Origin of the sequence: Streptomyces cyaneofuscatus, assembly GCF_000718135.1 — a bacterium.
Taxonomy (GTDB): domain Bacteria; phylum Actinomycetota; class Actinomycetes; order Streptomycetales; family Streptomycetaceae; genus Streptomyces; species Streptomyces cyaneofuscatus.
In genome coordinates this window covers 340,609-396,661 of record NZ_JOEM01000001.1, presented here as the reverse complement: position 1 = coordinate 396,661, position 56,053 = coordinate 340,609, and the positions used below count along the sequence as shown (strand labels likewise).

The 56,053-nt window shown below is 70.9% G+C and carries 53 protein-coding genes and 2 pseudogenes (1 of these 55 cut by a window edge); 37 read left to right on the top strand and 18 right to left on the bottom strand.

The window, feature by feature from the left end; all coding sequences use genetic code 11:
- A protein-coding gene (locus IF17_RS0101895; protein WP_030561449.1) for a SpoIIE family protein phosphatase crosses the window boundary here: on the bottom strand, positions 1-1,109 show its 5' portion. It extends 925 nt beyond the left edge of the window; 1,109 of the gene's 2,034 nt are visible here — the first part of the coding sequence; the start codon lies at positions 1,107-1,109; its stop codon lies beyond the left edge, outside the window.
- A gap of 173 nt (positions 1,110-1,282) precedes the next feature.
- On the opposite strand from IF17_RS0101895, the gene IF17_RS0101890 reads away from it, so the two are divergent.
- Positions 1,283-1,642: a UBP-type zinc finger domain-containing protein gene (locus tag IF17_RS0101890; protein WP_030561447.1), complete on the top strand. Its 360-nt coding sequence runs from the start codon at positions 1,283-1,285 to the stop codon at positions 1,640-1,642.
- Positions 1,643-1,670: 28 nt separating this feature from the next.
- On the opposite strand, the gene IF17_RS0101885 is transcribed toward IF17_RS0101890, so the two are convergent.
- Positions 1,671-2,237, bottom strand: coding sequence for a Uma2 family endonuclease (locus IF17_RS0101885; RefSeq protein ID WP_030561444.1), 567 nt, complete (start codon positions 2,235-2,237; stop codon positions 1,671-1,673).
- 172 nt (positions 2,238-2,409) lie between these two features.
- Between IF17_RS0101885 and IF17_RS0101880 the strand changes: the two genes are divergently transcribed.
- Entirely contained in the window at positions 2,410-4,431 is a 2,022-nt protein-coding gene (locus IF17_RS0101880) for a thioredoxin domain-containing protein (protein ID WP_030561442.1), read from the top strand.
- Between the two features lie 72 nt (positions 4,432-4,503).
- Here IF17_RS0101880 and trhA read toward each other — a convergent pair whose 3' ends face one another.
- The gene (gene trhA, locus IF17_RS0101875) at positions 4,504-5,238 is read right to left on the bottom strand and encodes a PAQR family membrane homeostasis protein TrhA (protein WP_030561440.1); all 735 of its coding nucleotides are present in this window, start codon (positions 5,236-5,238) and stop codon (positions 4,504-4,506) included.
- 209 nt (positions 5,239-5,447) lie between these two features.
- Here trhA and IF17_RS0101870 point away from each other — a divergent pair, with 209 nt between their 5' ends.
- Positions 5,448-7,274 carry a phosphoenolpyruvate carboxykinase (GTP) gene (locus IF17_RS0101870; protein WP_030561438.1) on the top strand — a complete coding sequence of 609 codons (1,827 nt, stop codon included), beginning with the start codon at positions 5,448-5,450 and terminating at the stop codon, positions 7,272-7,274.
- Positions 7,275-7,543: 269 nt separating this feature from the next.
- On the opposite strand, the gene IF17_RS0101865 is transcribed toward IF17_RS0101870, so the two are convergent.
- The 3 genes from IF17_RS0101865 to IF17_RS0101855 form a co-directional block, all read right to left on the bottom strand.
- Complete coding sequence (locus tag IF17_RS0101865) at positions 7,544-7,942, bottom strand: SCO4983 family protein (protein WP_030561436.1); 399 nt, start codon at positions 7,940-7,942, stop codon at positions 7,544-7,546.
- A gap of 92 nt (positions 7,943-8,034) precedes the next feature.
- Positions 8,035-9,249, bottom strand: a complete 1,215-nt coding sequence (locus IF17_RS0101860) for a pyridoxal phosphate-dependent aminotransferase (RefSeq protein ID WP_030561434.1) — start codon at positions 9,247-9,249, stop codon at positions 8,035-8,037.
- Between the two features lie 305 nt (positions 9,250-9,554).
- Positions 9,555-10,373 carry an arylamine N-acetyltransferase family protein gene (locus IF17_RS0101855; RefSeq protein ID WP_030561432.1) on the bottom strand — a complete coding sequence of 273 codons (819 nt, stop codon included), beginning with the start codon at positions 10,371-10,373 and terminating at the stop codon, positions 9,555-9,557.
- 135 nt (positions 10,374-10,508) lie between these two features.
- Here IF17_RS0101855 and IF17_RS0101850 point away from each other — a divergent pair, with 135 nt between their 5' ends.
- Entirely contained in the window at positions 10,509-11,390 is an 882-nt protein-coding gene (locus IF17_RS0101850) for a S1 family peptidase (protein WP_030561430.1), read from the top strand.
- Positions 11,391-11,459: 69 nt separating this feature from the next.
- On the opposite strand, the gene IF17_RS0101845 is transcribed toward IF17_RS0101850, so the two are convergent.
- On the bottom strand, positions 11,460-12,269 hold the full coding sequence (locus IF17_RS0101845; protein WP_030561428.1) for a TetR/AcrR family transcriptional regulator: 810 nt from the start codon (positions 12,267-12,269) through the stop codon (positions 11,460-11,462).
- Between the two features lie 90 nt (positions 12,270-12,359).
- Here IF17_RS0101845 and IF17_RS0101840 point away from each other — a divergent pair, with 90 nt between their 5' ends.
- Positions 12,360-13,214, top strand: coding sequence for a siderophore-interacting protein (locus tag IF17_RS0101840; RefSeq protein WP_030561425.1), 855 nt, complete (start codon positions 12,360-12,362; stop codon positions 13,212-13,214).
- A 15-nt stretch (positions 13,215-13,229) separates the two neighbouring features.
- Here the strand turns inward: IF17_RS0101840 and IF17_RS0101835 are convergent, their stop codons facing one another.
- On the bottom strand, positions 13,230-14,849 hold the full coding sequence (locus IF17_RS0101835) for an N-acyl-D-amino-acid deacylase family protein (RefSeq protein WP_030561423.1): 1,620 nt from the start codon (positions 14,847-14,849) through the stop codon (positions 13,230-13,232).
- Between the two features lie 73 nt (positions 14,850-14,922).
- Positions 14,923-16,266, bottom strand: a complete 1,344-nt coding sequence (locus IF17_RS0101830) for an alanine racemase (RefSeq protein ID WP_244890402.1) — start codon at positions 16,264-16,266, stop codon at positions 14,923-14,925.
- A 91-nt stretch (positions 16,267-16,357) separates the two neighbouring features.
- Here IF17_RS0101830 and IF17_RS0101825 point away from each other — a divergent pair, with 91 nt between their 5' ends.
- The 4 genes from IF17_RS0101825 (at position 16,358) to IF17_RS0101810 (ending at position 20,340) form a co-directional block, all read left to right on the top strand.
- Positions 16,358-17,524, top strand: a complete 1,167-nt coding sequence (locus tag IF17_RS0101825; RefSeq protein ID WP_030561419.1) for a sugar kinase — start codon at positions 16,358-16,360, stop codon at positions 17,522-17,524.
- On the top strand, positions 17,521-18,279 hold the full coding sequence (locus tag IF17_RS0101820) for an IclR family transcriptional regulator (protein WP_018510320.1): 759 nt from the start codon (positions 17,521-17,523) through the stop codon (positions 18,277-18,279). Before IF17_RS0101825 ends, IF17_RS0101820 begins: the two co-directional genes overlap by 4 nt.
- A gap of 6 nt (positions 18,280-18,285) precedes the next feature.
- Positions 18,286-18,696: a RidA family protein gene (locus IF17_RS0101815; protein WP_030561417.1), complete on the top strand. Its 411-nt coding sequence runs from the start codon at positions 18,286-18,288 to the stop codon at positions 18,694-18,696.
- Positions 18,697-18,864: 168 nt separating this feature from the next.
- Complete coding sequence (locus tag IF17_RS0101810; protein ID WP_030561415.1) at positions 18,865-20,340, top strand: GntP family permease; 1,476 nt, start codon at positions 18,865-18,867, stop codon at positions 20,338-20,340.
- A 25-nt stretch (positions 20,341-20,365) separates the two neighbouring features.
- On the opposite strand, the pseudogene IF17_RS1000000137455 reads toward IF17_RS0101810, so the two are convergent.
- Positions 20,366-20,741: pseudogene (locus IF17_RS1000000137455) on the bottom strand (type II toxin-antitoxin system VapC family toxin).
- Positions 20,741-20,983 (bottom strand): type II toxin-antitoxin system Phd/YefM family antitoxin, encoded by a 243-nt coding sequence (locus IF17_RS0101800; RefSeq protein ID WP_030561413.1) that lies wholly within the window; start codon positions 20,981-20,983, stop codon positions 20,741-20,743. Before IF17_RS0101800 ends, IF17_RS1000000137455 begins: the two are co-directional and overlap by 1 nt.
- Before the next feature lie 185 nt (positions 20,984-21,168).
- Here IF17_RS0101800 and IF17_RS0101795 point away from each other — a divergent pair, with 185 nt between their 5' ends.
- Complete coding sequence (locus IF17_RS0101795) at positions 21,169-22,470, top strand: Nramp family divalent metal transporter (protein WP_030561411.1); 1,302 nt, start codon at positions 21,169-21,171, stop codon at positions 22,468-22,470.
- An 81-nt stretch (positions 22,471-22,551) separates the two neighbouring features.
- Here the strand turns inward: IF17_RS0101795 and IF17_RS0101790 are convergent, their stop codons facing one another.
- Positions 22,552-24,282 carry a chitinase gene (locus IF17_RS0101790; protein WP_309544400.1) on the bottom strand — a complete coding sequence of 577 codons (1,731 nt, stop codon included), beginning with the start codon at positions 24,280-24,282 and terminating at the stop codon, positions 22,552-22,554.
- 676 nt (positions 24,283-24,958) lie between these two features.
- On the opposite strand from IF17_RS0101790, the gene IF17_RS0101785 reads away from it, so the two are divergent.
- From IF17_RS0101785 to IF17_RS0101710, 16 genes are all read left to right on the top strand, one after another.
- The gene (locus IF17_RS0101785; RefSeq protein ID WP_030561406.1) at positions 24,959-25,825 is read left to right on the top strand and encodes a hypothetical protein; all 867 of its coding nucleotides are present in this window, start codon (positions 24,959-24,961) and stop codon (positions 25,823-25,825) included.
- A gap of 103 nt (positions 25,826-25,928) precedes the next feature.
- The gene (gene cpaB, locus IF17_RS0101780; RefSeq protein WP_030561404.1) at positions 25,929-26,645 is read left to right on the top strand and encodes a Flp pilus assembly protein CpaB; all 717 of its coding nucleotides are present in this window, start codon (positions 25,929-25,931) and stop codon (positions 26,643-26,645) included.
- 8 nt (positions 26,646-26,653) lie between these two features.
- Positions 26,654-27,955, top strand: coding sequence for a CpaE/TadZ family protein (locus IF17_RS0101775; RefSeq protein WP_030561402.1), 1,302 nt, complete (start codon positions 26,654-26,656; stop codon positions 27,953-27,955).
- Positions 27,956-27,958: 3 nt separating this feature from the next.
- Positions 27,959-28,471, top strand: coding sequence for a TadE/TadG family type IV pilus assembly protein (locus IF17_RS1000000140200; protein WP_030561400.1), 513 nt, complete (start codon positions 27,959-27,961; stop codon positions 28,469-28,471).
- A gap of 3 nt (positions 28,472-28,474) precedes the next feature.
- Complete coding sequence (locus IF17_RS01000000136080) at positions 28,475-28,903, top strand: TadE/TadG family type IV pilus assembly protein (RefSeq protein ID WP_030561398.1); 429 nt, start codon at positions 28,475-28,477, stop codon at positions 28,901-28,903.
- A gap of 87 nt (positions 28,904-28,990) precedes the next feature.
- Complete coding sequence (locus IF17_RS0101760) at positions 28,991-30,328, top strand: TadA family conjugal transfer-associated ATPase (protein WP_030561397.1); 1,338 nt, start codon at positions 28,991-28,993, stop codon at positions 30,326-30,328.
- 10 nt (positions 30,329-30,338) lie between these two features.
- Positions 30,339-31,283: a type II secretion system F family protein gene (locus IF17_RS0101755; RefSeq protein ID WP_030561395.1), complete on the top strand. Its 945-nt coding sequence runs from the start codon at positions 30,339-30,341 to the stop codon at positions 31,281-31,283.
- A 20-nt stretch (positions 31,284-31,303) separates the two neighbouring features.
- On the top strand, positions 31,304-32,191 hold the full coding sequence (locus IF17_RS0101750) for a DUF5936 domain-containing protein (RefSeq protein WP_018510306.1): 888 nt from the start codon (positions 31,304-31,306) through the stop codon (positions 32,189-32,191).
- A 119-nt stretch (positions 32,192-32,310) separates the two neighbouring features.
- Positions 32,311-33,693, top strand: a complete 1,383-nt coding sequence (locus tag IF17_RS0101745) for a sensor histidine kinase (protein WP_032771603.1) — start codon at positions 32,311-32,313, stop codon at positions 33,691-33,693.
- Between the two features lie 47 nt (positions 33,694-33,740).
- Entirely contained in the window at positions 33,741-34,631 is an 891-nt protein-coding gene (locus IF17_RS0101740; RefSeq protein WP_030561388.1) for a response regulator transcription factor, read from the top strand.
- A gap of 204 nt (positions 34,632-34,835) precedes the next feature.
- Complete coding sequence (locus tag IF17_RS0101735) at positions 34,836-35,066, top strand: hypothetical protein (protein WP_018510303.1); 231 nt, start codon at positions 34,836-34,838, stop codon at positions 35,064-35,066.
- Positions 35,066-35,677 carry a pilus assembly protein TadG-related protein gene (locus IF17_RS0101730; protein WP_030561386.1) on the top strand — a complete coding sequence of 204 codons (612 nt, stop codon included), beginning with the start codon at positions 35,066-35,068 and terminating at the stop codon, positions 35,675-35,677. The genes IF17_RS0101735 and IF17_RS0101730 overlap by 1 nt, the downstream gene beginning before the upstream one ends.
- 29 nt (positions 35,678-35,706) lie before the next feature.
- Positions 35,707-36,327: a hypothetical protein gene (locus tag IF17_RS0101725; protein WP_030561384.1), complete on the top strand. Its 621-nt coding sequence runs from the start codon at positions 35,707-35,709 to the stop codon at positions 36,325-36,327.
- Positions 36,328-36,335: 8 nt separating this feature from the next.
- On the top strand, positions 36,336-36,983 hold the full coding sequence (locus IF17_RS0101720; RefSeq protein ID WP_030561382.1) for an OmpA family protein: 648 nt from the start codon (positions 36,336-36,338) through the stop codon (positions 36,981-36,983).
- A 667-nt stretch (positions 36,984-37,650) separates the two neighbouring features.
- On the top strand, positions 37,651-38,187 hold the full coding sequence (locus tag IF17_RS0101715; protein WP_030561380.1) for a VOC family protein: 537 nt from the start codon (positions 37,651-37,653) through the stop codon (positions 38,185-38,187).
- Complete coding sequence (locus tag IF17_RS0101710) at positions 38,180-38,983, top strand: MerR family transcriptional regulator (RefSeq protein WP_030561378.1); 804 nt, start codon at positions 38,180-38,182, stop codon at positions 38,981-38,983. Before IF17_RS0101715 ends, IF17_RS0101710 begins: the two co-directional genes overlap by 8 nt.
- Positions 38,984-39,221: 238 nt before the next feature.
- Here the strand turns inward: IF17_RS0101710 and IF17_RS01000000136075 are convergent, their stop codons facing one another.
- A complete protein-coding gene (locus tag IF17_RS01000000136075) occupies positions 39,222-39,437 on the bottom strand; it encodes a hypothetical protein (protein WP_051883846.1) in 216 nt (71 codons plus the stop codon).
- Positions 39,438-39,624: 187 nt separating this feature from the next.
- On the opposite strand from IF17_RS01000000136075, the gene IF17_RS1000000140090 reads away from it, so the two are divergent.
- The 3 genes and pseudogenes from IF17_RS1000000140090 to IF17_RS01000000136070 form a co-directional block, all read left to right on the top strand.
- Positions 39,625-39,750, top strand: coding sequence for a hypothetical protein (locus IF17_RS1000000140090; protein ID WP_272933175.1), 126 nt, complete (start codon positions 39,625-39,627; stop codon positions 39,748-39,750).
- 265 nt (positions 39,751-40,015) lie between these two features.
- Positions 40,016-41,068 carry a Gfo/Idh/MocA family protein gene (locus tag IF17_RS0101695; RefSeq protein ID WP_030561374.1) on the top strand — a complete coding sequence of 351 codons (1,053 nt, stop codon included), beginning with the start codon at positions 40,016-40,018 and terminating at the stop codon, positions 41,066-41,068.
- Positions 41,069-41,189: 121 nt separating this feature from the next.
- Positions 41,190-41,665, top strand: a pseudogene (locus IF17_RS01000000136070) (transposase); the annotation flags it as partial.
- 373 nt (positions 41,666-42,038) lie between these two features.
- Here the strand turns inward: IF17_RS01000000136070 and IF17_RS0101685 are convergent.
- The gene (locus IF17_RS0101685) at positions 42,039-42,647 is read right to left on the bottom strand and encodes a hypothetical protein (protein ID WP_030561372.1); all 609 of its coding nucleotides are present in this window, start codon (positions 42,645-42,647) and stop codon (positions 42,039-42,041) included.
- A 6-nt stretch (positions 42,648-42,653) separates the two neighbouring features.
- Positions 42,654-44,660 (bottom strand): hypothetical protein, encoded by a 2,007-nt coding sequence (locus IF17_RS0101680; protein WP_030561370.1) that lies wholly within the window; start codon positions 44,658-44,660, stop codon positions 42,654-42,656.
- A 344-nt stretch (positions 44,661-45,004) separates the two neighbouring features.
- Between IF17_RS0101680 and IF17_RS0101675 the strand changes: the two genes are divergently transcribed.
- The 3 genes from IF17_RS0101675 to IF17_RS0101665 all read left to right on the top strand — a co-directional run bounded on the left by IF17_RS0101675 (position 45,005) and on the right by IF17_RS0101665 (position 47,415).
- Positions 45,005-45,598: a hypothetical protein gene (locus tag IF17_RS0101675; protein ID WP_030561368.1), complete on the top strand. Its 594-nt coding sequence runs from the start codon at positions 45,005-45,007 to the stop codon at positions 45,596-45,598.
- A 110-nt stretch (positions 45,599-45,708) separates the two neighbouring features.
- Positions 45,709-46,128 carry a hypothetical protein gene (locus tag IF17_RS0101670; protein WP_106980139.1) on the top strand — a complete coding sequence of 140 codons (420 nt, stop codon included), beginning with the start codon at positions 45,709-45,711 and terminating at the stop codon, positions 46,126-46,128.
- A gap of 87 nt (positions 46,129-46,215) precedes the next feature.
- Positions 46,216-47,415, top strand: a complete 1,200-nt coding sequence (locus IF17_RS0101665; protein WP_030561364.1) for a glycosyltransferase family 39 protein — start codon at positions 46,216-46,218, stop codon at positions 47,413-47,415.
- Between the two features lie 38 nt (positions 47,416-47,453).
- Here the strand turns inward: IF17_RS0101665 and IF17_RS0101660 are convergent, their stop codons facing one another.
- Positions 47,454-47,852, bottom strand: coding sequence for a DUF192 domain-containing protein (locus IF17_RS0101660; RefSeq protein ID WP_030561362.1), 399 nt, complete (start codon positions 47,850-47,852; stop codon positions 47,454-47,456).
- 104 nt (positions 47,853-47,956) lie between these two features.
- On the opposite strand from IF17_RS0101660, the gene IF17_RS0101655 reads away from it, so the two are divergent.
- From IF17_RS0101655 to IF17_RS0101645, 3 genes are all read left to right on the top strand, one after another.
- Positions 47,957-48,778, top strand: coding sequence for a prepilin peptidase (locus tag IF17_RS0101655; RefSeq protein ID WP_030561360.1), 822 nt, complete (start codon positions 47,957-47,959; stop codon positions 48,776-48,778).
- Between the two features lie 92 nt (positions 48,779-48,870).
- Positions 48,871-49,698, top strand: a complete 828-nt coding sequence (locus IF17_RS0101650; protein WP_030561359.1) for a class I SAM-dependent methyltransferase — start codon at positions 48,871-48,873, stop codon at positions 49,696-49,698.
- A gap of 127 nt (positions 49,699-49,825) precedes the next feature.
- Positions 49,826-50,287, top strand: a complete 462-nt coding sequence (locus tag IF17_RS0101645) for a hypothetical protein (protein WP_030561357.1) — start codon at positions 49,826-49,828, stop codon at positions 50,285-50,287.
- A gap of 40 nt (positions 50,288-50,327) precedes the next feature.
- Here the strand turns inward: IF17_RS0101645 and IF17_RS0101640 are convergent, their stop codons facing one another.
- Complete coding sequence (locus IF17_RS0101640) at positions 50,328-51,581, bottom strand: winged helix DNA-binding domain-containing protein (RefSeq protein WP_030561355.1); 1,254 nt, start codon at positions 51,579-51,581, stop codon at positions 50,328-50,330.
- A 388-nt stretch (positions 51,582-51,969) separates the two neighbouring features.
- Positions 51,970-53,019 carry an L-glyceraldehyde 3-phosphate reductase gene (gene mgrA / locus IF17_RS0101635; RefSeq protein WP_030561353.1) on the bottom strand — a complete coding sequence of 350 codons (1,050 nt, stop codon included), beginning with the start codon at positions 53,017-53,019 and terminating at the stop codon, positions 51,970-51,972.
- 222 nt (positions 53,020-53,241) lie between these two features.
- Between mgrA and IF17_RS0101630 the strand changes: the two genes are divergently transcribed.
- Together IF17_RS0101630 and phoH2 are read left to right on the top strand one after the other, a co-directional pair.
- Positions 53,242-54,003 carry an isoprenyl transferase gene (locus IF17_RS0101630; RefSeq protein ID WP_030561350.1) on the top strand — a complete coding sequence of 254 codons (762 nt, stop codon included), beginning with the start codon at positions 53,242-53,244 and terminating at the stop codon, positions 54,001-54,003.
- Between the two features lie 401 nt (positions 54,004-54,404).
- Positions 54,405-55,727: an RNA 5'-3' helicase PhoH2 gene (gene phoH2, locus IF17_RS0101625; RefSeq protein WP_030561348.1), complete on the top strand. Its 1,323-nt coding sequence runs from the start codon at positions 54,405-54,407 to the stop codon at positions 55,725-55,727.
- Positions 55,728-56,053 lie beyond the last annotated feature (326 nt).

Genomic DNA, 56,053 nt, shown 5'->3' with positions numbered 1-56,053 from the left:
ACCATCCAGTCGGCGGACGGGCCGGACACCAGCTCCTTGGGCGGTTCGCCGGGAGGAAAGGCCAGCAGCCTCGTCCGTCGGCTCTCGATCACCTGTCGTGCCAGGGCGCCGAGCGCGAAGTCGTCCGTGATCGGCGGGAGCGGCGGTACGCCGGTGGCGAGCGCAGTCCGCGCCCTGGTGGCGTACAGGGCCTCGGTGCCGGACCGGGCCCGGTCGGGGCGCCGGAGCTGGAAGACGACGAAGGCGTCGGCGAGATCGGGCACCACGGCGGAGGCGGTGGCGGCGAAGGCCTCCGGCAGGTCGCGTGCCGAGGAGACCGCCGAGGCGCGCTCCAGCAGCCGGTCCCGGGTCCGTACCCGCCACTGGTCCTCGGCGTCCGTCACCGTACCGATCCATTCGAGGACCTCGCCGTCGCGGAGGACGGGCACCGCGACGATCTTGATGTGCCGGTAGCGGACCGGGTCTCCGGCCTGCCGGATCCGCACCACGGCGTCGAGCAGCGCGTCGCCCCGGGCGGTGGCCGCCCACTTCCCGGCGAACCCGTCCCGGTCCTTCGGGTGGACGGCGTCCATCCAGGGAAGGCCGGAGCGGCCGGGGTGCCACAGGCCGCCGCCGGTCTCGCCGAGGCGGCCGACCAGCGCCGAGACGACTCCCTCGGGGGTCATCCGCCAGACGACTTGCGGCACCGCCGAGAGCAGGGCCTCGTACCGCGCCAGGTCCGTACCGTGGTCCGCCGGAACGTGCGGGCGCACGGCCGCGTCCACCGCAGGCCCGTCCGGCACCCGGACGGCGAGCAGCAGCACCGACGCCCCGTGCCGCGAGATCACCGGCAGGCAGCTCACCACCCACAGCCGCGGCCCGGACGGCCCGTCGGGTGTGGTCAGCGGTACGTCGACGAGGGGCGCCGACCGGTCGGTACGGGCCAGGTCCAGGGCCCGGAGGACGGGGCGCAGTCCGGGGCCGGTCAGGGCGACGCCCGCCTCCTGGCCGGGTCGCCAGGAGGCGAAGAGCTCCCGGAAGGACCGGTTGTGCTGGACGAGCCGGTGCCGGGGGCCGGTCACCAGTGCGGCGGCGACGGCGGCCTCTTCGAGGCTCTCGATCTCGAACATCCGACCGCCTCTCCCGACCGCCCTTCCCGACCGCCGAACCGGCACCCGTCGATGATCTCCCGGAAGCGGTCCGCACGCCCGGCGGCGGGGCACACCCCTGGCTCCGCTGGCGATCACCGGCGGTACGGGCGCACGGTGGGAGGACGGCGCGACCACGACGTGGGAGGCGGAACATGACGGAACCATCCGACCGCGACATCGACGTGACGGTGGGCCCGAGCGGGCCGGGGTGCGCGGAGTGCCTCGCCGGTGAGGGCCCCGGCTGGTGGGTGCACCTGAGACGCTGCGCTGCCTGCGGGCACGTGGGGTGCTGCGACTCCTCACCGTCCCAGCACGCCAGCGGGCATGCCGATGCTTCCGGGCACCCGGTGCTGACGAGCTTCGAGCCGGGGGAGGACTGGTTCTACGACGTGCGTACGGGTGCGTTCCTCGACGGCCCCGCGCTCGCCGCGCCCACCGCACATCCGGCCTCGCAGCCCGTACCGGGACCTGCCGGAGCCGTGCCGGAGGACTGGCGGGAGCTCGTACGCTGACGCCTGCGCCGCGGGGCTGCTCGCTTCCCTACACGACCCCAAGATCGACCGAGACGGAGAAGGGCACGGTGGCCTTCACCGTGCCGGTGAACATCTCCCCGTTCCGGTAAGTCTTGGTAGCGGGGTCGAGGACGTAGGTGTAGACGATCGGGACCCCGGTGGCGGCCTGTTCGATGCGCCAGTAGAAGGGGATGCCGGCCTTGGCGTACTGGTCGACCTTCACGATCCGGTCCGTGGTCTCCGAGCCGGGCGACACCACCTCGACGACCAGGAGCACGTGCTCGGGGCGGGTGGGCGTGAGGTCGATGGTCTCCGCCCGGTAGACGATGACATCAGGGCGGCGGTTGGTGAGCGGAACGTCCTGCAGGCGGACGTCGAAGTCCGTGTCGGCGTTCCAGTCCGGGCCCGCGGCGGCGTCCAGGGCGTTGGCCAGAATGCGGGCCAGCCGGTTGTGGCGCTTGGAGGCGTTCGGGCTCGCGATGACCATCCCGTCCACGATCTCGATGCCGGCGCACTGTTCCTCGGACCAGGAGTCGTACTGCTCCGCGCTGATCTGCGTACGCATCCACGCGGGCACCACGATCTCGGCGGTCACGGTGTACCTCCATCGAGGAGCCTCAGCAGTCCCGGTGCTGCTGGAGCCAGCCTACTGTCCGCCGAGGCCGGGCCGCCCGGTATCGGCAGCCCCCACCCGTCCCACCTGCCCCTTCGCACCCCGCCCCGTGGCGCACGGGTGTCGTGGGGGAGGGTGCGCGAGGATGGGGTGTATGGCCAACCGACTTGCGCAGACCACCTCCCCGTACCTGCTCCAGCACGCCGACAATCCCGTCGACTGGTGGCCCTGGTCGCCCGAGGCGTTCGAGGAGGCCAGGAAGCGGGATGTTCCCGTGCTGCTCAGCGTCGGGTATGCCAGCTGCCACTGGTGCCACGTCATGGCCCACGAGTCTTTCGAGGACGAGAGCGTCGCCGCCTACCTCAACGAGCGCTTCGTCGCCGTGAAGGTCGACCGGGAGGAGCGGCCCGACGTCGACGCCGTGTACATGGAGGCCGTTCAGGCGGCCACCGGGCACGGGGGGTGGCCGATGACCGTGTTTCTCACGCCGGACGCCGAACCCTTCTACTTCGGGACCTACTTCCCGCCCGAGCCCCGGCACGGGTCTCCCTCCTTCCAGCAGGTGCTCGAAGGGGTGAGTGCCGCGTGGACCGACCGGCGTGAGGAGGTCGCCGAGGTGGCCGGGCGGATCGTCGCCGATCTGGCCGGGCGGTCGCTGGCCCACGGGGGCGAGGGGGTGCCGGGGGAGGCGGAGATCGCGCAGGCGCTGCTCGGGCTGACCCGGGAGTACGACGAGCAGCACGGCGGGTTCGGGGGCGCGCCCAAGTTCCCGCCGGCCATGGTGGTGGAGTTCCTGTTGCGGCATTACGCCCGTACCGGGTCCGAGGGGGCCCTGCAGATGGCCGCCGACACCTGCTCGGCGATGGCCCGCGGCGGGATCTACGACCAGCTCGGCGGCGGGTTCGCCCGCTACTCCGTGGACCGGGAGTGGGTTGTCCCGCACTTCGAGAAGATGCTGTACGACAACGCGCTGTTGTGCCGGGTCTATGCCCATCTCTGGCGCACCACCGGGTCCGCCGAGGCCCGCCGCATCGCCCTGGAGACCGCCGACTTCATGGTGCGGGAGCTCCGGACCGCCGAGGGCGGCTTCGCCTCCGCGCTCGACGCCGACAGTGAGGACCGGCAAGGGAAGCATGTCGAGGGTGCTTTCTATGTGTGGACTCCTGCGCAGCTGCGTGAGGTGCTCGGTGAGGAGGACGGCGCCTTCGCCGCCGCGTACTTCGGTGTGACGGAGGAGGGGACCTTCGAGGAGGGCGCCTCTGTTCTCCAGCTCTCCGGTGAGGCGCGGCCGGTGGACGCCGGGCGCGTCGCCGACGTACGGGCGCGGCTGCTGGCGGCACGTGAGGAGCGGCCGCGTCCGGGGCGGGACGACAAGGTGGTCGCCGCCTGGAACGGGCTCGCCATCGCCGCCCTCGCCGAGACCGGGGCCTATTTCGACCGTCCGGATCTGGTCGAGCGGGCCACCGAGGCCGCCGATCTGCTGGTCCGGGTGCATCTGGGCGAAGTGGCCCGGCTGACCCGTACCTCCAAGGACGGGCGCGCCGGCACCAACGCCGGGGTGCTGGAGGACTACGGCGATGTCGCCGAAGGGTTTCTTGCGCTGGCCGCTGTGACGGGGGAAGGGGCCTGGCTGGAATTCGCCGGGTTCCTGCTCGATGTCGTGCTGGAGCAGTTCACCGGTGAAGGCGGGCAGCTCTACGACACCGCGCATGAGGCGGAGAAGCTGATCCGGCGGCCGCAGGATCCGACCGACAGTGCCACACCGGCCGGGTGGACGGCGGCGGCGGGGGCCCTGCTCTCGTACGCCGCCTATACCGGGTCCGAGGCTCATCGCACCGCCGCCGAAGGGGCGCTCGGTGTGGTGAAGGCGCTGGCCCCGCGTGCGCCCCGGTTCATCGGCTGGGGGCTCGCCGTCGCCGAGGCGCTGCTGGACGGGCCGCGTGAAGTGGCCGTGGCCGGGCCGGTCGGCGGTGAGCTGCACCGTACGGCGTTGCTGGGCCGGGCCCCGGGTGCGGTCGTCGCGGCGGGTGAAGGGCCGGGCGCGGGCGCCGAGTTCCCGTTGCTGGTGGACCGGCCGCTGGTGGGCGGGGAGCCGACCGCGTATGTCTGCCGGCACTTCGTCTGTGACGCGCCGACCACCGATGCGGGGGAGTTGGCGGGGAAGCTGGGCGGCTGAGCACCCCCAGGGCGATGAGAAGGGGGCCGGTCACGTGAAGCGACCGGCCCCCTTTCCCGTACCCGTACGGACTTATCCGTGCTGGTACGCCACCAGCGAGATGCCCACGTAGTGCGCCACGAACGCCGCCAGCGTCAGGGAGTGGAAGACCTCGTGGAAGCCGAACCAGCGCGGCGACGGGTTCGGCCGCTTGATGCCGTAGATCACGCCGCCCGCGCTGTAGAGCAGCCCGCCCACGACGACCAGCACCAGGACCGCGATGCCGCCCGTCCGCATGAAGTCGGGCAGGAAGAAGACCGCCGCCCAGCCCATCGCGATGTAGCACGGCGTGTAGAGCCAGCGCGGGGCGCCGACCCAGAAGACCCGGAACGCGATGCCCGCGGCGGCGGCCGCCCAGACCGCCCAGAGCAGGGGCCGTCCGGTGGATTCGGGCAGAAGCAGCAGGGTCAGCGGGGTATAGGTCCCCGCGATGATCAGGAAGATGTTGGCGTGGTCCAGGCGGCGCAGCACCGCCTCCCCGCGCGGGCCCCAGGTGCCGCGGTGGTAGACCGCGCTCACGCCGAAGAGCAGGCAGGCCGTCGCGATGTAGATGGCGCACGCGATCCGGCCGCGGGTGCTGTCGGTCAGGGCGATCAGGGTGATCCCGGCGATCAGCACCGCGGGGAACATGCCGGCGTGCAGCCAGCCGCGCATCCGGGGCTTGACGGGGACGGGGTCGAGTTCGACGGGGCCTGTGGTCGCCCCGGTCGGACCTGGAGTCGCCCCGACCGGGCTGGGGGTCGCGGCGGCAACAGCGGCGTCAGTCATATCCGCATGCTACCTACGCAACCGTAGGTAACGGATATGAGTGGCGATGCTCACGTGTGAGGCCCCCTGGACATATGGGCGAATCGGTCGGATGATCAAATGAGTGCGGTCGGCACCGGATGAGCGCCAGGGGATCGAAGGGTACGAAGCATCCGGGTCGCAGCCCCCACGGGGCACCTGACAACACCCACCCTCATCAAGGAGCGATCGTGGCGCGCGACATCGCGGCTCCCCTCACTGTCCCCACCCACCACCAGGAGCTGATCTCCTGGGTCGACGAGATCGCAGCGATCACCCAGCCGGACCGGGTGGTCTGGTGCGACGGCTCCGAGGCCGAGTACGAGCGCCTGTGCGGGGAGCTCGTCGCCAAGGGCACGTTCACCAAGCTGGACGAGATCAAGCGGCCGAACTCGTACTACGCCGCGTCCGACCCGAGCGATGTCGCCCGCGTCGAGGACCGTACGTTCATCTGCTCCAAGGAGGAGAAGGACGCGGGGCCCACGAACCACTGGAAGGACCCCGCCGAGATGCGGGCCATCTTCACCGGTGAGGACGGTGTGTTCCGCGGGTCCATGCGCGGCCGCACCATGTACGTCGTCCCCTTCTGCATGGGGCCCGTCGGCTCGCCCCTCTCCGCCATCGGCGTCGAGATCACCGACTCGGCGTACGTCGCCGTCTCCATGCGCACCATGACCCGCATGGGCCAGGCGGTCCTGGACGAGCTGGGCACCGACGGCTTCTTCGTGAAGGCCGTCCACACCCTGGGCGCACCCCTGGAGGAGGGCCAGGAGGACGTCCCGTGGCCCTGCAACACCACCAAGTACATCTCGCACTTCCCCGAGGACCGCGAGATCTGGTCGTACGGCTCCGGCTACGGCGGCAACGCCCTGCTCGGCAAGAAGTGTTACGCGCTCCGCATCGCCTCCGTCATGGCCCGCGACGAGGGCTGGCTCGCCGAGCACATGCTCATCCTCAAGCTCACGCCGCCGCGCGGGGAGAGCAAGTACGTCGCTGCCGCCTTCCCGTCCGCCTGCGGCAAGACCAACCTCGCCATGCTGGAGCCCACCATCCCCGGCTGGACCGTGGAGACCATCGGCGACGACATCGCCTGGATGCGGTTCGGCGAGGACGGCCGGCTCTACGCGATCAACCCCGAGGCCGGGTTCTTCGGCGTCGCGCCCGGCACCGGCGAGCACACCAACGCCAACGCCATGAAGACCATGTGGGGCAACTCCGTCTTCACCAACGTGGCGCTGACGGACGACGGTGATGTGTGGTGGGAGGGCATGACCGAGGAGGCGCCCGCCCACCTCACGGACTGGAAGGGCAACGACTGGACGCCCGCGTCCGAGACGCCCGCCGCCCACCCCAACGCCCGCTTCACCGTCCCGGCCGGGCAGTGCCCGATCATCGCGCCCGAGTGGGAGGACCCCAAGGGCGTGCCGATCTCGGCGATCCTCTTCGGCGGCCGCCGCGCCTCCGCCGTACCGCTGGTCACCGAGTCCTTCGACTGGCAGCACGGTGTCTTCCTCGGAGCCAACGTCGCCTCCGAGAAGACCGCCGCCGCCGAGGGCAAGGTCGGCGAGCTGCGCCGCGACCCGTTCGCCATGCTGCCGTTCTGCGGCTACAACATGGGCGACTACATGAACCACTGGGTCAAGGTGGGTGCGGACAAGGCCGACCAGTCCAAGCTCCCGAAGATCTACTACGTGAACTGGTTCCGCAAGAACGACGCGGGCAAGTTCGTGTGGCCCGGCTTCGGCGAGAACAGCCGCGTGCTCAAGTGGATCGTGGAGCGCCTGGAGGGCAAGGGCGAGGGCGTGGAGACCCCGATCGGCATCCTGCCGGCCAAGGGTGCGCTCGACACCGACGGCCTGGACCTGTCCGAGGCCGACCTCGACTTCCTGCTCACGGTCGACAAGGAGGTCTGGCGCGAGGAGGCCGCACTGGTCCCTGAGCACCTCAACACCTTCGGCGACCACACGCCCAAGGAGCTGTGGGACGAGTACCGCGCGCTGGTGGAGCGGCTGGGCTGAGCCCGTATGCCGTATGCCGTACGCCCGCTCGATCTGCTGAACTCCGCGGCCGGGTCCATCGAAGATCCGCCCTGACCTGTGGAATCGACGATCCGCCGCGGTACGGGGCCTGTCGTCGCCGACAGCCCCGGGGCCGTCCCCGACCAAGGACAGCCCCTCCGGCCCCCGGAACCCCTCACGGTTCCGGGGGCCGCCCTCGTTCCCGGGCGTTCCCGGGGGACGTCGTGGCACCCGGTCCGCGCGCCGAGGCGGCACGCGGACCGGGGCCGTCAGTGGGCGCCGACCAGATGTCCGGAAGGCGCGGCGGCGGCGAGGGCCTCCGTGTGGGCGTCCATCCGCTGCGCGGAGAGGATGGCGGCGGTGGTGTCGGCGCGGGACGCGGCCACCACGAGCGCGCGGCCCGCGAGAGCGTGGGCGCGGCGGTGCAGGGACGCCGGGGCGGCGTCGGTCAGGGCGGCGTGCCGGGCGGGCGGGGCGCCGCGCAGCCGTGCCACCTGTTCGGCGATGCGGTCGCCCGCCGGGCCGAGGCCGAGTTCGTCGGTGACCGCGAGGAGGGCGGCGAGGTGCCCCGCCAGCTGGATGTCCAGCTCCTCCTCGCGGCTGCGGTGCGGAAAGTCCGCTTCGTCGGCGGGGCTGTGGACCGATGGGGTGCGGATCGGCTCGTACATGGATGGCCTCCCGGTGATGCTGGGTATCCATCCTACATTGGATCGAGTCTAAGTTTGTGCCCGATCCGGGCCCCGGTGCGCGGTGCGGTGGCCTACGGCTGTCCGTAGCCGTCCAGGAACGAGCCGATCCGGGTCATGGCGTCGGTCAGCTCCTCCGTCGCCGGCAGCGTCACGATGCGGAAGTGGTCGGGCTCCGGCCAGTTGAACCCCGTCCCCTGCACGACCATGATCTTCTCGGCCCGCAGCAGGTCCAGGACCATCTGCCGGTCGTCCTTGATCTTGTAGACCTTGGGGTCGAGCCGGGGGAAGAGGTACAGCGCCCCCTTCGGCTTCACGCAGGTCACGCCGGGGATCGAGGTCAGCAGGTCGTACGCCGTGTCCCGCTGCTCCAGGATCCGGCCGCCCGGCAGCACCAGGTCCTCGATCGACTGCCGCCCACCGAGCGCGGTGGCCACCGCGTGCTGGGAGGGCATGTTGGCGCAGAGCCGCATGTTGGCCAGGATCGTGAGCCCCTCGATGTACGAGGTGGCGTGCGCCTTCGGGCCGCAGACCGCCAGCCAGCCGGAGCGGAAGCCGGCCACCCGGTAGTTCTTGGAGAGGCCGTTGAAGGTCAGCACCATCAAGTCTGGCGCCAGTGCGGCCGTGGGGGTGTGGGTGGCGCCGTCGTACAGGATCCGGTCGTAGATCTCGTCGGAGCAGACGATCAGGTTGTGGCGCCGGGCGATCTCGGTGAGACCGCGCAGCATCTCGTCGTCGTACACCGCACCGGTCGGGTTGTTCGGGTTGATGATCACCAGGGCCTTGGTGCGGTCGGTGATCTTCCGCTCGATGTCCGCCAGGTCCGGCATCCAGTCGGCCTGCTCGTCGCACCGGTAGTGCACGGCCGTCCCGCCGGCCAGTGAGACCGACGCCGTCCACAGGGGGTAGTCCGGGGCCGGTACGAGCACCTCGTCGCCGTCGTCGAGCAGCGCCTGCATCGACATCTGGATCAGCTCGGAGACCCCGTTGCCCAGGTAGATGTCCTCGACGTCGAGGTCGGGGATCCCCTTGGTCTGGTAGTGCTGCACCACTGCTCGCCGCGCCGAGAGCAGGCCCTTCGCGTCCCCGTAGCCGTGCGCCCCGGCGAGGTTGCGCAGGATGTCCTCGAGGATCTCCGGCGGGCACTCGAACCCGAACGCGGCCGGGTTGCCCGTGTTGAGCTTGAGGATGCGCTGACCGGCCGCTTCGAGTCGCATCGCTTCCTCGAGGACGGGGCCCCGGATCTCGTAACAGACATTGGCGAGCTTGGTGGACTGGATGACCTGCATGTCCGCGAGCTTACGGCCGCGTTTCGCGCGGTGCGCGGAGATTGCGCCGTCCTCGCGACCCCGGCCCCGCCCGCCGCCGCGCCCCGGCTTCCATCGGCAAGGCCGCCCCGGCCCCGGACCGTGGGATCGGCCGGTCCGGGCGGCGTCGCGGCTTGGAAGGCTTGGAAATGGGGCGTGAGCCGCCCGGCCGGGTGAGATGCGCCACGCGGCGAACGGCCCGGGTGACGGAGAGCCGGGTGACGGGACCTCCGGATGCGGGGACGGTCCGTCACCCGGCGGACTCACGGCTCTGTCACCCGGCGGGTTCAGGCAGGCAGCTCGGCGCCCTCGGGGACGTGGATGCCGAAGCTGTCCTTCAGCACCTCGCGGAGCTCGTCGGGGCCGGACAGCAGCCGCTCCCTGATCGTGCCGTCCCCGGCCGTCTCGACCAGGTCGAGCCCGGCGAGCGACCGGTGGGAGGAGTCGGGCAGGGCGCGCTGCGCGTACACCGCCTGCCGGAACGGTGAGTGGGGACCGGTCGCGATGTACCAGTTGATCATCTCGACGTCCACGCCCTCGAACGGCTCCGCCGTGAAGGCGTACTGCGCCTCCCAGCTCCCGCCCTTCTCCGCCTGCACCTCCCACATCTCCAGCGGCCCGTCGTGCGCCACCGTGACGAGCCGGTGATGGCGCGGAGCGTCGTACAGCTCCGCCCCCGTCACGAGCTCGATGGGTTCCAGCAGCGCGCCGATGCTCCCGAACCCGACATCGGCCACGTAGGACGGGCCCACCACGTCCGGGACGTCCACCCGCAGCAGTATGTGGCTGCGCGGGCGGATGTCGCCCGGCGCCGCCCCCAGCGTCACCCGGGCGGTCAGCAGGGTCACGGTGAAGCCCAGCTGCCGCAGGACGGCGGCGAGGAGGGTGTTCTGCTCGTAGCAGTAGCCGCCGCGCCCGCCGTGGACGAGCTTGGCCTCCAGATCGGCCGGGTCCAGAGAGGGCACCGAGCCGAGCACCGGGTCCAGGTTCTCGAACGGGATCCCCAGGGCGTGCGCGCGGTGCAGGGACCGCAGCACCTCCACCGTCGGGCGGGGCTCCCCGGTCCAGCCGATCCTGGCGAAATAGGCGTCGAGGTCGAGTTTCATGCCCCCGACCGTACGCAGCCGAGGCAGCCGTGGCTGGAAGTGGCCCCTTGTGATGACCTGACGTTTGGGGAACCATGCGCATGTCAAAAGCCGGAAGATCTCCGGTCCTTGGCATCACTGGAGGGGACCCCCCACATGAACAAGCCTCTCATCGGTGCGTTTTTTGCTGCCCTGCTCCTGGGAGCGGGCATCACGCCCGCCGTCGCGGCCGAGTCCGCACAGGCGCAGGAATCGGCCACCGAGACCGCCACCGAGACCGCCACCGAGACCGCTCCCGCAGTGAAGGCCGTGACCTTCGCCGGGACCGTCGCACTCAGCAACTGCTCGGGCTCCGTGGTCCGTTCGCCCGACTCCCAGCCCACCGACCCCGCCCTCGTGCTCTCCAACGGGCACTGTCTGGAGACCGGCTTCCCGGGCCCGGGCGAGGTGCTCGTCGACCGGCCGTCCACGCGGACGTTCACCCTGCTCAACGCCTCGGGTGCCGGCGTCGGCACGCTGAAGGCGAGCAAGATCGCGTACGGCACCATGACCGACACCGACCTCTCGCTCTACGAACTGACCTCCACCTACGAGCAGATCGAGACCAGCTACGGGATCAAGGCGCTGGAGCTGGAGACCGCGCACCCGGTGGCGGGCACCGCCATCACCGTGGCCTCCGGCTACTGGAAGCGCACCTACAGCTGCGACATCGACGGCTTCGTCCACCAGCTCAAGGAGGGCCGGTGGACCTGGAAGGACTCCGTCCGCTACACCCCGGAGTGCCAGACCATCGGCGGTACGTCGGGTTCGCCGGTGATCGACGACGTCACCGGCAAGGTGGTCGCCGTCAACAACACCGGTAACGAGAGCGGCCAGGAGTGCACGGACAACAACCCGTGCGAGGTCGACGAGAACGGCGAGGTGACCGTCCGCGAGGGCATCAACTACGCCCAGCAGACGTACAACATGGTCCCGTGCATCGGTACCGGCAACAAGATCGACCTGGACCGGGAGGGCTGCGGGCTGCCCAAGCCGTAGCCCTGGTTGTAGCTGTAGCTGTGGGCGTAGCCGTACTGGTCGCGTAGGCGCGCCGGGTGGTCCTGACCCTCAGGATCGCCCGGCGCGTGCCGCCTCGATCCCGTCCAGCAGGACCCCGAGCCCCACCCGGAACGTCTCCCGGGCCTCCCGCTCCGGATACGGCATGGCGTCCCGGTCGTCATGTGTGCGATACGGCTCCGGCGCTCCCTCCCGCTCCAGCCGGATCACCGCCGGGAAGCGCTCCGCGAAGTCCGGGACCAACTCCGTCAGGGCCGCCGAGCGGGCCGCCCACCACTCCTCGTCGGAGCTCCCGGTCGCCGTCGCGGCCCTGCGCGCGTCCGCCACCGTCCGCGCCGAGCCCTGCACCAGCGGGAACAGCGTCCCCACCAGCCGCCGCACCGTCCCCGCCTCCAGCCCCGTCGCCCCGAGCAGCCGGACGAGCGTGTCCAGGTTCGCGTACTCGTGCGGCCCCAGCACCGGCCGGGCCTGTGACACCTGGAGCACCCAGGGGTGGCGGACGTAGAGCTCCAGGACCTCCCCGGCCCAGGCGGTGAGCGGTGCCCGCCAGTCGTCCGACTCCGGGTAGGAGGTGGGGAGTTCGGCGTGGACCGCGTCGTACATCAGGTCCAGCAGCTCGCTCTTGCCGGGTACGTGGGTGTAGAGCGCCATCGCGGTCCGCCCGAGCCGGTCCCCGACCGCCCGCATCGACAGGGCCGCCATGCCCTCCTCGTCCGCGACCGCGATCGCCGCCGTCACGATGGCGTCCACGCTCAGCCGGGGCTTGGGCCCGGGGCCGGTGCGCGGCGGGGCGGCGACCTCGGCGCGCCAGAGCAGGGAGAGGGAGCGGCGGGCGTCACCCTGCCCGGCAAAGACCACCACTTGCGACTCCTTACGCCATAAAGTAACTTCGGCCGGGCAATCCGGGGATTGTTTACGCCGTAAAGGTATCAGGGAAAGGGGCGCCGAATCATGGGTCAGGCCATGCCGGTCAGCTATGTACGGGTCACCGGGGTCGAGCGGATCACCCCGCGCACCGCCCGGATCACCTTCACCGGGGACGCGCTGCCCGGCCTCATGGAGGACCGCCCCGACCAGCAGATGAAGCTCTGCCTGCCGCGCGAGGGGCGGAGCGTGGCGGAGGGGCTGCTGCCGGAGCAGGATGCCGAGGACACGTACGGCATGCGCTGGTACGAGGCGTTCCTCGCGATCCCGGAGGCGCGACGGCCCTGGCTGCGCGGCTTCACTGTCCGCTCCTACGACCGCCAACTCAACGCGATGGCCGTGGACTTCGTGCTCCACGGCGACGGCGGGCCCGCCTCGCGCTGGGGCGCCGCCGCCCGCCCCGGTGACGTCCTCGGCATGGTCGGCCCGTCGTCCCTCTACGCCCGCCCGCTGCCGGAGGCGGAGCGGATGCTGCTGGCCGGGGACGAGACGGCGCTCCCGGCCATCGCCACGGTGCTGGAGGCGCTGCCGGGCACGACCAGCGCCCTCGTGTACGCCGAGATCGCGGACGCGGGGGAGGAGGTGGAGCTGCCGGCCGCCGCCGGAGGGGTGGAGGTGCGCTGGGTGCACCGGGACCGGGGCGGCTCGCTCGTGGCGGCGGTACGGGGTGCCGGGGCGGGCCTCGACGGGGTGGGCGCGGCCTGGGTGGCGGGTGAGGCGTCGGCGGTCCGGGCGCTCCGCCGCCATCTGGTGGGGGAGCGGGGGCTGCCCAAGGGGGCCGTGGAGTTCAGCGGCTACTGGCGGCGCGCGCTCACCCAGGACGACGCCCCGACCGAGGAGGACCTCGCCTGGGCGGCGGAGCGCGCCGCCGACGCCTCGTAACGGTGCTCAGGGCGCTCAGGCGGCCCCCGTGCCCCGGACCGCCCGGCCTGCCAGGACCGACGTGCGCCGGCCGTCCTCGATGACGAACCGGCCGTCGATCAGGACGTGCGGGATGCCCACCGGCAGCGTGCGCGGCTCCTCGAACGTGGAGCCCGCCGCCACCGTCTCCGGGTCGAAGAGCACCAGGTCCGCGCGGTAGCCCTCGCGCACCAGGCCCCGGTCCGCGAGCCGCAGCCGGGCGGCTGGGCGCGAGGTCAGGTGGGCCACGCACTCCTCCAGCGAGAGGATGCCCAACTCCCGTGCGTACCGTCCCAGATACTGCGGGAACGTGCCGTACGCCCTCGGGTGCGGCTTGTCGCCCTGGAGGATGCCGTCGCTGCCGCCGGTGTGCACCGGGTGACGCATGATCTGCCGGACGTTCTCCTCGTGGCCCACGTGCTGGAGGATCGTCGTCCCGAGCCGGTCCTCGGTGAGCAGCCGCCGCGCGGTCACCCAGGGCTCCTCGCCGAGCAGTTGGGCCGACCGGGCCACCGTACGGCCCACGTACTCGGCCAGGTGCGGGGCGCTGACGCCGGAGATCTCGATGGTGTCCCACTCGATCGGCACCCCGTGGCAGCCGTCCGAGCCGAGCACTTCCAGGTGGTGCCGTATCTTCTCCGCGCTCGAAGGGTCCGCGAGCCGGGTGAGGACCGACTCCGGTCCGCCCTCGCCCGCCCAGCTGGGCAGCATGGCCACCAGTGTTGTGCAGCCGGGGGTGTACGGGTAGGTGTCGAGCGAGATGTCGGAACCGGCGGCCAGTGCGCCGTCCAGCAGGGCGAGGAGGTCGGGCGCCTTGCCCTTGTTGACGCCGAAGTTCATGGTGGCGTGGGCGAGATGGAGGGCGCAGCCGGCGCTCTGGGTCAGCTGCACCATCTCCTCGTACGCTTCGAGCGCGCCCGCGCCGTAACTGCGGTGGTGCGGGCAGTAGTAGCCGCCGTGGCGGGCCACCACCCGGCAGAGTTCGGTGAGTTCGGCGTCGTCCGCGTACATGCCGGGGGTGTAGGTCAGCCCGGACGACATGCCGACCGCGCCCTCGCGCATGCCCTGGTCCACCAGCTCCTTCATCCGGGCCAGTTCGGCGTCGGTGGCCGGGCGGTCGTCCCAGCCGACGGCGAACATCCGGACCGTGCCCTGCGGGATCAGGTAGGCCGCGTTGACGGCGATGCCCTCGCCGCCGAAGTTGCGGTCCAGCCGGTCCAGATAGCCGCCGACCGTGCGCCAGTCGAAGTCGATGTCGGAGCCGTCGCCGTTCCAGCCGGTGATGGAGCGGCGGACCTCGGCGAGCGTACGGTCGTCGACCGGGGCGTACGACAGGCCGTCCTGGCCGAGGACTTCGAGGGTGACGCCCTGCGCCGCCTTTGCGCTGTGGTCCGGGTCGCGCAGCAGCGCCAGATCGCTGTGGGCGTGCATGTCGATGAAGCCGGGGGCCAGCGCGAGGCCGTCGGCGTCGACCGTGCGGGTGGCGGTGGGGCGGGGGCCGGGGGAGCCCTCGGGGTGGATCTCGGCGATCCGGCCGCCGTCGACCGCCACATCGGCGCGGTAGGACGGCTCGCCGGTGCCGTCGACGACGAGCGCGTCGCGCAGGACCAGGTCCATGGGTGACCTTTCAGGGGCGGGGGAGGGGAGGGGGTGGCGGCTACGGCTGCTCAGAGGAACGTGCGGATGCTGCTCAGAAGAACGTGCGGATGTAGTCGCTGACCGTGCCGTCCGCCTCCACCAGCGGGATCAGCTGCCACTTGTCGAAGCTGGTGCACGGGTGCGAGAGGCCCATGCCGACCCAGTCGCCCACCTCCAGCTCGGCCCCCGCCTCCGTACGCACCCAGGTGTGCTGGTCGGAGAGGCCGGTGACCGTGATCCCGGTGGCCGGGCGGACCGAGCCGTCCCGGGCGGAGCGGACCACCTGTGCCTCGGGCAGGTCGAGGTCGTACGCCGCGTCCCGCTTGCCCGCGTTCAGGAACGCCTGCTCGCCGGTCGGGCGGGAGACGACCTGGGCCCAGAGGCGGAAGGCAGGCTCCAGGGCGCCTTCCTCGGGGACCCGGTTGAAGGGGGTGAGGTGCTTGTAGTGGCCGTCGTCGTGGGAGACGTACGCGCCGGAGCGGAGCAACTTCAGTACGGGCGAGCTGAGTTCGGGGACCTCCGCGAAGACGTCCGCCACCGCGTCGAACCAGGCGCTGCCGCCCGCGCTGATGACGATCTCCTCTGCGCCGGTGAACCGCTTCTCGGCGTCGAAGGTGGCCGCGAGCGCGACGAGCCGCCGCAGCCACGCCCGTACGCGCTCCGGGTCCGCGTCCGGCACCTCGCCCTCGTACCCGGCCATGCCCACCAGCCGCAGCGACCCGGCCGCCGCCACCGCGTCGGCCACCGCCGCGCAGTCGGCCTCGGTCCGGGAGCCGGTGCGCGCGCCCTCGCCCGCGCCGAGCTCCACGACCACGTCGACGGGGCGGGTGGCGCCCGCCGCGCTCAGGGCCTCCTCCATCAGCTCGACCCCGCGCACGGAGTCGACGTAACAGATGAAGCGGAACTCCGGGTCGGCGCTCATCTCGCCGGCCAGCCAGCGCAGCGCGACCGGGTCGACCAGCTCGTTGGCGAGGAAGATGCGCCCGATCCCGTACGCGCGGTAGACCCGGGCCTGGTGCGGCACGGCGGCGGTGATGCCCCAGGCGCCGCGCTTCAGCTGGTCCGCGAAGAGCTGCGGGGACATGGAGGTCTTGCCGTGCGGGGCGAAGGCGAGGCCGTGGCGCTCCGCGTACGTCTCCAGCAGGGCGAGGTTGTGCTCCACCGACTCGGCGGAGAGGGCGAGGACGGGGGTGGTGAACCCGCCGGTGAAGAGGTTGCGGCGCTCGGCGGCGAGGGTGGCGACGGTCAGGCCCTCGGCGTCGGGCGGGAGCGCCTTGAAGCGGTGGTCGACGCGTTCTTCGGCGAGGCCGGCGGCCAGCTGCTCGGCTCGGGCGGTGAGGCTTTCGGCTGCCAAGGGAAGCTCCTCGAAGTACGTTGCATCATATGCAACACCCATTGCGCATATCGCTCAACGCTGTCTAACATCCGAGCCGATGCCCGGTCAATGGTGACCACCGGCCCGCACGCCGATCAGCGAGGAGCCTTCAGTGTCCGGACCCGCAGCAGGGACGGCCCGCGCCGACGCGACCACCGATGTCGTCTGTCTCGGTGAGTCCATGGTGACGTTCCTGCCCTCGCAGCCCGGCCGCCTCGCCGACGTACCGTCCTTCGGGCGGGGGATCGGGGGCGCCGAGTCCAACGTGGCCTGCGCGCTCGCCGCCGCCGGGCACCGGGCGGCCTGGGTGGGGCGGGTCGGGGCGGACGGCTTCGGTGACCACCTGGTCGAGACAATCGGGGGGTACGGGGTCGACACGTCGGCCGTGCGGCGGGATCCGGTGCGTCCGACGGGGATCTACTTCCGTACGGCGACGGATCGCGGGGCGGGGGCGCACGAGGTGGCCTACTACCGGGCCGGGTCGGCGGCCTCGGCGATGTCGCCGGCGAATGTGCCGTACGAGGAAGTCTTCGCGGGGCGTGTGCTGCACCTGTCCGGGATCACGGCTGCGCTGTCGGCGGACTGTCTGGAGCTGCTGCGGAACCTCACCGCGCCCCGGCCCGGCCGCCCGCTGGTGTCGTTCGACGTGAACCACCGGCCGCATCTGTGGCGGGGCGGTGATGCCACCGTGCTGCTGGAGCTGGCCCGCCGCTGTGACCTGGTGTTCGTCGGGGAGGACGAGGCGGAGGAGGCGTGGGGGATCGTGGGCGCGGAGGCGATCCGGGCGGCGCTGCCGGAGCCGGGCGTGGTGGTCGTGAAGCGGGGGAGCGCGGGCGCAACGGTGTTCTCGGGGCTCCGCCCCGGACCCCGCTCCTCAAACGCCGGAGGGGCTGAAAACACCCCGGCCTCGCGCTCCACGGAAGGCGCCGGGGCTGAAAATGCCCCGGCCTCGCGCTCCGGGGAGGGCGGAGAGGCTGAGGTGGTCACCCAGGTCCCCGCCCTCCGCGTAGACGTCGTCGCCGCCGTCGGGGCCGGGGATGCCTTTGCCGCCGGGTTTCTCTCCGCCACCCTGCGCGGGCTCCCCGTCCGCGACCGGGTCCGGCACGGGCATCTCATGGCCGCCGCCGTCCTCACCGTCCCCGGTGACCTCACCGAGCCGCCCGCCCGCGACCACGCCGACCGCCTCGTCGCCCTCGACGACGAGGCCTGGGGGAGACTTCGTCTCGGCCCCGGCTGGACCGCAGCCGACCGGGCCCCCGAGGAGGTACGTACGCCATGAGCCAGACCGTCGACCGGGCACTCAGCATCCTGCCGCTGCTCGCCCAGGGACCCGCCGACCTCGGCCAGGTCGCCGAGCGGCTCGGCGTCCACAAGTCCACGGCGCTGCGCCTGCTGCGTACGCTCCACGAGCACGGGCTCGTCTACCGCCAGCAGGACCAGCGCTACCGCCTCGGCGCCCGCCTCTTCGCGCTCGCGCAGGAGGCCGTCGAGAACCTCGACGTACGCGAGATCGCCCATCCGCATCTGGTCGAGCTGAACGACCGGTGCGGGCACACCGTGCACCTCGCCGTCTACGAGGAGCAGGAAGTCCTCTACATCGACAAGGTCGAGAGCCGCTACCCGGTCCGGATGTACTCGCGGATCGGCAAGCCCGTCGCGATCACCGTCGCGGCCGTGGCCAAACTGCTGCTCGCCGACCTCACCGAGCCCGAGCGGCGCGCGATCGCCGAGAAGCTCGACTACCCCATGTACACGTCCCGTTCGACGCCGAATGCGGCCGCCTTCCTCAAGGAGCTGGCCGTCGTGCGCGAACAGGGCTGGGCCACCGACCTCGGTGGCCACGAGGAGTCCATCAACTGCATCGGCGCCCCCATCCGCGGCGCGGACGGCCGGGTCGTCGCGGCCATGTCGGTGTCCGCACCGAACGTGGTCGTCACGGCCGAGGAACTCCTCACCCTGCTCCCGCTGGTCCGGCGCACCGCCGAGACCATCAGCCGGGAGTATTCCGGCACCAACCGACCCAAGAAAGTCTGATCAGCCATGACCGAGAAGACCGCCCTCACCCCCTCCACCCACACCACCCCGCCGGCGAAGTTCTCGCACGGCGTGCGGAAGGGGAACATCCTCCAGGTCGCCGGCCAGGTCGGCTTCCTCCCCGCCGTCGAGGGCCAGGCCCCGACGCCCGCCGGCCCCACCCTGCGCGAGCAGACCCTCCAGACCTTCGCCAACGTCAAGGCGATCCTGGAGGAGGGCGGCGCGAGCTGGGACGACGTGATGATGATGCGCGTCTACCTCACGGACGTGGACCACTTCGCGGAGATGAACGAGATCTACAACGCGTACTTCGCCGAGCAGAACCTCAAGGAGGCCCCCTCGGCCCGTACGACGGTCTACGTCGGCCTGCCCAAGGGCCTGCTGATCGAGATCGACGCGCTCGCGGTGCTCAGCTGACGGTCCCGGCTCAGCTGACCGTTCCTGCTTCACCGAAGGTCCTGCCGCACTGATCGCCGTGCTCCACCCGCAGCAACGCTCCACCTCGCCGTCCGGCACGGCGTCCCGTCCCCCGGGGGCGCCGTGCCGCGCTCCCCCCTGCCCTCCTCCAGCACCACCGGAGTCCCCTTGTTTCTCGCCGCCACCCCACCGCCGGTCGAGACGCCACCGCACACCGGTGGCCTGCTCCTCCTGATCGACGGCACCGCCGGTCTGCTGACCGTCGCCGCCCTCGGTATCGCGCTCCTCCTCTTCCTGATCATCAAGGTCAGGCTCCAGCCGTTCGTCGCCCTGCTCGCGGTCTCCATAGCCGTCGGCCTCGGCGCCGGGCTCTCGGTCACCGAACTCTTCGGCACCGTGCAGAAATCCGCCGCCGTCTCGGTCATCGAGTCCGGCATGGGCGGCATCCTCGGCCATGTCGCGATCATCATCGGGCTCGGTACGATGCTCGGCGCGATCCTCGAAGTGTCGGGCGGCGCCGAGGTGCTGAGCGCCCGCCTGCTGAACGCCTTCGGTGAGAAGCGGGCCCCGCTCGCCATGGGGATGACGGGCCTCGTCTTCGGTATCCCGGTCTTCTTCGACGTCGGTATCTTCGTCCTCGCGCCGATCGTGTACGCGGCCGCCAAGCGCTCCGGAAAATCGATTCTGCTCTATGCCATGCCGCTGCTGGCGGGGCTGTCGATGACTCATGCGTTCCTGCCCCCGCACCCGGGGCCGGTGGCCGCCGCCGGACTCTTCAACGTGTCGCTGGGCTGGGTCATCCTGATGGGCGTCGTGGTCGGCGTCCCGTCCGTCATCGCCGCCTGGGCGTACGCCGCCTGGATCGGCAAGCGGATCTTCGTCGACGTACCGCAGGACATGGTGGAGGCAGCCGCCGAGGCCAAGGAGGCCGTCGCCGCCGAGCAGCGCGCCGCCGGAGTCACCCCGCACGAGAAGCCGGTCCCGCTCGCCACGGTCCTCGCGATCATCGGGACCCCGCTGATCCTGATCCTCGCCGCGACGTTCTCCTCCATCGCGCTGGACCCCTCCACCCTCCGCTCGGTGATCGAGTTCTTCGGCAACCCGTTCGTCGCCCTGACGATCGCCCTGTTCCTCGCGTACTACCTGCTCGGCATCCGCCGCGGCTGGTCCCGCAAGTCGCTGGAGTCCGTCTCCACGTCGTCGCTGAAGCCCGTCGGCAACATCCTGCTGGTGGTCGGCGCGGGCGGCATCTTCGGTGCCGTACTCAAGGGCAGCGGCATCGCGGACGCGCTGGCCGACACGTTCAACGACGTGGGCCTGCCGGTCATCCTGCTCGCCTGGCTGATCTCGGTCGTCCTGCGCGTCGCCCAGGGCTCGGCCACCGTCGCGATCGTCACCACGGCCGGGATCGTGGTCCCGCTGGTCGAGGGCCAGGACCTGTCCCAGGCCCACCTCGCGCTGATCATCATGGCGATCTCGGCGGGCTCGATCTTCGCCTCGCACGTGAACGACGGCGGCTTCTGGATGGTGTCGAAGTACTTCGGCATCTCGGAACGCGACACGCTGAAGTCCTGGACGGTGCTGGAGACGGTGCTGTCGGTGGCCGGCTTCGTGGTCGCGGCGCTGCTCAGCCTGGTGATCTAGCGCGTCTCGTCCGGGGCGGCCCGGATCAGACGGCCATGACCGGGACGTCGTACTGCGGGCTCCACTTGTCGCGGGTGACGATGGTCATGCCTTCGCTCTGCGCCTTGGGCGACCAGTATCCGGTCGAAGGGGTCGCGGTGCAGCGCGGGCAGCCCGCTCGCCCGAACCCCGTGTCCCGCGGTGATCGGCAGTGAGGTGAACCGGCTGTCGCGTACGCGCTCCGCCAGGTCGTCCGGGCCGTCCAGCTTCTCCAGGGACTGCTTGACGGCGACTCCCACGCGGAGACCGCGCTGAGGTGGACGGAGGGTTCCGTGTCGAGGAGATCCTTCACCTGGTCGGAGAGCTCGTCGGAGTCCCCGGAGCCACCAGAGGATCACATGGGTGTCGAGCAGGAGACGCATCAGCGCATCCCGCAGGCGTCGGCGATGTCGTCGGGCAGCTCGTCGAAGTCGTCCGCGATGTGGGTGCGTCCCGCCAGCGACCCGCGTCCGGTCCTCCTCACCTTCGGGCGAAGGGGCACCACCTTGGCGACCGGCTCGCCGGCCTCGCTGATGACGACCTCCTCACCGGTGGCGACCTGCTCCAGGATTCGGGAGAGGTGAGTTTTGGCCTCGTGCACGTTGTACTGCCGGGCTGCTTCCACGGCTGCCTCACCAGAGGAGTAGGGGTTGACCAAGTGCCGGACCAACTAAGTCCACCTCAGGCTAATAGGAGCTGACTTGGGCTTCCCCCTGAGTTGCCTGGGGCCACCCCCGTGGCGCCACTCCCGCCCACCGATCCGTGCACGCCCCCTTGTGCCGCCCCGCCGATTGCGCTTCCTTGATCGGCATGGCGGAGACAAGCGCAACCACAGAGACAGGGGAGCCGGCCTCCCGACCACGTAAATCCAGCTGGAAGTACATCGGCCCCGGCATCGTCGTCGCGGCGACCGGGGTCGGGGCCGGGGATCTGGTCGCGACGCTGATCGCGGGCAGCAAGTTCGGGTACACCCTGATGTGGGCGGCGGTGATCGGGTGCGTCGTCAAGATCTCGCTCGCCGAGGCGGCCGGCCGCTGGCATCTGGCGACCGGGCGCACGCTCTTCGACGGGTGGCGCAGCATCGGGGCGTGGACGACCGTCTACTTCGCGATCTACGTCGTCGTCTGGGGCTTCATCTACGGGGCCACGGCCATGTCCTCCAGCGCCCTGCCCATCGTGGCGCTCTTCCCGGACGGGCCGGGGCTGAAGTTCTGGGCGATCGTCACCGGGCTGATCGGACTGGCCTTCGTCTGGTTCAACCGGTACGCCGTCTTCGAGAAGGTCATGACGGTCCTGATCGGCATCATGTTCGTGGTGGTCGTGTACGTGGCCGCCCGGGTCGCGCCGGATGTGGGGGCCTCGTTCGCCGGGCTCGTCCCCGTACTGCCGGACGGTTCGCTGCTCTACACGCTCGGGCTGATCGGCGGCGTCGGCGGTACGATCACCATGGCGGCGTACGGGTACTGGGTCAACGCCAAGGGGTGGAGCAACTCCTCCTGGATGAAGGTGATGCGGCTCGACAACCGGGTCGCCTACGTCACCACCGGGATCTTCGTCGTGGCGATGCTCATCGTCGGTGCCGAGCTGCTGCACGCCTCGCAGATCGCCCTCACCTCCGGCGACCGCGGGCTGATCGACCTGGGCAAGGTGCTGGAGGACCGGTTCGGGGCGGGCACCGCGAAGCTCTTCCTGGTCGGCTTCTTCGCCACGTCGTTCTCGTCGCTGATCGGGGTCTGGCACGGGGTGAGCCTGATGTTCGCCGACTTCGTGGAGCGGTTCCGGGCGCCCGTGGATCCGGACGAGCAGCACGCCGGGCCCGCCGTCGTCGACCGGCAGCAGCGCTCGCTGCCGTTCCGCGCGTACCTGCTCTGGCTGACCTTCCCGCCGATGACCCTGCTCTGGCTGGACGAGCCGTTCGGCCTGGTCATCGCGTACGGGGTGCTCGGCGCGTTCTTCATGCCCTTCCTCGCCCTGACCCTGCTCTGGCTGCTCAACTCCGCCCGTACGCCCAGGCAATGGCGCAACGGCTGGGTCAGTAACGGGATGCTGGCCCTGGCCGGGCTGCTGTTCATCGTGCTGTGTGTGCAGCAGGTGCGTGAACTGCCCTGGTGAAGCAGGGAGCTTACGGAACACCGCAGCGCCGCCGGGGGAGCGGCGGCGCTGCAGGTTTCGGGGTGGTGCTACCGGTTGCGGTTACGGCAGGCTGCGGACGTGCGGGCCGACCGCCTTCGACCAGGCGAACCCGGCCGTCGCGTCCCAGTTGGTCGACCAGGTCATCGCGCCACGGAGCGACGGGTAGGTCTTCGAGGGCTTGAACGAACCGCAGTTGGTGCCCTTGGTCAGGCAGTCCAGGGCGGCGTTCACGATCGACGGGGCGACGTAGCCGCTGCCCGCGCCGCGGGTGGAGGCCGGGACACCGATGCCGACCTGGCTCGGGTCGAGGCCGCCCTCCAGCTGGATGCAGGCGAGCGCGGTGAGGAAGTCCACCGAGCCCTGCGAGTACACCTTGCCGTCGCAGCCGAGCATCGAACCGCTGTTGTAGTACTGCATGTTGACGACGGTCAGGATGTCCTTGATGTTGAGTGCCGTCTTGAAGTACTCACCGGACGTCGACTGCATGTCGATGGTCTGCGGCGCCATCGTGATGACGAGCCCGCTGCCCGCCTTCGCCGACAGCTGGCGCAGTGCCTTCGTCATGTAGGTCGCGTTGAGGCCGTTCTCCAGGTCGATGTCGACCCCGTTGAAGCCGTAGTCCTGCATCAGCGCGTACACCGAGTTGGCGAAGGCGGTGGCGGAGGCGTCGTTGTCGATCCGGACCGTGCCGAGCTCGCCGCCGATCGAGATGATGACGTTCTTGCCCTGCGCCTGCTTCGTCTTGATGTCCGCGCGGAACTGGGCGTCGGTGTAGCCGCCGAGGCCGGCGCTGTCCAGCTTGAAGGTGACCGCGCCCGGCGTCGGCGTGGCGTCCGCGAAGGAGACCGCGATGATGTCGTAGTCGGCCGGGACGTCGGTGAGCTTCTGGACGGCCGCTCCGTTGTTGAAGTTCTGCCAGTAGCCGGTCACCGCGTGCTTGGGCACCGAGGGGCCGGGACCGCCCGAACCGGGCTTGGCCGTACGGGCGCTGACGGCGGCGGACTTGACCGACTCACCGGCCGCGTTGGTGGCGCTCACCGTGAACTGGTACGCGGTGTCGGCGGCCAGCCCCGTGACGGTCGCCGAGGTCCCGGTGGAGGTGGTGGCCTGCGCACCGTCCCGGTAGACCTTGTAGCCCGTGGCGCCGGAGACCGCGTTCCAGGACAGGGCGACGGAGGAGGTCGTCGTGGCGCCCGCGGTGAGACCGGCGGGGGCCGCCGGGATGACCGGGCCGGGGCCGTCCCCGCCGCCACCACCGTCGGGGCCGGTGACCTCGACGTCGTCGGCGAAGTAGGCGGACTGCCCGTACCAGCCGTGGGTGTAGACGGTCACCGACGTGGTGTTGGCGCCCGTCTTGAAGCTCGTGGACAGCTTGGTCCAGGTGGTGGAGCCCGGCGTCCAGGTGGAGACGTCGGTCGTTCCGCTGCCGGTCACCCCGAGGTAGGCGTAACCGCCCTGCACCCAGGAGCTCAGCGCGTACGTCGAGTTGGGCTTCACGGCCACGGTCTGCGTGCACTTGGCGTGGTCCTGGCCGGCCGGGGTGGCCTTCAGCGCGGACGTGCCGCTGCGCACGGGGGTGGAGACGGTGGCGCCGCTCCCGGCGGAACAGGACCAGTTGGCGAGCCCCGACTCGAAGCCCGCGTTCTTGGCGTTGTTGACGTCGGCGGCCTGGGCGGTGGAGACGAGGCCGGTGACGGTCAGGGCGCCCGCCGCGATGACGGCCATGGCGCCGCCGAGGAACGGACGGGAGGTGTTCCTTCTGCGTCTTCTGCTGCCTGCGGAGCGTTGCACGTGGGCCTCCGGTGGGGAGTTGGTGGTGCGTGGCGGGGGTGGTGCGGCGGTGCGGGCGTGCCGGACGGACGGGTGCACGGCGGCGGGGATGGGGAAGGCCGTGCGGGTGGAGCGGAAGCGGTCGTCACCGCTGGCGGATAAACTGGTCCAGACCAATCAAGTTGTCAAGACCTCTGGCAGTGAAAGGGGCTTCCGGAGGGGGCGGCGGCCGCTCGCGCGGGAGGTCCGGAGGAGTGCCCGCGAGGTGCTCGGTGAAGCGTCCCGGGCCGGAATTTCTTTGCCGGACGGCACCCCCGCGCCCGTACCGCGTTACCCCCACGGGTGATCTTGCCGAAGGCCTTCGTACCGTGACGAAACCGCCCGCCGAAATGATCCGGAACGCGCCCCTATCCGCCCTGACGTGCGGGAATGAAAGCGCGCCCGGATTCCGGATGACGGGTTCGGTAACGCTCCGCAGTGGTGGAGAAGTTGACCGGAATCGATTTCATCCCGTTTAGCACCCGACCCCCGTACGAACGGTGTTCGCATGATGACGCACTGGTCTCCGATAACTGTTCTCTGCCTGGTGAGACGTGGCTAAAGTGCTGGGGCAGGAGCACGGAGCAGGAGCGATTGCGGCCGACGTCTCGACGGCGGCCGGAGCCGAACGGGGAAGAGCGTGCCGACCGCAATAGCAGTGACGAGTGCAGATCTGGTGCTGCCGCCCACCGATCAGCAGACACCGACCGCGGCCCTGCTCCAGGCCCCCGAAGCCCAGGTCCTGGAGCTGGCGATCGGCGACATGCATCTGCTGCTCGAACAGCACGGATATGTGATCGCCCTCTACCCCTCCGGCATCCGGCCCGAGCACGAACGCCGGCTCCACTCCATCCGCTCGGTCCTGGAGAGCGACCGGATCGCCCTGGTCAAGGTCGACCTGCCGCCCCTCGGCGTGGCCGTACTCGTCCGCCAGCTCCGGCAGTTGTCCATCTGCGACTTCAGCCCCGGCGTCGTCGCCTCCGCCGCCCGGCTGCTGTCGCACTACATCTACGCCGGCGCCCTGCTCAACTCGGTCGCCAAGCTCGACCGGGTCCCGGTCAGCCTCAAGAGCCATGCCAGGTCCTGGGTGCCCGGCTCCCAGTTCGCCGTACTCGCCGGCCCCGAACCGCAGCTGATCAAGGTGGGCCCGGCCGCCGAACCCCTGGCCGGACCGGAATTCCGTACGCATCTTCTCGTCGCCCAGGGGCAGTTGCAGTCGGACTGGGTACAGGAGACCCTCGCGCCCGCCTGGAAGGTCCAGGCCGTACACGACACGCGCCTTCCCGCCGACTCCGCGCGCTGGTGGGGCACGGGACGGCTGGTGGAGTTCGCCGCCCATCTCCCGGACCTCTCCGTGCTGTACCAGCTGGTCTCCTCCGTCCGCCGGGAGCGGTGCCACTGGTGCGAGATGGAACTCATCGGCGACCGCTGCGCCTTCTGTTCCGCACCGCTCGCCGCCCCCGAGAACCGCAGGCCGTCCGGCGGTGTCCTTCAGCTGGAAGCCGGAGAGCGTTCCGGACCCTAGGCCCGCCCGGCCCAGGTGCCCGGTCCCCGGCCCGTACCGCCTCACCGCGCATCCCTCTCTGTCCGCTGCCCCACGCATCCGATTCGAACGAGGTTGTCCGGCCATGAACTCCCGCCAGCGCCGCGGCGTGATACTCCTGCTCCTGTCGGTCCTGTGTGCCTTCGGTGCCTTCGCCGGCGTGCTCTCGGTGATCAGCGATGTGAACTCCAAGGTCGGCCCCGAGGTGACGGCCTACCAGCTGAAATCCGACGTGGCCCCGTACACGGCGCTGAACAGCGGCCAGTTCGAGAAGATCGCGATGCCCAAGCGCTGGCTGTCGGAGAACGCCGTGACCGACCTGCGGGAGGTCGAGGGGAAGATCGCCGTCACCGAGCTCCGCGGCGGCTCGCTCCTCCAGTCGGACATGATGGTGCGCAAACCCGAACTCCGCGCCGGTGAGCAGGAGATCGCCATCATGATCGACGCCGCCACCGGCGTCGCCGGCAAGATCACACCGGGCGCCACGGTCAACATCTACGCCACCTTCGCGGGCGAGCAGCAGCAGGAGAACGCCGAACCCGCCCAGTCCAAGGTCATCGTCTCCAACGCCAAGGTGCTGGAGGTCGGCAAGCTCACCGCGCTCAACCCGAGCGGCGACGACCGGCGCACCCAGATGACCGAGGCCGTGCCGATCACCTTCGCCCTGAACACGCTGGACACCCAGCGCATCGCCTACGCCGAGTCCTTCGCGGAGCACGTACGTCTCGCACTCGTCGCCCCCGGCAGCGACGGCACCATCCGCCCGGGCGACCGCACCTACACCCTCGACAAGGACAAGTGAGGGACCGGATGACCACCAGAATCCTCCCGGCCGTGGCCGACCCCGACGCGGCCCGCGCCCTCACCACCCTGCTCAGCCAGCTGCCCGACGCCGAACCGGCGGCCCCGGTCACCGACTCGACCCAGCTGATCGACACCCTGGCCCGCCTCGCGGGCGAGGCCCTGGACGAGCTGCCCGAAGTGGTGCTGGTGCACGAGCGGATCGGCCCGGTCCCGGCCCTGGAGCTGATCCGGGAGGTGTCCCTGCGGTTCCCTTCCGTCGGGGTCGTCATGATCACCACGGACGCCAGTCCCCACCTCTTCGCCGACGCGATGGACTCCGGCGCCCGCGGTCTGGTCACCCTGCCGGTGGGGTACGAGGAGCTCGCCAACCGGGTCCAGGCCGCGGCCCAGTGGTCCACCGGCGTACGCCGCCACCTCTCCTCCGCGGGCGACGTCTTCACCGGCCCCGGGGGCACAGTCGTCACCGTCACCGGCGCCAAGGGCGGCGTCGGCGCCACCGTCACCGCCATCCAGCTCGCCCTGGCCGCCCAGGCGTCCGGCCACACCGTCGCCCTGGTCGACATGGACCTCCAGACCGGCGACATCGCCTCCTTCCTCGACGTACAGTTCCGGCGCTCGCTCGTCGACCTCGCCCTGATCACCGACATCTCGCCCCGGGTCCTCGCCGACGCCGTCTTCTCCCACTCCACCGGCCTCGCCCTGCTGCTCGCCCCCGGCGAGGGCGAACGCGGCGAGGAGGTGAGCGACCGCTCGGCCCGCCAGATCGTCAGCGCCCTGCGCTCCCGGTACGAGATCGTCGTCATCGACTGCGGCGGCCAGATGAACGGGGCCAACGCGGCGGCCATCGAGATGGCGGACACGGCCCTGCTGGTGACGACCCCGGACGTGGTCGCGGTGCGCGGCGCCAAACGCGTCGTACGGATGTGGGAACGGCTCCAGATCCGCAAGGCCGAGGAGACCGTCACCCTGGTCAACCGCTTCACCCGCAACACCGAGATCCAGCCGCCCCTGATCCAGAAGATCACCGGCACCCGGGTCGCCTCCGCGGCGGTCCCCGCCAACTTCAAGGAGCTCCAGGCCGCCGTCGACTCCGGCCGCCTGCACGAACTGGACGCCAAGAGCACGGTCAAGCAGGCCCTGTGGGGGCTGGCCGGAGAGCTGGGCATCGTCAAGCCGAGCGTGACCGCCAAGAAGTCCGGCGGCGTTCTGGCCAAGAGGAACAGCGGCACCTTCAAGAACGACCGGGGCTCGACCGGAAGCCCGCGCCGCCGGCGCGGCGGGCCCGCCGACGCTGAGGGGACACGTTGAGCGATGACGACCACCACGAGGACGGCCCGCACCGGCATACGGGGGCTCAGGGACCTCCGGGAGCGCCCCGGCCCCGGGCGGCTCCGGCACCCCCGCCCCGGGCCCAGGAGGCTTCGGCGCCCCAGCCCCGGCCCCGGGCGGCTCCGGCGTCCGCGGGGAGGTGACCGGGGGCAGACCTCGGTCGAGTTCCTGGGGATGACCCCCTTCATCATCCTGATCATGCTCGTGCTCTGGGAGTGCGCCCTGATCGGCTACACCTTCAGCCTCGCGGGCAACGCGGCGGACGTCGGCGCGCGCAAGGGGAGCGGCGCGGAGTACGGGGCGGACGCGGCGTGCCGGGCGGGCGCGCTGAAGGACCTGCCCGACGCCTGGTCGGGCGCGGCCCGGGTGGACTGCGGCCGGGGCTCGGGTCTCTACGAGGCGACGGTGACGCTCAAGGTGCCGGTGCTGGTGCCCGGCCTCTTCGACCTGGACATCGACATCGACGGCGAAGCCGGATCGGCGCTGGAGGACTGAGCGATGACGACGACCCTGCCGTACAGCGGACGCATCAGGGCGGGACGGTCCGGAGGGCCCGGGCGGGCCGCGAAGGGCCGTGACCGGGGCCGTGACCGGGGCCAGGTCGCCCTGGAGTACCTCGGCTTCCTCCCTCTCCTGCTCCTCGTCGCCATGGGGGCCCTCCAGCTCGGCCTCGCCGCGTACGCCGCCAACCAGGCGGGCACGGCCGCACGCGCCGGAGCCCGTACGGCGGCCAGCTACGACGCTCACGGCGACCCGCGGTCGACGGCCCGCAGCGCGGTGAGCGGCTGGCTGGGCGACGGCGGGTTCCGGTACAGCCAGCGCGGCGGCCGGGACATCACCGCCACGGTCCAGGTCAAGGTCCCCTCCGTCGTCCCCGGCCTGGACGGCTGGTGGGCGAAGCGGAGCGCCACGATGCCGCGCGAGTAGCGCCCCTCACCAGGCCGGATGGATCCCGCAACACTCGCAACACTCGCAATACCCGCAACACCCGCTACACCGAGGAGAGTTGGGCAGATGAGCCTGCGGGCACGCATGACCGCCCCGGACGAGCACGGCGGCGCACGGGAGGACGGCCACATGGTGGCCACCTACCGGGCCAAGCTGCTGGAGGAGATCGACCTCGCGGAGATGTCCTCGCTGGCCGCCGCCGACCGGCGGGCCCGTCTGGAGCGCGTACTCGGCCACATCATCAGCCGCGAGGGCCCCGTCCTCTCCACCGTCGAGCGATCGCAGCTCATCCGGCGCGTCGTGGACGAGGCGCTGGGCCTCGGCATCCTGGAACCGCTCCTGGAGGACGCGTCGATCACCGAGATCATGGTGAACGGCCCGGACCAGATCTTCGTCGAGCGCGGCGGCAAGGTCGAGCAGCTCCCGATGCGCTTCGGCTCGCACGAGCAGCTGATGCAGACCATCGAACGCATCGTGTCGACCGTCAACCGCCGTGTGGACGAGTCGAATCCGATGGTCGACGCCCGCCTCCCCAGCGGCGAACGTGTCAACGTGATCATCCCGCCGCTCTCGCTGACCGGCGCCACGCTCACCATCCGCCGCTTCCCGCGCTCCTTCACCCTCCAGGAGATGATCGGCTTCGGATCGCTGGACGAGCAGATGCTGATCCTGCTCGCCGGGCTCGTCCAGGCCAAGTTCAACATCATCGTCTCCGGTGCCACCGGCACCGGGAAGACGACGCTCCTCAACGCGCTCTCCGGGCTTATCCCGAACACCGAGCGCATCGTCACCATCGAGGACTCCGCCGAACTCCAGCTCCAGCAGAACCATGTGATCCGGCTGGAGTCCCGCCCGGCCAACGTCGAGGGCAAGGGCCAGATCACCATCCGCGACCTGGTCCGCAACTCCCTGCGTATGCGCCCCGACCGCATCGTCGTCGGTGAGGTCCGCGGCGGCGAGTCCCTCGACATGCTCCAGGCGATGTCCACCGGCCACGACGGCTCACTCGCCACCGTCCACGCCAACAACGCCGAGGACGCGCTGATGAGGCTCCAGACCCTCGCCTCGATGTCCGAGGTGGAGATCCCCTTCGAGGCGCTGCACGACCAGATCAACAGCGCCGTCGACGTGATCGTCCAGCTCACCCGGCACGCCGACGGCACCAGGAAGATCACCGAGATCGCGGTGCTGGACTCGCACGGCCGCGACCCGTACCGGATCGTCACGGTGGCCCGGTTCAACGGGCAGCCGATGGCGGCGGACGGCCGCATCTACGGCCGCTTCCAGTACCTGCCGCTGCCCCGCAGGGTCGCCGACCGGCTCTACATGGCGAGCCAGCCCATCCCGCAGGCGTTCGGCATCGCGGAGAGCGCCGAACAGCTCGCCACCCGAGAGGCCAACTAGGTACCGCGCCATGGACAACGTCAACCTCCCCCTGGTCACCGTCGGCGTCACCCTGCTCGCCTGTGTGCTGGGCGTGATGGGCCTGTACGCCTACTCCGGCGGCAAGGCCGACCGCGACGCGCTCGTGGAGCGGCTCTCCCACGTCGGCCAGATCCCCGAGACGGGCCGGCACCGCCGGTTCAAGGGCCTGGACCGGCGGCTGAGGGCCACCGCGCTCGGCCGGAAGCTGGAGCTGAAGCTCGCCGCGACCGGCATGGAACTCACCCCCGGCGAGTTCTTCGTCTACGCGCTCCTCGCGATGGCCGGGCTGTGGATGATCGCCTCCTCCATGCTCGCGGCCTTCTTCGGCCCGGTCGCCGCGCTGATCGGCCTCTGGGGCACCAACGCCTTCCTCAACTGGCAGCGTACGAAGCGCACCGAGCGCTTCATCAACCAACTGCCCGAGCTCTCCCGCATCCTGGCCAACGCCACCCAGGCGGGCCTGGCCCTGCGCACCGCACTCTCGATGGCGGCGGAGGAGCTGGAGGACCCGGCGGGCGAGGAACTGGCACGCGTGGCACGGCGGTTGGCGGTCGGCGAATCCCTGGACGAAGCGCTGAGCGAGCTGACGGACCGGCTCCCCTCCCGCGAACTCGTGGTCCTGGTCACGACGTTGGTCCTCTCCAACCGGGCGGGTGGTACGGTCGTCAGCTCGCTGCGCAACCTCACCGAGACGCTGGAGGAGCGCAAGGAGACCCGCCGCGAGGTCAAGACCCAGCTCTCCCAGGTCACCGTCACCGCCTACGCCGTACCGGCCTTCGGCATCGGCGCGATGCTCCTGATGAACGCGGTCATGCCCGGCGCCCTGGACCGCATGACCGGCGCCTTCATCGGCCAGGCCGCGGTGGTCGTGGCCATCGCCCTGTACGCGATCGGGTTCGTGGTCATCCGCCGCCTGTCCCGTATCGACGTCTGACCGGCTGGGAGAAGAACGCCATGGACCTGCTGCTTGCCCTGGTCGTCGGCCTCGCCGTCTACGGGGCCATCCACGGCATCCGGATGTACCGGGCCGATGCCAAGCTCCCCGGCGACCTCGCGGTCGCCCTCGAATCCGGCTCCTCGCGCACCGGCGCGGTGGGCTCCGGCATCGACCGGCTCGGCATCCGCTGGGCCCCGATGGTGCTGCGGATGATGGGTCCGAAGGCGGTCAACAAGAAGCGCCGCCAGATCGACCTGGCCGGAAACCCCGGCGGCCTCACCATCGACCGCTACGCGGCCCGCCGCGCGGTCTACGGAGCGCTGGGCCTGCTGGGCGCCTTCTCCATGCTCCTCCAGGGCCAGCTCTTCCTGGCGCTCCTCATGATCGCGTTCGGCCTGTTCTGGGTGGAGGCGGGGATCTGGTCGGCGATCCGGGTCCGCCGCGAGCACATCGAGCGCACCCTGCCGGACTTCCTCGACGTCCTCGCCGTCGTCGTCTCCGCCGGACTCGGCTTCCGGCAGGCGCTGGACCGGGTGGCGGAGAAGTACGAGGGCCCCTGGTCCGACGAACTCCGCATCACCCTGCGCCAGATGGACATGGGCGTCAGCCGCCGCCAGGCCTTCGAGGAGCTGCGCCGCCGCAACGACTCGGAGCAGGTCGCGATGTTCGTCACCACGCTCCAGCAGGGCGAGGAGCTGGGCGCGCCCATCGTCGAGACGCTCATCCAGATCGCCAACGACATGCGCCGCACCGACGCCCAGAACGCCCGCCGCAAGGCGGCCAAGGCGGTCCCGAAGGCGACGTTCGCGGTGACGTCGTTCCTGCTGCCCGGCACGCTCGTTCTCCTCACGGTCGGGTTCGTGTACGGGGCCGACGTCGACTTCTCGTTTCTCACGGGCGGCTGACATGAACGGCGGGAGGGATGGGGACGACGGGGGCAGCGGACTCTTACGGAGTCCTACGGAGCAGAACTCCTATGGGCCGTGCGGAGTCCTGCGGAGCACGAGACGGAGGTGACAGGAACATGGCATACCAACTGAGCGGTACCCAGCCGGGCCTCACCGCCGACCTGACCCGGGCCCACGCCGGCACCCCGGCCGCCCCCGCCTTCGCCATCCAGGTCAACGCCCTCCAGGCCATGTGCCGCCAGGTGTTCGGCTTCCGCCTGGCGATGATCGCGATAGCCACCCCGTACGCCATCGGCCACACCGCCCCCGGCCTGCCCACCTGGTTCATCGGCTCGGCGGTCCTGGTCACCTTCATGGGCTCGTACGTCCTGTTCCGCGACTGGGAACGCTTCGGCCCCGTCCTCCTGCGCCACCCCTGGCTCCTCGCCGTCGACGCGGCCTTCGGCTCGCTCCTGCTGATCACGGCGACCCCCGAGTCGACCCTCGCGTACGTCACCGTCTGCACCCCGCTGCTGGCCGGCCTGGTCCAGGGCTGGCGCGGGGCGGCGGTGTTCGCGGCGCTCCAGGTGGTGATCGTCTTCGGCGTGTACGCGAGCGTGCCGAAGCTGGAGGCGGGCGGCGCGACCGGTCTCCTCCTCCCCGGCTTCTGCGTGATCGCCGGAGCGGTCGGGGTCACCCTGCGCAACCTGCTCCTCCGCTTCGGGACGGCCACCCAGGCGCTCACCGAGACCCGGGCGCGGCTGGCGGTGAACGAGGCGGTGGAGGGCGAACGCACGCGCCTGGCGCGGGAGATGCACGACTCGGTCGCCAAGACCCTGCACGGCCTGGCCCTGGCCGCCGACGGCCTGGCCTGCTCGGCCGACCGGATGGACCCGCCGACCGTACGGCACCAGGCGGAACTGGTCGCCCGGGCCGCGCGCCGGGCCGCCGCCGAGTCCAGGGAACTGCTCACGGACCTGCGCCGCGAACAGGGCCTGGAGGGCGGCGTGGACTTGGTTGCCGAACTGGTCGCCCAGGCAGCAGACTTCACCGCCCGCCACCCGGTGACGGCCACGTTCCGCCGCCTCGCCGAGGACACCCCGGTGCCCCCCGTCCCCCAGGCGGTGGCCCGCCAGCTCCTCACGGTCGCCTCGGAGGCCCTGGAGAACGCGCACCGCCACGCGGGCCCCACGTACCTGGTCGTCCTGGCCGGGGTGAAGGGCGATGTGCTGCGGGTGAGCGTGTACGACGACGGCCGCGGCCTCCCCGCCGGAACCACCCTGGAGGGCCTGCGCCGGGCGGGCCACTTCGGCCTGGTCGGCATGGTGGAGCGGGCGGCGTCGATCGGGGCCCGTATCCGGATCGGCCGGGGGAGGGCGGAGCGGGGGACGGAGGTACGGGTGGAACTCCCACTGGCGGCGCTGGCACCCCCGCCGACACCGCCACCGCCGTTCACGCCCGCGCCGGACCGGGCAGCGGCCCCGGCCGCCACGGCCACCCCCCACCTGTCCTCCCCGTAACCCCCCCCCACGGCTTTGTGATCCCGACCCAGAGAGGAGGCCGCAGTATGCCGGACGACGCCTTCGAACCAGGCCCCCCGCACCCCGCGACCGGACCCCCCACCCTGCCCCCCGCTCCCGCTACGGCCCGGCTCCGGGTGGTGGTGGCCGACGACAACCCCGTGGTCCGGGCCGGCCTGGGCGTCCTCCTCTCGGGCCGGGCCGACATCCAGGTCGTCGCGGAGGCGGCGGACGGCCGGGAGGCGTACGAGAAGACGCTGCACCACCGCCCGGACGTGGTCCTGCTGGACGTCCGTATGCCCGGCGTGGACGGCATCTCGGCGCTGCCGCACCTGGTGGGCATCGCCCCCGTACTGATGCTGACGTACAGCCGCGAGAGCGAGATCGTGCACGAGGCCCTGCGCCTGGGCGCGGGCGGCTACCTGGTGCACGGCGAGTTCACGGCGGACCAGCTGGTGCAGGCGGTACGGGACACGAGGAACGGCCGCGCCAACTTCACCGCCACGGCCGCCGACGCCCTGCTGGCCCACATGCGCCACGGCACAGCCCCGAACCGCGCCGCCCTGCCCGACGGCCTGGGCGCGGCACTCACGGGGGCGCCGGTCCGGACGCCCGTCCACGAGCCCTCACCGCATCGCGAACATTCCGAAAGCCTTTCGCAACTGCAACCTCTTGTGGGACAGTCTTCTGTATCCGGGGGGTCGGTCTCGCCCCCCAACAGGCAGCAGTACGGGCTGAGTTCGAGGGAGGTGGAGGTCATGGAGCTGATTGCGTCCGGAATGAGTAATCAGCAGATCGCCGCCACCTGCTTCATCAGCGAGAAGACCGTCAAGAACCACATCAACCGCATCTTCACCAAGCTCCACAGCACCAGCCGAAGCGAGGCGATCGCCCGCTGGCTCGGCACGGCCCCCCGGGACCCCGGACGGCACCCATGACCGGCGGGATGCCCGACGGCGGGGCCCAGAAGACTTTTTGGGCCCGGGAATGGGCCCACGGACCCTCTGAGCGTGCGGCGTTTCCCTCCTATGTTTCTCCCGTCGCCCCCGGCACCGGCCAGGAGGAAGCCGGAACCGGGGACGCCACCGCAGAATCGCCCGAGTCGGCCGGCAGACGGTCGGCCGAACCAGGAGGGGAACACCATGTCGGACATCACCCTGAAGACCGCCGTCCGCGTCAACGGATGGGCCAACACGGCCGTCAGCGCCATCCAGAAGCGTTACGCGGCGAAGGACCGGGGGCAGACGGCGTTCGAGTACCTGGGCATCGTCCTGGTGGTCGTGGCGATCATCGGTGCGATCGCCGCCGCGGGTATCGGCGGGAACATCTCGAACCGCATCGACGGTCTGGTGACCTCCATCACCTCTGGCTGATGCGTACGCGTCTACGCGGCGACGCAGGGCAGGCCTTCCCCATCTACGTCGTGATGGTGGCGGGTCTGCTCTTCCTCGCGTTCGCCTTCTTCGCTGTGGGCAAGGCGTCGGCTTTGCGCAACGGCTCCCAGGGGGCCGCAGACGCGGCCGCCCTGGCTGCCGCGCAGGCTGCTCGCGAGGACATGGAGACCGGGTTCATCGCCTCCCTCCCGCTGGAGACGCTGGACCTGTTCCTGAAGAAGCCCTTCGCGCGCTACCGCCCCTGCGCCGAGGCGGGACGACTGGCAGACGTCAACGGGAACGACCAGCGGTCCTGTGCGGTGGAGTACGGATACCACCGCTACAAGGTCACCGTGGGGGTCGAGGGACGCAAGCCCGTCGACTCGCCGGTCCTCCCCGGGTCCGGGCGTACGCTCGCGAAGGCCACGGCGACGGCCCTCATCGAGTTCCGATGCACGTGGCAGGCCTTCGACACCACCAATGACGGCATCAAGGACCTGTACATCTTCACGTGCGGAAACGGCGCGGTCTTCAAGATCTCCACAAGCAGTCGGCCCGACTGGTCCCGTGTGAGCAAAGATCTCTTCGATGTGCGGTTGGTCGACCAGTGACAGCGAACGACGAGTAGAGGAATCGGACCATGAGCATGCGGCGGACCACGATGACCAGAAGGGCGATGACGGCCGTGACGGTCACGGCTGCCCTGGCCCTCGCCCTCACCGGCTGTGGTGACGACGGAGGCGAGGATCCTCAGAGCACGGGATCCACAGCTCCGTCCGCCCCGGCCAGCCCTTCGGTACCGGAGGACAAGGGCGAGCCGCAGCAGGAGGACACGGCGGTGGGCGAGAACGTGGACCCGGACGTGAAGCTTGCGGAGACCCGCGGGCAGGGTGGCCTCGTCCTGGTCATCAACGAGGTCAAGCGGGACACCGGCGGATTCCTCACGGTCCAGGGAGCAATCACCAACGAGGGGGACCAGGCGCGGGCCACATCGGCCTGGTCCGGTGCCGAGGTCAACATCGTCAACAAGAACCCCAATTCGGTTGCCGGGGCGACGCTCGTCGACAAGGCGGGCAAGAAGCGCTACTACGTGCTCAGGGACACGGACTCCCGGTGCCTGTGCACCACGGCGATCACTTCGCTGGCCCCGGGTAAGACAGCCCCGATCTTCATGCAGTTCCCTGCGCCGCCGCAGACCACCACCGAAGTCGACTTCGCCCTTCCGACCTTCGCCACCACCTCGCTGAAGATTTCTGGGTGAGTGCGGACATGAAGACCACCCACCGCCCAAGAGTGGTGCGCAACGTAGGACAAGCCGTCGCGGTTGTCGTGCTGATCGCCGGCACCACGCTGCTCGGGGCGTCACCGTCGTACGCCGACGACGGGCCGAGCGTCCCGCCCGGAACGCAGGCGACATCGGAGCCGCCCGTCCCGGTCGACCCGAACGACCCCGACCTCAAGATGCCGGAAGGCGGCACCCTCGCCCCCGGCCGGGTCCTCGACATCGTCCAGGTGGTAGAAGACCTGGGCGGCGAGGAGCGCCGTGAGGACAGCAACGCCGACATCAAGTTCGCGCTCCAGGCCGAAGTCCTCTTCGGCAAGGACAGCGCGAAGCTGAGCTCCGCCGCCAACGCCCGTATCGCCGCCATCGCCGACGAGATCAAGAAGCAGAACGCCACCAAGGTCCGCGTCTTCGGCTTCACCGACAACCTCGGCTCCTCCGCCCACGGCGACGTGCTCTCCAAGAAGCGCGCCGACGCCGTGCACGGGGTGCTCTCCAAGGCGCTCGGCCCCACCATCACTTACGAGATCCGGGGCTACGGCGAGCAGTACCCGATCGCCAGCAACAGCAACGAAGAAGGCCGGAAGAAGAACCGCCGCGTGGAGGTCTCCTTCCCGCGCGGCGAGGGCTCCTGACCCCGGCCGGAAACGCGCACGGCAAAGGGCCGGCACCGCGAACACGTCGCGGCGCCGGCCCCTCGGCCGCCCATCACGCCAACTGCCGCCGCACCAGCTCGTGCAGCCGGCCCCCCGCCCTCGCCAACAACTCAGCAGGCCGCCCCCGTTCGACGACTGCTGGTTGTCCGGGTTCCGCGGCTCCTGGTCCGCCCGTACGTGCTGGCGATCGCCCCACCGAGGCACGAAACTGCCCGGGGCCACGGCATAGTCCTGCCCCGCCCCGCTCGCCGCCACCCACACCGGTCACCCCCGCCTGCGCGGGGACCACCACCGACCGGCCCCAGACCGAGGGAGAGGAACCTTCGGAAGTGCTTTGACCTGCGGCAACTTCTGCGAAGGGGGTGCCTGGTGGGTAAGCCGGTCAAGGTCGCCGACACCTTCTTCTCGTGGCCGGAGGAAGAGGTGGGGTGTGCGGTGCTGGCCGTGGGAACGCGCTCAGCGACTCCCGCAGCCGTGACCCGGCGATACCGCAGCCACCGGCCAGCCGTCACCCTCTAGGCACCACTCGTTCAACCTCAGTGGGTGTACCCACCCCCGGCCACACGTTGGCCGCATCGTCGGAGTAGGGCGAGACTCACGGATCAGGCTTGACCCTCACGTTGCGTGAGGCTGGAAGGTGGCCTGCATGAGCGACTACTACAACGCCTTTGAGATGAGTCCTGTGCCTGCTCCCGGCCCGGGTGCGGTTCCGCCGGAGCCGTTCCGTGGCATCTATGGAATGCCCGCGTTCGTGACGATCCCCACGAGCGATCTGGCGGCGTCGGTGGACTTCTGGATTCGTGGGCTCGGGTTCTTCGAACTGTTCAGCGTCCCCGGCACGGTTGTGCATCTGCGCAGGTGGGCGTTCCAGGACGTACTCCTCGTCTCGGCGGCGAGCGTTCCGGAGCAGCCACCAGCGATGAGCTTCAGCTTTTCGGGCGTACTCAGCCAGGTCGATTTTCTTGCCGAGGCATGTCGTGCGTTGCGCCCGGACTCGGTCGACGGTCCACGGGACACTCCCTGGAATACCCGCGATGTGGAGGTGATCACCCCCGAGAACGTACGGGTCGTTTTCACCGCGGCGAAGCCCTTCGACCCGGCCAGCCAGGAAGCGCGGAACCTCGAAGCCATGGGGATCACTCCACCGGGCGCCGATGGCGGAGACAATGGGGAGCATGCCTGATGCCACTGAAGCCGAAGGCCTGACCGTCGGTCAGGTCTCGGCGCGCCTGAGCGTGACAGTCCGCGCGCTGCACCATTGGGACGAGATCGGTCTGGCGCGACCGTCGCTGCGCACCGCTGCCGGGTATCGGCTCTACACCGCTGGTGATTTGGAACGCCTGCACCGTATCGTCGTCTACCGTGAGGTCGGTCTCGGCCTGGACAGGGTTCGGGCCATCTTGGACGACTCAGCCGCAGACGTGCCCGGCGCACTGCGTGCGCAGCGCAATCAGGTTGCTGAACGGATCGACCGCCTCCAGCAGCTGAGCGCCGGACTGGATCGGATGATCGACGCCCACGAGCGCGGCTTGCTGCTGACCGTCGAGCAGCAGGCCGCGGTCTTCGGCCTCCGGTGGAACCCGGACTGGCCCGCCCAAGCCCGTCAGCGTTACGGAGACACGACGCAATGGCTGCAGTACGCCGAGGGCTCAGCCTCTCGGGGTCCGAAGGAATGGCAGGACGTCTCCGACGCCGTAGCCGAGTTCGACCGCGCTCTCGGGGATGCGCTGGACGTCGGCGTCACACCCGGTAGCCCAGAAGCGAATCAACTCGTCCAGTGGCACCGCGAAGTCTTTGCTTCTTACTTTCCCCTCACCCGGCAGATGCAGGTCTGTCTCGGCCGCAAGTTTGAGACCGATCCGGGATTTGCTGCTCACTACGACGGCATCCGCCCCGGCCTTGCCGCGTGGTTCCGTCGAATCATCGACGCCAGCGCGCGCGCCCACGGTGTCGACCCAGACACGGCGACCTGGCAGTAGAGCGCAGTGGTCCGGAAGCCTGCAACCGGCGCGGGCGTCCGATGAGACTCGTACGGGGCTCCGGCCAGGCCCTCGGTTCGGCAGGCCCCGGAGGAACCCGAGCCCGCTTCGGCACCGTTTTGAACGCACCACCCGTCGAAGCTGCGTACCGCTCACACGGAAGCGACCCCCCGGCATTGCCTGCCGGGGGGTCGCTTCCATGAGACGCCTGGTCAGGGCCCGGCGATGAGCCGGGGGTTCAACGCGGCGTCCAGGTCGGCGTCGAACCGGTATGGGCCGCCATCGCCTGTGGGTCGCACCGCAGGAGGACCCGGTGCCGGTAGGCCTGGGTGATCTCGCGGACGCGGGCCAGGTCGTCCAAGGCCGCGTCCGCCAGCACCCTCTCGAACACCTGGAGGTCTCCCGGAATCTTCCAGATACGCAGGGCGTCGCGCAGCTCGGCGAGCGTGCGCATCGGGGGTGCGATGTCGTGGTGGTCGGGTGTGCGGTCACTGCCCCTCCTCGGGTCTGTCGTCCGAGTGTCCTGCGCCGCGCGGCCCCGTGTACGCGATGAAGCCCTACCCGTAGCGCAGACGGACCGCGCCTGCCCGCACTGAGGTCCAGTGGGCTCAGCGCGGGGAGCTGCGGGTGAGCGGGCGGCCGTGGTGAGACGGGTGATGGCCTCGCTGCCGCCCGAGCCGGTGGCCCTGCTGCTCTACGGCACTCTGCCCGAGCACAACCGGCGCCAGGTGCTGGAGGCGGTGGCCGGCGGGCCACCCAGCAGGTGATCGAGCGTGCCGCGCTGCGTTGGGTGGAGTACGGATATGCCGACACATGCAACTCGGCCGGCGGCGAGGGCATCGGCAGCGCCGTGGCGCTGCTCGGGAACGGTCGGGCTCGCCTCGTAGCCTGGGGGCGCCTCTGAAATCCGATGTATCTGGACTCCGGTGAATGACGGGTGTCGGGACTGTGGCTCACGATCCGGCGCTGTGGGGGCGACGGAAAACGAAAAGGACTTGCCATAGGCAGCAAGCGCCAGGGGATCATGCGTGTATGCGCGTTGGTGTGATCGGGCTGAGGATGGGGCTGTTCCTGGCGGGCTGGTGCCGTCGGGTGGGCATGGATGTGGTGGCTGCCTGCGATCTGGACGCCGCGCGGCGGAAGGCCGCGCGGGAGGAGCTGCCGGGAGCGGTGCTCACCGACCGGTGGGAGGACCTGCTGGACCTGCGCCTGGACGGGGTTGTGCTGGCCAACGACTTCGACGCGCACGCGCCGCTGGCTATCGCGTTCCTGGAGCGGGGCGTGCACGTGCTGTCCGAGTGCGCGGCCTGCGTGGACGCGGACGAGGGAAGGCTGCTTATCGCGGCGGCGGAGCGGTCCACCGCCACTTACTCCTTCGCCGAGAACTACGTCTGTCACCCGCACGTCCGCCTGGTCCAGCAGGCGGTCGAGGCCGGAGAACTCGGCCGGGTCTGCCTGATCGAGGCCGACTACCTGCACGGTATGTCACCGGCGCACGTCGCCGCGCTGATCGGCGACCCTGACAGCTGGCGCGGTCGCATCCCCGCGACGGCCTATTGCACGCACACTGTCTCGCCGGTGCTGGCCGTCACGGGTGCCTGGCCGCTGGAGGTGGTCGCGTTTCAAGCGCACGAGGCAGACCCGGGCCAGGCTGTCGTCATGACCGTCCGGCTGTCCACCGGCGCCCTGGCCGTGACCCGCCACGGCTTCCTCCAGGGCGAGCCCGAGAGCCACTGGAGCTGGCTGTCCGTCCGCGGTACCCGGGCACTGGCCGAGTCCGTGCGCGCGTTGGGCGAGCGGGCCTGGTCCGTCCGCGTCCGGGCAGAGGGCTGGACGCGGTCCGACGGCGTCACCCACGAGGAGGAACGGGTCGCGCCACCCCTCACTCTGGACGGGGGTCCGGTGGAGCGGCAGGCCGAGGGGACGGTGCGAGTCCTCCAGGGATTCCGGGCCACGGTGGAGCACGGGGAGCCGCCGCTGGTCCCGGTGCGGCCCGCGGTGGCCGCGTCACTGGTCGGTGTGGCAGGCGCGGAGTCGTTGAGGAACGGTTCGCGGCCGGTGCGAGTGCCGGACGTCTCGGGTTGACGGACGCCGGTCGCGTCGCGAACTCCCCGGAGCAGGCAGGCTCTGAGCCGTCCTCCTGACCGCCAAGCCGGGCACCTGAGCCAAAGCGTCCGTGGCGGACTTGGTTCCTGCCTCCGGCGCATCGCCCAACGTCCCCGCCACCGAGCAAGGCATCGACGCGGGCAAGAAGAACGTCGGCCGCAAGCGGAGCATCGTCATCGACACCGTCGGACTCCTCCTCGGCGTACTGGGCACCGCGGCCAGGTGCAGGGCTCGACCGCCCGCCGAACCCTCATCGAGCGGATCGCCGCCGAGCATCCCACCATCCGCAAAGCCTGGGTCGACGGCGGCTACCGCCAGCACCTCGTCGAGCACGCCGCCACCCTCGGCATCGACATGCACATCGTCCGCCGCGACCTCACCACCAGGGGTTTCACCGTTCTGCCCCGCCGCTGGACCGTCGAGCGGACTCTGGGATGGCTCACGAACCACCGGCGCCTGGCCCGCGACTACGAAGCCCACCCACACCGGCCCGAAGCCGTGATCCACCTTGCGATGATCAACCTCATGACCCGCAGACTCACCGCCGAGTCCACCCCAACATGGCGGGACGCATAAACTATGCACACCACAGCAATTCAGCATGAAACGACGGGACGAAACACGCTCTCAGCTTGACTCTGTCGGGGATCTTGGAATTCCTCGGTGCAGCAGCATGATCAACGGGCATGCTCGGGCAGTTCCGCCCGACCGATGCAGCTGTCGAGTTGCCCGTTGTCCCTTCGCCGCCCATCCGGTGAGCAAGTCCCTTCTCCGACCGCGCAGATCGCGCGGGCGAGCAATCCGGGCGGTACGACGGCGATATGGGTACGCGACCGCCTCGATGGTGGACACGATCCCCGTGGGACAGCGGTAGCGGCACTGACACCCCAGCGCCCCCAGTGCTCCCCGCAGCGCCTGAACGGACCCCGGTCCGCCCCCCAACCGCCCCCTACTTCACCGTGATCGTCCCCACGAAGGCGTCCAGATCCTCCCCGTCCACCGCCCCCTTCACCGCGTTCAGCCGCACCACGAACGGCACGCCCCCCGAGTCCACCCCCGCCACCAGGACCCCCGTCATCGGGGTCCCCCGGGTCGGGGTGTCCTCCTTGCCGTCGGCCGTGAAGTCGTAGTCGATGCGGCGGGCGTCACGGGCGGTCGAAGGGCCTGCCAGGCGGACGTCCTCCGTTGCCTTGCGGGTGGAGCCCAGGCCGATTCCGGCGCCTGCCGCGGCCGCCGCCTCGGCCGCGTCGCTCACGCCCGTGGCGAAGTTCAGCTGGACGGAGACCATGCCCGTGCGGATGCCGTCCTCCACCTTCAGCGCCACCGCCGCGTTGCTCCTGCTCCGCTCGGCCGCCGGCTGCTCCGCGTACCCCTGGTCCTTCGGGTAGCCGACGCTCAGGCTGTCCGTGTCCAGCGTGGACCAGCCCTCGGGGATCGAGGCCTTGCCGTCGGTGGTGGTGTCGTCGCCGCAGCCGGCCAGTGCCAGGAGGAGGGACAGGCCCAGGGCGGTCGCCGCGGCCCGCCTGCTTCTTGCGTGGGACCTCTTCGTCATCGTCATCCCTCGTCAGTTCGCGCAGTAGCTGTACGGAAGATACGTGCGGCCGTCACCCCGCGGCGCCCCCAGGAACCGCGCGTCCGTCAGCGTCTCCTTCTTCTGTTCGTCGGAGAGCGAGAACCCGAGGCTCATCCCGAGCGAGATCTCGAAGCCGAACTCCTGCGCGTCCGTCTCCCCGAGGTAGCGCATCGTGCTGGACAGGCCGTCCTCGAACATGAGCTGCTCGAAAGGGTCGTTGCCCGTCGGGCGTGTCTCCATGCCTCGGTCGCCGAAGAGGTAGGCGAAGGGGGCCGTGTTGTTGCCGGAGCCGTCCAGCCACTGTTCGGCCACCGCCCGCTTCGCCTCCGTGGCCGCGTCGGTCTCCTTGCCGAACACGATCGAGTTGGTCACCACGTCGATGCCGCTCTCGCCCGAGGGGTCCGACACGCTGCCCTTGCCCCCGCGCTTGTCGGCCCCCGTCTCGCCGTTGTCGCCGCCCACTTCGACCTTGCCCGAGGGCGAGCCGGTCTCCACCGTCTGCGTCATGTCGATGCGGACGATCTTCCCGGTCTTCTGGTCGCGGGTGACGGTGATGGCGCCGGTGCGGTTCTGCTTGCCGCTCAGCGTGCCCTTGACCGGGCCCGTGTTTCCGCTGAGCTTGCCTTCCAGTTCGAGCTTGGCGGTGTACGTGTAGGACTCGTTGCCGCTCACGTCGTCCTTGGTGATCGTCACCTCGGGCGAGAACGTGGCCTTGCCGCCGAGCTTGGCGCCGAGTTCGTCCTCGTCGCCGCCCTTCACCGAAAGACCGCCGTCGGCATAGGCGTTGAGGGCGACCGTCGAGTACGAGATCTTCTTGTCGCCGATCTTCCGCTCGATGTCTTCCTTCTTCTCCGCCCACTTCATGCCGGAGTACCAGTTGCCCCCGTACCCGCCGCCGTGCTTGGTGGCGGTCTCCCACATCTTCATCTCCTCGATGTCGTCCCGCATCTTCTGCGCCTCTTCCTCGCTCGCGAAGATCCAGGTGTCACCGTTGGTGATCTTGATGCCGCCGCCGATGTCGATGTCCGCCTTGCCGAGCTTCCCCAGCTTCGCGCCCGGCGTACTGGCCGTGACCCCGGCGGAGGCCGCGTCGGTGAACGTCATGGAGACGACCTTGTCGTTCCCGTCGACCTTGCCGTCCCCGTTGACGTCGGTGTTGGCCTGGGAGACCTTCTGCTGGAAGCCGTACTCCTCGCCCCACTCGAACCAGCCGATCTTCACCTTGCCGCCCGCCTTGTCCGAGACGGACGAGATCTGGCACATCTTCGGCTCGTAGTCGGCGTCCGTCTTCGGCTGCGCCTCAGCGTCCCCGCCGCCCGTGGCGCACGACCCGCCGCCCCCGCCCGCAGCCATCGCGCTGATCGCGCAGCGGATACGTTCCCCGATCTGCCCGCCCACCCCCGCCATCGCCATCGCGCCGACCAGCGTCACGACGAGGACCACGACGCCCAGGTACTCCGTCGCCGTGGCGCCGCTGTCACGCCAGTTGTACGAGTACGTCGGCGGGGGAGCGGGCCGGGTGGCGCGCTCCTCCAGGAGCCGGTCGACGGCCAGGCCCGACGCCGCGCCCGTGGCCAGCGCCACCACGGGCATCAGGACGCCCTCGATCCCCACGGCCTCCCACGAGACCGCGAAGCCGTACGCCAGACCGGCCAGCGGTACGGCCAGTGCGGCGAGCAGGTAGAGGGCGCGGGAGTCGCGGTGCTCGTCGGGGAGCATGCGGGCGGCGGCCAGGACGGTGAGCAGGGTGACGGCGAGCGCGGGGATGTGCAGCAGGGGCAGCCGCCACCCGAACGACTCCAACCGCGCCTCGCTGCCCAGTAGTTCGAGCAGCACCCGGCTCGTCAGGAATCCGGCGCCGAGATACACCAGCGCGCCCGTCGCCCAGCTGCGGGTCAACGCGAAGAAACGGCCGCCCGGTTCGGTGCCTGCCAGGGCGCCGGAGCCCCCTGCACCCCGGCGTCCTGGCGGTATGTGGCCCGCGCCCCTGTCTCCCATGCCCCCGCCCCCGTCACCGCCACCGTTCACGGTGCACCCTCTCTCCGAACCCGCAACTCGGCGGCCTGGAAGGCCGCGTGGGCTGCCTGTCGGCCGTGAGCGTAAGGCCGGCACACGTCCCCGGCGCGGGTCCCCGGCCCCAAAGTCGGGCCCAAGCCGGCAGGGTGCCGCCTCCCGCCTCGCTCTTTGGGCCGCCCGTGGGTCCGTGGGCCCACGCCGCACCCGCCAGCTGCTCGGTACGCTCGGAGGTGCCGGTGACCCCCTCCTCTTGAATTTGCGCACGCGAATTATTAGATTCATGTCGTGATGAGGGTGGAGGGGATCGGATGGGGGTGGGGGCGTCGATGAGTACCGGGTTCTTCCACTCGTACCACCTGGGCTGGACTCGGCTGGATGCTGCAACGCTCCTGGGTGACCTGGAGGTGGAAGGGCTTCGCCCGGGACATCCGGTGACCGGGCGGGCCGTGCTCGTCAGCCTGGACCACCCCTCGTCCGGCGCCCGTTCGCCGGTGACGCGCGAGCAGCTTCTCTCCCTTTCCGGTCTGCAAAGGCTCCAGGAGGTCGGCTTCCGGCTGTGGATGGACGGGGGTCCCGACCTCCTCGTACGCATACGGCGTGCGCGCGGCGGTGTCGTCGCCGTCGAGTTCTCCGTGGGAGAGCTGCCGCCGGTGGAGCGGGAGCGGGCGGTGAGCGCCATCCGGCGGACCGTCGGCCGGGCCTCCGTGCTCTGCATCGGCTTCGTCGTCGACCGGAGCGGCGCGACGGCCGGCACCGACTGGGACGGGGTCGTCATCGAGGGCTCGGCGCCCCTCGACTCCTGGCCGGACGCCGTCGCCGTACGGGAGGAAATCGCCCACCGGCACCCGCTGTTGACCGTGATGGACTCCGTCGCGATCTCACCCTGGAAGGTGTTCGGGAGCGCGGTCCCCAGCCTGTGAGCGTGGCGGCCGCATGTGCCCCGGGCATGGGTCCTCGGACCCAAGACGCCTACCGGTGGCAGGAGTTAGCGTCTGCCGTCGTAACCGATCAAGGAAATCGATCGAGGAAGGTGACGGCAGACGTGCAGACGGCGGAGCAACTGACGCTGACCGACGAGGAGTCCCGGCTCCTGCAACTGGGCCTGATCGAGTGGTGCGGCCCGGCGCGCTCCACGGAGGAGTTCGCCGTGGCCATGGGCTTCGACGGTACGGAGGATCTCCACTACCGGTCGCTCCGGATCCGGGCCGCCCTGATCGCCCGGGAGGCGCTGGAGCCGATGGACTGGGCACGGGCGCTCCTCGCCACCGAGCTGGCCTTCGCGAGCGATGTGGTCGGCTCGGGCTACGAGTGGTCCACCACGACCGGCTGGTCCGACGAGACGACCGTACGTGTCTTACGGTCCACCCAGCTGAAGCTGATCCGCACGGTCGCCCCGCTCGTCGGCCACGGCCTCGGCACCCGCCCGGCCCTCCGCCCGGCGATCGGCTGACCCGACTGCCACCGAGGTACGGCCGACCCGACCGCCACCGGGGTACGGAGGTCGGGACCGCCCGGCCCGGAGGAGATAATCGGCAATATGTCCGATCACCAGCTCCGTACCCGGATGCCCGGCGCCCCGGTCCCGCACCCCCGCGACCCCGGCCCCCGCACGGCCGCCGCACTCCGGGCCGCCGCTCCCGCGCTCGCGGTCTACGCCGCCGTCCGGGCCCTGGGGCTCCTGGGGCTCTGGGCGGCCGCCCAAGCCTCCGGCAAGGACCCCCTCGCGCGGCTCACCGGGCGCTGGGACTCCGTCTGGTACCAGCGCATCGCCGAGAACGGCTACGGCTACACCGTCACCCTCCCCGACGGCGCACTCCACTCCGACCTGGCCTTCTTCCCCCTCCTCCCGGCCCTGGAGCGCGGGATCTCCGAGGTGACCCCGCTCACCCTCGGCGGCGCCGGTCTCCTGGTCGCCTGGACGGCCGGGCTGCTCGCCGCCTGGGGCATCTTCGCGGTCGGGGCGGAGCTGTACGGGCGGCGTACGGGGGTGGTGCTGGCCGCACTGTGGGGCGTGTACCCGACGGCGTTCGTCCAGTCGATGGCGTACACGGAGACGCTCTTCACCGCCCTGGCCGCCTGGGCGCTGTACGCCGTCCTCAAGGACCGCTGGCTGGTGGCGGGCGCCCTCTGCGTCCTGGCGGGGCTCACCCGGCCCTCCGCCGCCGCCCTCATCGCGGCCCTGGCGATCACGGCCGGGGTCACGTTCGTACGGGAGTTCCGTGCCGACAGCCGCCTCGGGCCGGTGCTCCGCCGCAACGCCCGCATGATCACCGGGGTGGCGCTCGCCCCGCTGGGCTGGCTGGCGTACGTGGTGTTCGTCGCCGTGCGTGAGGGCGGCCCGTTCGCGTACTTCGACGTCCAGGCGCAGTGGGGCAACAGCATCGACGGCGGCCGCGCGCTCGCCGCCTTCATCGCCGGGCTGCCGCTGCCCGCCGCCCTCGGGCTCTGCGCGGCGCTCGGGCTGCTCGGCTGGTTGGTGGTGCTCTGCGTACGGCAGCGGCAGCCGTTGCCCCTCCTCGTCTACGGCATCGCGATCGTCGTCATCTCGCTGATCGGGGCCGGGTACTTCGGCTCCCGGCCCCGCCTGATGATGCCCGCGTTCCCGCTGCTCCTCCCGCCCGCCGCCGCCCTCGTACGGCTGCGGAGCACGGGACGCACGGCCGCCGTCATCGCCGCACTGGCCTGCGCCTCGGCGGCCTACGGAGCCTGGACGCTGCTCGGCGCGGGCCCTCCGTAAGCCCTCCGCAGTCCTTACGGGGGCACCGGGCGCACGCACTACGGGGCGCCGGGCGCGGGCTTCCCCCAGGATGTGCCCAGCGCCCGCAGCTCCAAGCGGACGCCCGGCCGCACCCCCCACCGCTCCATCGCCCCCGCCTCCGCCTCCACCACATGGCGGGACCGCAGCCGGGGCAGACCGAGGCGGCCGGGCTCCATCGTGCGGACCGCCAGCACGGTGAACTTCCGGTCCAGGTACGCCACGTCGATGGCGAACCGCATCCGGAAGGTGTGCACGCTCCCGGCCGGCGTGAGCAGCAACGCCCCCTCGATCCCGTCCCGCCCCAGCAGCCCGCGCGTACGGGACCGGTACGAGGCCGCTATCCGCAGCGGCACCTCCCGGGCCCCCGCGTCCCCGCCGACCGTCAGCGTCCCGTCGCCATCACGCCAAGTCCTCATGGGCACCGACCGTAACCCCCGGAGCCCACCCCTGGGTCCCGAACGGTGAGGAGTGGGCCCCAGGACCCAAGCCCCTTGTCCGCGCGGCCGATTAGGGTCGTGGCGTGGACCTCGTGCTGCTCGCCGTCGCCGCTGTCTGGGGTGGTGCCACCGGACTGCTGATCCCGCGCGCCGCGTACCGGTTCGCCGTCCAACCCGAGGAGCCCTGGCGCACCGCCTGCCCCGCCGGGCACGCGTTCACGGGCCCGCTCGGCGGCTGGTGGGGCCGGGCCCGCTGTACGCCTTGCGCATCCCGCGTACAGACCTCCGTACGGTACGGAGACGAGGCGGAAGCCCCTGTGGCGTACGGGGAGGAAACGGAGCCCCCCGCCCCCCTCCCGTACGCCTACGCCCCCGGCGCCCTCGCTCCCCTCATCACCGCCCTCGCCTGCGTCACGCTTGCCGCCGCCACGGGGCCCCGGCCCGAGCTTGCCGCGTGGCTGCTCCTCGCCCCGCCCGCCGTCCTCCTCGCCACCGTCGACCGCCGCGTCCACCGGCTGCCCGACCCGCTCACCCTTCCCCTGGCCGCTGCGGCCGTCCTCCTCCTCGGCGGGGCCGCCCTGCTCCCCGGACACGCCGGATCCTGGGCCTCCGGGCTCCTCGGCGGGCTGGTGCTCGGCGGCTTCTACCTCCTGCTCTTCCTCATCAACCCGAACGGCATGGGCTTCGGCGACGTGAAGCTGGCCCTCGCCCTGGGCGTCGCCCTCGGCTGGTACGGCTGGGAGGTGCTGTTCCTGGGCGGGTTCGCCGGGTTCCTGTTCGGCGCGGCGTACGGACTCGGGCTCGTCCTGCTCCGGCGCGCGGGGCGCAAGACCGGCATCCCGTTCGGCCCGTTCATGATCGCGGGGGCGCTGGTCGGTGTGCTGCTGGGAGCCCTGGCGGCCTGAGCCCGGGACCGGGACCGGGCCCGGCAGGTGAACCACCCGTACGTCCCGGAATCCATTCGCGCCACCCGCCCCCGGCCTGACACGATCCCCGTATGTCCGAACAGTCCCCTCCGCCCCCTCCGCCCCCGCACTCCGTACCGGCCTTCTCCTCCGCCGCCTCCCGCGACCGGTTCGAGGCCCTCGTCGCCGAGGCCGACTCCGTCTCCGTGGACGGATGGGACTTCTCCTGGCTGGAGGGCCGGGCCACCGAGCAGCGCCCCTCCTGGGGGTACGCCCGCGCCATGGCCGGCCGGCTCGGTGAGGCCCGTGCCGCGCTCGACATCCAGACCGGCGGCGGCGAGGTGCTCGCCGCCGCGCCGAAGCTCCCGCCGGTCACCGTGGCCACCGAGTCCTGGCCGCCGAACATCGCCCGCGCCACCGCGCTCCTGCACCCCCTCGGCGCCGTCGTCGTCGCGGACGCGGACGAGCCGCCGCTGCCCTTCGGGGACGCGGCCTTCGACCTGGTGGTCAGCCGGCATCCGGTGACCACCTGGTGGGAGGAGATCGCCCGGGTGCTCGCCCCCGGCGGTACGTACTTCTCGCAGCAGGTCGGCCCGGCGAGCGTCTTCGAGCTCGTCGAGTTCTTCCTCGGCCCGCAGCCGCCCGAGGTGCGCCGCGGCCGCGACCCCGAGGACGCGCGCGCCGCCGCCGAGGCGGCCGGTCTTGAGGTCGTCGACGTGCGCCTGGAGCGGCTGCGCACCGAGTTCTTCGACATCGGCGCGGTGGTCTACTTCCTCCGCAAGGTGATCTGGATGGTGCCCGGATTCACCGTCGAGCGGTACCGGCCCCAACTGGCCGCACTCCACCGGAAGATCGAGGAGGAAGGGCCGTTCCTCGCCCACACCACCCGCTTCCTGATTGAGGCCCGTAAGCCCCTGTGACGTATCAACGAGTGTCAACCTGCTGACGCCGGACGCCAGTTCAGCCTTGCCCGCCAGGCAACGCGATCGTGCGAGCCGCCGTCCTACACGGTGGGAGCAGGCCCAGCGAGGGAGACGGGGAGTGGCCATGACGGTGGAGAGGGAAGAGTACGGCGGCCCGGTCGGGCGCCCCCGGAGTCCTCGGAGCCCCCGGAGCGGCAACTCCGACTGGCTCACGGGTTCCCGGATCACCGCCGTGCAGGGGGTCTTCTACCGGCCCGAGGGGCGCGCGGGCGAGCCGGAGGCCGTGGAGTTCGTGATCGACCGGGGCGAGTCCGTCCTGCTGACCTGCACCTCCGACTGGACGTTATGCGTCACCCCGGGCGCCTGGCCGCTGCTGCCCGACTGGTGCGTACCGGCGAACCAGTGGCAGCACGCCCCGCTGACGCAGCTGCCGCCGGTGCCGTACGAGGGTGGCTGGACGGTCGTCGGCACGCTGGAGCGCAGGGACGGGTGCGGCGAGGTCCATGAGGCGGTGATCCGCTGCCAGGAAGGCGACTTCGTGGTCGCGGCGGGGGACACCCTGGCGGTCCGCTTCCACCCGCACTGAGGGCGCCCCGTCGAGGCGCCCCGCCGAAAGCCCCCGCCCCCTACGCGTGCGGCCCCACCGACACTGCCCCCACCGTCAGCTCCGCCCGCCCCTCCATGATCGCGCCCACCCGCTCCACCTCGTCCTCCAACTCCCGCAGCCGCCCCGCCGACAAGGGCTCCGACGACTCCAGCGGCTCCACCGTCACCGTGATCCGCTTCCCCGAACGGCGCTGGTGCCAGACGCCCGCGACCGCGCCGTCCACCAGCAGCACCGGGTAGTTCCCCGCCTGCCCGCCCCCGAGCGCCCGCTCGAAGGCCCGGCCGGGGAAGAGCCGCTCGCGGGGCTGCGAGGCGATGGCGAACGCGTCGAAGTAGGGGAGCAGTCGCACCCCCCGTACAGGACCGGCCGGGAAGTCCGTGTCGCCCGCCACCACCCAGGCGGGCCCGGCGTCCTCGAACGCCACCTCCTCGATCGCCCCGGAACCGGAGCCGGAGCCGGAACCGGAGCCGGAACCGGAGCCGGAACTGGGATCGGAGCCCGACCCCGCACCGGCCAGCGAGGCGAACAGCCCCTCCGCCCACCGCTTCGGCGCGGCGAGCCACCGGGCGAAGTGGGCCGGGGTGGCCGGACCGTACGCGTACAGGTACCGCTTCACCAGCTCCGCCTGCGCCTCCGGCCCGGGCAGCGGGGTGTACCCGGGGTTCGTGTAGGTCGCCCGGCGGCCCCGGTTCGGGGCGTAGGCCAGCACGCCCCGGTGTCCCGCCAGGTGAAGGACCTGCCGCCAGCGCGGCCACATCTCCTGGAAGCCGGGCATCACCAGGTCCCCGGCCCACGGCCCGGTCCGGGCGACGACCTCCTCGGAGAGCTCGTCGACCGTGAGCTCCGCCCCGGTCAGCGCCGCCCCGATCGCGGCCACGACCTCCTCCACCTGCTCCGGGGTCATCCGGGCGTCCTTGGGGAACGGGTTCGGGCCCGTCGGTAGGGCGGAGAGCGCGCCGGTCCACAGCGGCAGGTCCGCCGCCGGCAGGAGGTGGACCGTGCCGCGCGGCCCGAACGTCTTGACCAGGGTCCGCCGGGCCGCGTCCTCGGTCCACAGGGCGGTACGCACATCCGTCCGCGTCAGGCCCGCGCCGCGCAGCCCCACCGAGAGCTCGGCCGCCGACAGCACCTGGGCGTGCGTACCGAGCATCGCGCCGACCGCGTCGGCGGGGGAGAGGCCGGGCACCGGGCCCGACAGGTGCTGGCGGGCCAGCCTCCGGGCGTTCGCCTCGGGCCAGGTCACGGTCGCGTATCCACGGGCGCGGGTCGTCATGGCACGAACCTAGAACGCCTTCAGGCCAACTTCGGTCCTCAAGGGGTCCACTCGGCGTCAAGCCCGCGCCGTTCCGCACCCCCTCGATACCGGGGACGAATCCCGGCCCGGAAGCCCCGTCCGACGGGTCTCCTCCTGGCCCGTTACGGAGTCCGGCGTATCCGGAGCGTAGTTGTGGAGTGGCGCGGCACGCGCCGGGACTTACGAAGGGTTATGGTGGAAACCCCCCCTCGGGCCGGTCCGTATCCCCCCCCACGGACCGGCCCGTTTTTTCTGCCCGGACCAGGGCGGGGCCCCGCCGACCCCCGCGCGACCGACCGTCAGCCGCGTCCAGACGTCAGCTGCGTCCAGACGTCAGCCGCGTCCAGACGTCAGCCGCGTCCAGACGTCAGCCGCGTCCCGCCCAGATGTTGGTGCCCTCGGTGTCCACGGCGAAGGCGTCGATCTCCTTCAGCTCCGCGGCCGTCAGCGCCGGTCCGGCCAGCGCCGCCACGTTCTCCTCCAACTGCTTCACGCTCGACGCGCCGATCAGCGCCGACGTCATACGGCTGTCGCGGAGCACCCACGCGATGGCCAGCTGGGCGAGCGACTGGCCGCGGCCCTGCGCGATGTCGTTCAGGCCGCGCAGCCGGCGCAGGACCTCGTCCGAGAGCAGGCCCGGGTCCAGCGACTTGCCCTGGGTGGCGCGCGAGCCCTCCGGGATGCCCTTCAGGTACTTGTTCGTGAGGAGCCCCTGCGCGAGCGGCACGAAGGAGATGCAGCCCATCCCGGCCGTCTCCAGGGTGTCGAGCAGGCCGTCGTCCTCGATCCAGCGGTTGATCATGGAGTAGGACGGCTGGTGGATGAGGGCCGGGACGCCCATCTCCTTCAGCAGCCGGGCCGCCTGCGCCGTCTGCTCCGCGTTGTACGAGGAGACGCCGACGTACAGCGCCTTGCCCTGCTGGACGGCGGACGCCAGCGCGCCCATCGTCTCCTCCAGCGGGGTGTGCGGGTCGAAGCGGTGCGAGTAGAAGATGTCGACGTACTCCAGGCCCATCCGCTTCAGCGAGGCGTCGAGCGAGGACAGCAGATACTTCCGCGAGCCCCACTCGCCGTACGGGCCGGGGCGCATCAGGTAGCCGGCCTTGGTGGAGACGACCAGCTCGTCCCGGTACGGGGCGAAATCCTGCGCGAACAGCCTGCCGAAGTTCAGCTCGGCCGAGCCGGGCGGCGGCCCGTAGTTGTTGGCCAGGTCGAAGTGGGTGACCCCGAGATCGAAGGCGCGGCGCAGGATCGCCCGCTGGGAGTCCAGCGAACGGTCGTCACCGAAGTTGTGCCACAGGCCCAGCGAGAGGGCGGGCAGCTTGAGCCCGCTGCGGCCGGTGCGGCGGTATTCCATGGTGTCGTAGCGCGTGTCGGCAGCGCGGTAGAGGAGGTCGGGGGAGAGGTAATCAGTCACTTTCCCTCCTTATCACGGAGTTGTGACAGACCGGGTTGGGCCCCCGTGACCCGATCGCAGTAATGTGGCGGCTTCGGGGAAAGCCGACGTGCGGCGCGGCTCATACCCGCGCGGGTCCGTGCGGACCGCGCGGCGTTTCCCCTGCGGGGGCTGACCCCGGACGACCCCCGGCGACGGGGAGGGCGGGCCCCGGGCCCGTACGGAACCGAGAGGGTGAACTCAGTGAACTTCCGCGACCTGGTGTACAGGCTCTACGCGCGCCGGGTGGAAGGCCGCCTGGACCATGACCAGGTGCCGAAGCACATCGGGGTCATCCTCGACGGCAACCGCCGGTGGGCGAAGGCGTCCGGCGGCTCGGCCGTGCAGGGCCACCAGGCGGGCGCGGACAAGATCTCCGAGCTGCTCGGCTGGTGCAGCGAGACCGATGTCGAGGTCGTCACCCTCTGGATGCTCTCCACGGACAACTTCGACCGGCCCGAGCACGAGCTCAAGCCGCTCCTGGGCATCATCGAGAACACCGTGCGCAACCTCGCCGCCGACGGCCGGTGGCGCGTCCACCACGTCGGCACCCTCGACCTGCTGCCCGCCGAGACCCAGACGGTGCTCAAGGAGGCCGAGCAGTCGACGTCCCATGTCGACGGGATAATCGTCAACGTCGCTGTCGGCTACGGCGGCCGCCAGGAGATCGCGGACGCCGTGCGCTCGCTGCTCCTGGAGCACTCGGAGCGGGGCACGACCTTCGAGGAACTGGCCGAGATCGTCTCCACCGACCTGATCTCCGAGCACCTCTACACCCGCGGCCAGCCCGACCCCGACCTGGTGATCCGGACGAGCGGCGAGCAGCGCCTGTCGGGCTTCATGCTCTGGCAGAGCGCCCATTCGGAGTACTACTTCTGCGAGGTCTTCTGGCCGGCCTTCCGCAAGGTCGACTTCCTGCGGGCGCTGCGCGACTACGCCGCCCGCCACCGGCGCTACGGGGCCTGAACGGCCCCCTTCACCCGTACGGCCCGATGACTCCTCCATATAGGGGAGTCATCGCGCATGCAGGGGCGCGTATGGAGGCGTCATCGCGCGTCCACCGGGACTTCTCCACACCGTGTCATATGCAGCGGCATGGCTTCGGGCCGAACAGGGAATACCCCTGACAGGTCGACATCCGGTCACCAACCAGGCGGATGTCGCATCCAAGTGAGCGGCACCCAGTCCGCTCGCCCGGGAGGCCCTTTGCACACGAAGGACCGTAGACGCAGTCAGCCTGCGGCCGACGCGGAGGCCGTGGTCCGGCCCGCGCACAGGGGCCCGATCCCGGTCCGTCCTCTCCCTTCGGGAAGCCCAGCGACCGTTCGTCGCACTCCCCGACCTCGTCCGAGGGGGTACGTCCTTCCGTGGTGACCAGTAGCAAGCGCCGCATGCCCGACAGGCGCACATACGTTCTCGACACCAGCGTCCTGCTGGCCGATCCCGGAGCCATGGCCCGCTTCGACGAGCACGAAGTCGTGCTGCCGATCGTGGTGGTCACGGAGCTGGAGGCCAAACGGCACCATCCGGAGCTCGGATACTTCGCCCGGCAGGCCCTGCGCCTGCTGGACGACTTCCGGATCCGGTACGGCCGGCTGGACGCCCCGATCCCGCTCGGGGATCTGGGCGGGACGCTCCGCGTCGAGCTCAACCACTCCGACCCCGGAGTCCTGCCCGCCGGATACCGGCTGGGGGACAACGACTCACGGATTCTCGCGGTCGCGCGCAACCTCCAGGCGGAGGGGTACGACGTCACGGTCGTCTCCAAGGACCTGCCCCTGCGGATCAAGGCCTCCTCGGTCGGCCTCCTCGCCGAGGAGTACCGCGCCGAGCTCGCCATCACCGACTCCGGCTGGACCGGGATGACCGAGCTGTCCCTCTCGGGGGAGCAGGTCGACCTGCTCTTCACCGAGGAGACGCTGTACGTCCCCGAGGCCGCCGAGCTGCCCGTCCACACCGGGCTGGTCCTCCAGTCCGAGCGCGGCAAGGCGCTCGGCCGGGTGACCGCCGAAGGCAATGTGCGGCTCGTGCGGGGCGACCGGGAGGCCTTCGGCATCCACGGCCGCAGCGCCGAGCAGCGGATCGCCCTCGACCTGCTGCTCGACCCGGACGTCGGCATCGTCTCGCTGGGCGGCCGGGCCGGCACCGGCAAGTCGGCGCTCGCGCTCTGCGCCGGTCTCGAGGCGGTGCTGGAGCGGCAGCAGCACAAGAAGGTGATGGTCTTCCGCCCGCTGTACGCGGTGGGCGGCCAGGAGCTCGGCTACCTCCCCGGCAGCGAGGCCGAGAAGATGAGCCCCTGGGCGCAGGCGGTCTTCGACACGCTCTCGGCGGTCGCCGGGCGCGAGGTCATCGAGGAGGTGCTGGGGCGCGGGATGCTGGAGGTCCTGCCGCTCACCCACATCCGCGGCCGCTCGCTCCACGACGCGTTCGTGATCGTGGACGAGGCGCAGTCCCTCGAACGGAACGTCCTGCTGACCGTGTTGTCCCGGATCGGGGCGAATTCCCGTGTGGTGCTCACCCATGACGTGGCCCAGCGGGACAACCTCCGGGTCGGCCGGTACGACGGAGTCGTCGCCGTGGTCGAGAAGCTGAAGGGTCATCCGCTCTTCGCCCATGTGACGCTCACGCGTTCGGAGCGTTCCCAGATCGCCGCACTGGTGACCGAAATGCTGGAGGAAGGCCACATCTGACCTGCATGTCCTTGTTCGTGCCGCCCGGCGAGCCAAAGAGCTTAGCCGGGCGGCATCGTGTTGCGCCGTCATTTCCGTAAAACGGATGGCCCAAACGGGGTGTGACCTTTCCCACGCAACACAGAATTGCCCCCTGGCATCCCCGTCCGGCAGAGTCTTGCTTCCGTCAGGCCCCGCATACGACACTTGGGCACCTCCAGAGGCGCCACGCACCACACAACTCCACACGTAACCGTCGTATGCCGCCCGCGAGCACCACGCGGCGACCCCTCCACCGGGATCGCCCAACGGGCCCGTGCCTCCCGTGACCCACGCAGTAGGGAGGC

Excerpts from the sequence above, each read along its gene's own strand:
- IF17_RS0101890 (WP_030561447.1), top strand. The coding sequence starts at position 1,283 with ATGACGGAACCATCCGACCGCGACATCGACGTGACGGTGGGCCCGAGC.
- IF17_RS0101880 (WP_030561442.1), top strand. The coding sequence starts at position 2,410 with ATGGCCAACCGACTTGCGCAGACCACCTCCCCGTACCTGCTCCAGCAC.
- trhA (WP_030561440.1), bottom strand. The coding sequence starts at position 5,238 with ATGACTGACGCCGCTGTTGCCGCCGCGACCCCCAGCCCGGTCGGGGCG.
- IF17_RS0101865 (WP_030561436.1), bottom strand. The coding sequence starts at position 7,942 with ATGTACGAGCCGATCCGCACCCCATCGGTCCACAGCCCCGCCGACGAA.
- IF17_RS0101860 (WP_030561434.1), bottom strand. The coding sequence starts at position 9,249 with ATGCAGGTCATCCAGTCCACCAAGCTCGCCAATGTCTGTTACGAGATC.
- IF17_RS0101855 (WP_030561432.1), bottom strand. The coding sequence starts at position 10,373 with ATGAAACTCGACCTCGACGCCTATTTCGCCAGGATCGGCTGGACCGGG.
- IF17_RS0101850 (WP_030561430.1), top strand. The coding sequence starts at position 10,509 with ATGAACAAGCCTCTCATCGGTGCGTTTTTTGCTGCCCTGCTCCTGGGA.
- IF17_RS0101840 (WP_030561425.1), top strand. The coding sequence starts at position 12,360 with ATGGGTCAGGCCATGCCGGTCAGCTATGTACGGGTCACCGGGGTCGAG.
- IF17_RS0101835 (WP_030561423.1), bottom strand. The coding sequence starts at position 14,849 with ATGGACCTGGTCCTGCGCGACGCGCTCGTCGTCGACGGCACCGGCGAG.
- IF17_RS0101830 (WP_244890402.1), bottom strand. The coding sequence starts at position 16,266 with ATGGGTGTTGCATATGATGCAACGTACTTCGAGGAGCTTCCCTTGGCA.
- IF17_RS0101820 (WP_018510320.1), top strand. The coding sequence starts at position 17,521 with ATGAGCCAGACCGTCGACCGGGCACTCAGCATCCTGCCGCTGCTCGCC.
- IF17_RS0101815 (WP_030561417.1), top strand. The coding sequence starts at position 18,286 with ATGACCGAGAAGACCGCCCTCACCCCCTCCACCCACACCACCCCGCCG.
- IF17_RS0101795 (WP_030561411.1), top strand. The coding sequence starts at position 21,169 with ATGGCGGAGACAAGCGCAACCACAGAGACAGGGGAGCCGGCCTCCCGA.
- cpaB (WP_030561404.1), top strand. The coding sequence starts at position 25,929 with ATGAACTCCCGCCAGCGCCGCGGCGTGATACTCCTGCTCCTGTCGGTC.
- IF17_RS0101775 (WP_030561402.1), top strand. The coding sequence starts at position 26,654 with ATGACCACCAGAATCCTCCCGGCCGTGGCCGACCCCGACGCGGCCCGC.
- IF17_RS1000000140200 (WP_030561400.1), top strand. The coding sequence starts at position 27,959 with ATGACGACCACCACGAGGACGGCCCGCACCGGCATACGGGGGCTCAGG.
- IF17_RS01000000136080 (WP_030561398.1), top strand. The coding sequence starts at position 28,475 with ATGACGACGACCCTGCCGTACAGCGGACGCATCAGGGCGGGACGGTCC.
- IF17_RS0101760 (WP_030561397.1), top strand. The coding sequence starts at position 28,991 with ATGAGCCTGCGGGCACGCATGACCGCCCCGGACGAGCACGGCGGCGCA.
- IF17_RS0101755 (WP_030561395.1), top strand. The coding sequence starts at position 30,339 with ATGGACAACGTCAACCTCCCCCTGGTCACCGTCGGCGTCACCCTGCTC.
- IF17_RS0101750 (WP_018510306.1), top strand. The coding sequence starts at position 31,304 with ATGGACCTGCTGCTTGCCCTGGTCGTCGGCCTCGCCGTCTACGGGGCC.
- IF17_RS0101745 (WP_032771603.1), top strand. The coding sequence starts at position 32,311 with ATGGCATACCAACTGAGCGGTACCCAGCCGGGCCTCACCGCCGACCTG.
- IF17_RS0101740 (WP_030561388.1), top strand. The coding sequence starts at position 33,741 with ATGCCGGACGACGCCTTCGAACCAGGCCCCCCGCACCCCGCGACCGGA.
- IF17_RS0101735 (WP_018510303.1), top strand. The coding sequence starts at position 34,836 with ATGTCGGACATCACCCTGAAGACCGCCGTCCGCGTCAACGGATGGGCC.
- IF17_RS0101730 (WP_030561386.1), top strand. The coding sequence starts at position 35,066 with ATGCGTACGCGTCTACGCGGCGACGCAGGGCAGGCCTTCCCCATCTAC.
- IF17_RS0101725 (WP_030561384.1), top strand. The coding sequence starts at position 35,707 with ATGAGCATGCGGCGGACCACGATGACCAGAAGGGCGATGACGGCCGTG.
- IF17_RS0101720 (WP_030561382.1), top strand. The coding sequence starts at position 36,336 with ATGAAGACCACCCACCGCCCAAGAGTGGTGCGCAACGTAGGACAAGCC.
- IF17_RS0101715 (WP_030561380.1), top strand. The coding sequence starts at position 37,651 with ATGAGCGACTACTACAACGCCTTTGAGATGAGTCCTGTGCCTGCTCCC.
- IF17_RS0101710 (WP_030561378.1), top strand. The coding sequence starts at position 38,180 with ATGCCTGATGCCACTGAAGCCGAAGGCCTGACCGTCGGTCAGGTCTCG.
- IF17_RS01000000136075 (WP_051883846.1), bottom strand. The coding sequence starts at position 39,437 with ATGCGCACGCTCGCCGAGCTGCGCGACGCCCTGCGTATCTGGAAGATT.
- IF17_RS0101695 (WP_030561374.1), top strand. The coding sequence starts at position 40,016 with ATGCGCGTTGGTGTGATCGGGCTGAGGATGGGGCTGTTCCTGGCGGGC.
- IF17_RS0101685 (WP_030561372.1), bottom strand. The coding sequence starts at position 42,647 with ATGACGATGACGAAGAGGTCCCACGCAAGAAGCAGGCGGGCCGCGGCG.
- IF17_RS0101680 (WP_030561370.1), bottom strand. The coding sequence starts at position 44,660 with ATGGGAGACAGGGGCGCGGGCCACATACCGCCAGGACGCCGGGGTGCA.
- IF17_RS0101675 (WP_030561368.1), top strand. The coding sequence starts at position 45,005 with ATGAGTACCGGGTTCTTCCACTCGTACCACCTGGGCTGGACTCGGCTG.
- IF17_RS0101665 (WP_030561364.1), top strand. The coding sequence starts at position 46,216 with ATGTCCGATCACCAGCTCCGTACCCGGATGCCCGGCGCCCCGGTCCCG.
- IF17_RS0101660 (WP_030561362.1), bottom strand. The coding sequence starts at position 47,852 with ATGAGGACTTGGCGTGATGGCGACGGGACGCTGACGGTCGGCGGGGAC.
- IF17_RS0101650 (WP_030561359.1), top strand. The coding sequence starts at position 48,871 with ATGTCCGAACAGTCCCCTCCGCCCCCTCCGCCCCCGCACTCCGTACCG.
- IF17_RS0101645 (WP_030561357.1), top strand. The coding sequence starts at position 49,826 with ATGACGGTGGAGAGGGAAGAGTACGGCGGCCCGGTCGGGCGCCCCCGG.
- IF17_RS0101640 (WP_030561355.1), bottom strand. The coding sequence starts at position 51,581 with ATGACGACCCGCGCCCGTGGATACGCGACCGTGACCTGGCCCGAGGCG.